Annotated in this window: 26 protein-coding genes, 1 tRNA gene and 3 pseudogenes (1 of these 30 running past the window's edge); 15 read left to right on the forward strand and 15 right to left on the reverse strand. The window is 66.7% G+C overall.

Annotated features, from left to right (window positions below; translation table 11 throughout):
• Positions 1-475 precede the first annotated feature (475 nt).
• From QMK34_RS07810 to QMK34_RS07820, 3 genes are read right to left on the reverse strand one after another with little or no spacing between them, the layout of a single operon-like run.
• Positions 476-1,525, reverse strand: a complete 1,050-nt coding sequence (locus QMK34_RS07810; protein ID WP_326413014.1) for a sensor histidine kinase — start codon at positions 1,523-1,525, stop codon at positions 476-478.
• Positions 1,522-2,223, reverse strand: a complete 702-nt coding sequence (locus QMK34_RS07815) for a response regulator transcription factor (protein ID WP_326413015.1) — start codon at positions 2,221-2,223, stop codon at positions 1,522-1,524. The genes QMK34_RS07810 and QMK34_RS07815 overlap by 4 nt, the downstream gene beginning before the upstream one ends.
• A 10-nt stretch (positions 2,224-2,233) precedes the next feature.
• Positions 2,234-3,646: a hypothetical protein gene (locus QMK34_RS07820; protein WP_326413016.1), complete on the reverse strand. Its 1,413-nt coding sequence runs from the start codon at positions 3,644-3,646 to the stop codon at positions 2,234-2,236.
• 155 nt (positions 3,647-3,801) lie between these two features.
• Here QMK34_RS07820 and QMK34_RS07825 point away from each other — a divergent pair, with 155 nt between their 5' ends.
• The 5 genes from QMK34_RS07825 to QMK34_RS07845 all read left to right on the forward strand — a co-directional run bounded on the left by QMK34_RS07825 (position 3,802) and on the right by QMK34_RS07845 (position 7,511).
• Positions 3,802-4,458 carry a glycosyltransferase family 2 protein gene (locus QMK34_RS07825; protein WP_326413017.1) on the forward strand — a complete coding sequence of 219 codons (657 nt, stop codon included), beginning with the start codon at positions 3,802-3,804 and terminating at the stop codon, positions 4,456-4,458.
• Positions 4,455-5,141: a TIGR04282 family arsenosugar biosynthesis glycosyltransferase gene (locus QMK34_RS07830; protein ID WP_326413018.1), complete on the forward strand. Its 687-nt coding sequence runs from the start codon at positions 4,455-4,457 to the stop codon at positions 5,139-5,141. The genes QMK34_RS07825 and QMK34_RS07830 overlap by 4 nt, the downstream gene beginning before the upstream one ends.
• Entirely contained in the window at positions 5,138-5,773 is a 636-nt protein-coding gene (locus tag QMK34_RS07835) for a methyltransferase domain-containing protein (RefSeq protein WP_326413019.1), read from the forward strand. Before QMK34_RS07830 ends, QMK34_RS07835 begins: the two co-directional genes overlap by 4 nt.
• A gap of 230 nt (positions 5,774-6,003) precedes the next feature.
• On the forward strand, positions 6,004-7,077 hold the full coding sequence (locus tag QMK34_RS07840) for a molybdopterin-dependent oxidoreductase (RefSeq protein ID WP_326413122.1): 1,074 nt from the start codon (positions 6,004-6,006) through the stop codon (positions 7,075-7,077).
• A complete protein-coding gene (locus QMK34_RS07845; RefSeq protein ID WP_326413020.1) occupies positions 7,074-7,511 on the forward strand; it encodes a hypothetical protein in 438 nt (145 codons plus the stop codon). Before QMK34_RS07840 ends, QMK34_RS07845 begins: the two co-directional genes overlap by 4 nt.
• 233 nt (positions 7,512-7,744) lie before the next feature.
• On the opposite strand, the gene QMK34_RS07850 is transcribed toward QMK34_RS07845, so the two are convergent.
• From QMK34_RS07850 to QMK34_RS07880, 7 genes are all read right to left on the reverse strand, one after another.
• Positions 7,745-9,298 carry a S1C family serine protease gene (locus QMK34_RS07850; protein WP_326413021.1) on the reverse strand — a complete coding sequence of 518 codons (1,554 nt, stop codon included), beginning with the start codon at positions 9,296-9,298 and terminating at the stop codon, positions 7,745-7,747.
• 72 nt (positions 9,299-9,370) lie between these two features.
• Positions 9,371-10,453, reverse strand: coding sequence for a galactose-1-phosphate uridylyltransferase (galT, locus tag QMK34_RS07855; protein ID WP_326413022.1), 1,083 nt, complete (start codon positions 10,451-10,453; stop codon positions 9,371-9,373).
• Entirely contained in the window at positions 10,450-11,250 is an 801-nt protein-coding gene (locus QMK34_RS07860; RefSeq protein ID WP_326413023.1) for a DeoR/GlpR family DNA-binding transcription regulator, read from the reverse strand. The genes galT and QMK34_RS07860 overlap by 4 nt, the downstream gene beginning before the upstream one ends.
• Before the next feature lie 160 nt (positions 11,251-11,410).
• Entirely contained in the window at positions 11,411-12,859 is a 1,449-nt protein-coding gene (locus tag QMK34_RS07865; RefSeq protein WP_326413024.1) for a sensor histidine kinase, read from the reverse strand.
• Positions 12,856-13,548 carry a response regulator transcription factor gene (locus QMK34_RS07870; RefSeq protein ID WP_326413025.1) on the reverse strand — a complete coding sequence of 231 codons (693 nt, stop codon included), beginning with the start codon at positions 13,546-13,548 and terminating at the stop codon, positions 12,856-12,858. The genes QMK34_RS07865 and QMK34_RS07870 overlap by 4 nt, the downstream gene beginning before the upstream one ends.
• Positions 13,549-13,639: 91 nt before the next feature.
• On the reverse strand, positions 13,640-14,257 hold the full coding sequence (locus QMK34_RS07875) for a trimeric intracellular cation channel family protein (RefSeq protein WP_326413026.1): 618 nt from the start codon (positions 14,255-14,257) through the stop codon (positions 13,640-13,642).
• Positions 14,258-14,266: 9 nt separating this feature from the next.
• Entirely contained in the window at positions 14,267-14,920 is a 654-nt protein-coding gene (locus tag QMK34_RS07880) for a response regulator transcription factor (RefSeq protein WP_326413027.1), read from the reverse strand.
• 485 nt (positions 14,921-15,405) lie between these two features.
• Here QMK34_RS07880 and QMK34_RS07885 point away from each other — a divergent pair.
• The 6 genes and pseudogenes from QMK34_RS07885 (at position 15,406) to QMK34_RS07910 (ending at position 18,827) form a co-directional block, all read left to right on the forward strand.
• Positions 15,406-15,478 (forward strand) — tRNA-Arg (locus tag QMK34_RS07885).
• Between the two features lie 698 nt (positions 15,479-16,176).
• Positions 16,177-16,308 (forward strand): annotated as a pseudogene (locus tag QMK34_RS07890) (hypothetical protein); the annotation flags it as partial.
• A gap of 247 nt (positions 16,309-16,555) precedes the next feature.
• Positions 16,556-16,819 (forward strand): annotated as a pseudogene (locus tag QMK34_RS47730) (IS1380 family transposase); the annotation flags it as partial.
• Positions 16,820-17,051: 232 nt separating this feature from the next.
• A complete protein-coding gene (locus tag QMK34_RS07900) occupies positions 17,052-17,561 on the forward strand; it encodes an RNA polymerase sigma factor (RefSeq protein WP_326413028.1) in 510 nt (169 codons plus the stop codon).
• On the forward strand, positions 17,558-18,127 hold the full coding sequence (locus tag QMK34_RS07905) for a hypothetical protein (protein ID WP_326413029.1): 570 nt from the start codon (positions 17,558-17,560) through the stop codon (positions 18,125-18,127). Before QMK34_RS07900 ends, QMK34_RS07905 begins: the two co-directional genes overlap by 4 nt.
• Positions 18,128-18,284: 157 nt before the next feature.
• Positions 18,285-18,827 carry a hypothetical protein gene (locus QMK34_RS07910; protein WP_326413030.1) on the forward strand — a complete coding sequence of 181 codons (543 nt, stop codon included), beginning with the start codon at positions 18,285-18,287 and terminating at the stop codon, positions 18,825-18,827.
• 425 nt (positions 18,828-19,252) lie between these two features.
• Here the strand turns inward: QMK34_RS07910 and QMK34_RS07915 are convergent, their stop codons facing one another.
• Complete coding sequence (locus QMK34_RS07915) at positions 19,253-19,402, reverse strand: hypothetical protein (protein WP_326413031.1); 150 nt, start codon at positions 19,400-19,402, stop codon at positions 19,253-19,255.
• Between the two features lie 65 nt (positions 19,403-19,467).
• A pseudogene (locus QMK34_RS47735) lies at positions 19,468-19,683 on the reverse strand (transposase); the annotation flags it as partial.
• On the opposite strand from QMK34_RS47735, the gene QMK34_RS07920 reads away from it, so the two are divergent.
• The 4 genes from QMK34_RS07920 (at position 19,666) to QMK34_RS47740 (ending at position 22,831) form a co-directional block, all read left to right on the forward strand.
• On the forward strand, positions 19,666-19,791 hold the full coding sequence (locus QMK34_RS07920) for a hypothetical protein (RefSeq protein ID WP_326413032.1): 126 nt from the start codon (positions 19,666-19,668) through the stop codon (positions 19,789-19,791). The pseudogene QMK34_RS47735 and the gene QMK34_RS07920 sit on opposite strands and share 18 nt — an antisense overlap.
• A 529-nt stretch (positions 19,792-20,320) precedes the next feature.
• Positions 20,321-21,370: a hypothetical protein gene (locus tag QMK34_RS07925; protein ID WP_326413033.1), complete on the forward strand. Its 1,050-nt coding sequence runs from the start codon at positions 20,321-20,323 to the stop codon at positions 21,368-21,370.
• A gap of 13 nt (positions 21,371-21,383) precedes the next feature.
• Positions 21,384-22,124 (forward strand): hypothetical protein, encoded by a 741-nt coding sequence (locus QMK34_RS07930; RefSeq protein ID WP_326413034.1) that lies wholly within the window; start codon positions 21,384-21,386, stop codon positions 22,122-22,124.
• Between the two features lie 275 nt (positions 22,125-22,399).
• Complete coding sequence (locus tag QMK34_RS47740; protein WP_442785112.1) at positions 22,400-22,831, forward strand: helix-turn-helix domain-containing protein; 432 nt, start codon at positions 22,400-22,402, stop codon at positions 22,829-22,831.
• Here the strand turns inward: QMK34_RS47740 and QMK34_RS07935 are convergent.
• The 3 genes from QMK34_RS07935 to QMK34_RS07945 form a co-directional block, all read right to left on the reverse strand.
• Positions 22,749-24,041, reverse strand: a complete 1,293-nt coding sequence (locus QMK34_RS07935; RefSeq protein WP_326413035.1) for a YrhB domain-containing protein — start codon at positions 24,039-24,041, stop codon at positions 22,749-22,751. The two genes, QMK34_RS47740 and QMK34_RS07935, sit on opposite strands and share 83 nt — an antisense overlap.
• Before the next feature lie 85 nt (positions 24,042-24,126).
• The gene (locus tag QMK34_RS07940) at positions 24,127-57,039 is read right to left on the reverse strand and encodes a DnaJ domain-containing protein (protein ID WP_326413036.1); all 32,913 of its coding nucleotides are present in this window, start codon (positions 57,037-57,039) and stop codon (positions 24,127-24,129) included.
• Between the two features lie 97 nt (positions 57,040-57,136).
• A protein-coding gene (locus QMK34_RS07945; protein ID WP_326413037.1) for a hypothetical protein crosses the window boundary here: on the reverse strand, positions 57,137-57,671 show its 3' portion. It continues 227 nt past the right edge of the window; 535 of the gene's 762 nt are visible here — the last part of the coding sequence; its start codon lies beyond the right edge, outside the window — the gene reads right to left on this strand; it ends in the stop codon at positions 57,137-57,139.

Raw genomic sequence — 57,671 nt, forward strand, 5'->3', positions numbered from 1 at the left:
GTGCACACTGATCAACTGAGGCCCTTGGTCGATCTTCCGTCTGTAGCAAGAAGGAATGATCAACCAAGGGCCTCACCCATGACCAACCGGGGCCCCCACCAGACACCACCTGGTTAAACAACAAGCTCAGAGGGCGTCCGGAAACTGATGTCATGTCGTCCAGTTTGGCGCCGAGGGCCGCGTGACTGACGGGGGACTTTCACGCGGTCTGTTCTGGTGAAGGGGACTTTTGCGAGGTTGAGTCGAGGGAAGTCCTCTTCAGTCGGGACCCCAGGTTTGCCGTGTGCCCTGATGGGAGCCTTCACGGCGTTTAACGCCGTCATGGTGGCCTTCAGGGGCACGCATGAAACGGTCATGGCGGTATGAAACGGGCGAATGGGTAGACTTTTCGTCCTTTGTGGAGGGTAAGCGGCTTCGAAGGACAGGCGCCCGAGGCTTCGAGCGGCGGCGGCTGCGACAGTTCTCAGACGCCTTCTCAGACGCTCGCCAGGGGTAACCGCACCTCGAACCGGCAGCCAGGGCCGTGGTTGTGCACGCCGATGCTGCCGCGGTGGGCCTCGACGAGTCCCTTCGCGATGGCCAGGCCGAGGCCGCCACCGGTCGTCTCGCCGTCACGCTCGGGCGTGCGGGCCTGGGTGCCGCGGAAGGCCACGTCGAAGACACGGCTGATCTCGTCGTCGGGGATCCCGCCGCACGAATCGTCGACGGCGAACAGGGCCTCGCCGTTTTCGATGGCGATCTGCACCGCGACCGTCCCGTCCGGCGGGGTGTGCCGGATCGCGTTGGACACCAGGTTGCGCACGATCCGCGCCAGCTCGGGATCGCTGCCGGAGACCACCGGCCAGGCATCGGCGTTCTCGAGCACCCGCACACGCTTGCGCTCGGCGACCGGGGCCTGCGCGGCGACGGCGTCGCTCACGACGTCGCGCAGCGGGACCGCCGCCATGGTCAGCCGCAGCGCGCCCGCGGTGATCCTGGACAGCTCGAACAGGTCGCCGACCATCCCCGACAGGCGGGTGGTCTCGCCGCTGATCCGCTGGGCGTAGTCCGAAACCTCGGCGCGCTCGCACACCACGCCGTCCGCGATCGCCTCGGCCATCGCCTGGATCCCGGCCAGCGGACTGCGCAGGTCGTGACTGATCCACGCGACGAGCTCGCGCCGCGAAGCCTCGGCGACGCGCTCCCGCTCGCGGGCCTCGCGCTCCCAGATACTGCGGCGGGCGATCGCACGGCCCAGCACGATCGCGGCCGGCACGGTCACCAGCGCGACCAGCAGGCAGACCAGGGTCATCGTGGCGAGCGCCGGGGTGAACATGAACCCGCTGATGCCCACCACCCCGACCAGCGTCGCGAGCACCGGGATGAGCACGAGGACCGTCATCGTGCTGGCCAGCGATCCCCGGCGGAGCACGTAGAGCACCAGCCCGCCGAGCAGCGCGACCGGCAGCGCGAGCATCAGCGCGTACGGCAGGATGTGCCAGACGTGGCTCAGGATTTCGGCGAAGGACTCGCCTGACCCGATCATGAGTGACCGGGATCGTAGCGGTAGCCGACGCCCCACACGGTGGCGACGCGAACCGGTTTCGCTGGCTCACGCTCGATCTTCTCCCGCAACCGTCGCACGTGGACGGTCACTGTGGACTGATCGCCGAAGTCCCAGCCCCACACCTTCTCCAGCAGGTCCGCACGGGAGAAGGCGACCCCGGGGTGCGCGAGGAAGAAAGCGATGAGGTCGAACTCGCGCGCGGTCAGGGGCAGTTCGCGGCCGTCGAGAGTGGCGTGGCGGGCGCTCATCTGCAGCCGCAGGTTGCCGTCGGCCAGCTCGGCGGCGGCGGGCTCGGCCAGCGGCAGCCGCGCACGGCGCAGCACCGAGGCGACGCGCAACGCGAGTTCCTTGGGGCTGAAGGGTTTCGTGACGTAGTCGTCGGCGCCGAGCTGCAGCCCGGCGATCCGGTTCTCCTCCTCGCCGAGCGCGGTGAGCATCACGATCGGCACCTGGCTGATCTGGCGCAGCCGCTTGCAGACGTCGAGCCCGTTGAGCCCTGGCATCATCACGTCGAGCACGACGAGGTCCGGCTGCCGCGCGGCGAAGCTCTGCAGCCCCTCCTGCCCGTTCCCGGCGACGTCGACGGTGAACCCGGCGACCTCGAGATAACGCCGCACGACGTCGCGCACGGTCTCGTCGTCGTCGACGACGAGCACCCGTCCTGCCTGATCAGTCATGCGATCCGCCTCACCAGTTCGTCAGCACCAGGTGGTTCACCAGCAGCGCCGTCGCGGCCTGCGCCGCCAGCCACCAGCGTCGGGAGCCGGTGGGCAGCAGCGCGGTCGCGGGAATGAGCCATACCCCGAACGGTAGCCAGATCCGCTCCACTTCGGCCTTGGAAAGACCTGAGAGATCGGCGAACGCGACGGCCAGCATCGCGGCGAGCACGATCAGCAGCACCGGGTTGGCCAGCAGGGAACGCTTCGGCTTCTCGAGAAACGCCCCGGTAACCGTGCGCCGCATCCCGGCGACCACGGCCGGACCGGTCGCGATGAGGAAGGACGCGATGTCGGCCCACACCCAGTAGGAGTACGGCCGCAGGTGCGCGATGCCCTGGTAGTACCGCTCCACGACCAGGTGATAGCCGTCGAGCCACCAGAACCCGGCCAGCGCGAAGACGCCGACGACGGCCAGCGCCGCGGGCACCGCGAAGGCCGCGGCCCGCCACTGCTTACCGACGATCAGCACGGCGAGCGCGACGACGCCGAGCAGGACCAGGCCGTAGGACAGGAAAATGCCGAACCCGAGCAGCAGACCGCCACCCACGGCGGCGAAAGCGGCGAAGCGGCGTCGCTTCGTGAAGCCTACGGCGGCCAGCGCGAGCAGCGCGATGCCTGTCGCCGTGACACCGGCGAAGAGCCCGTCGGCCGAAGCGCCGATCCAGACCACCCCGGGCGTCAGGACGGCGAAGGGCACGACAGCACGAGCGGCGTCGTGCCGTCCGAGCAGGGACAGCGTCGCGGGCACGGCCACCGCGATCAGGCAGCCGACGACCACGCAAGCCGTCGCCGCCCATGCGCCGCCGCCGAGGCCGATCCGGTCCAGCCAGACGAACACCAGCGTCGCGCCCGGCGGGTGCCCGCCCACGTGCGTGGTCCAGAAGTGCGGGGCGCCTTCGAGGATGCGCGAGGAGAACGACCGCAGCATGTAGCCGATGTCGGGGATGTTGGGCACCTCGTGGAGGTACTCGTTGTCCGTCGTCAGCCTGGTGGTGAACCCCCTGGCCCAGCCGTCGACCATGACGAGCGCCATCGTCCAGGCGAGCGAGGCGAGGTAGCCGAACGCGAGCAGGCGCCGCCACGGTGTCCTCGCGGCGACGGACGGGCCCCACAGCACGACAGCGGCCGCGATCAGCACGGCGAAGGCCGAGCCGGGGCCGACGTGCGGGAGCCAGTCGCCGAAGATCGGCGGGGCCTTGGCGTAGATGACCACGCCGGATTTCGGATCGTTGTAGTAAAGGCCGACGGCGGTGGCCGCGCCGACCAGAACCACCGCCAGTGCGGCGAAGATCAGATCGGCCCGGTGTCCCCGGCTGGCGGGTTCCACTGGCGCTGGGGAGGGCGGCTCGGCGAGCCGGGCACCCGAAGACGACTCGCTCATCGCCGACCACCCTAGCCCGGATCACCCCGTCTCACCGGCTCGGACCCTGGTCCGTCACCAGTTGGTAAGAACTCGTCACCCGAACGGTCAACGTCAGTATTTGGTAAGCCCTATAAGGGTTCTACACCCTCCATGGTGGACTTAAGGTCCGAGTCGTGAACGATCTCGTAGACGTCGTACTGCCCTGCCTTGACGAGGCGGGCGCGCTGCCCGGCGTACTGGGCGCCCTCCCGGAAGGCTACCGGGCCATCGTGGTCGACAACGGTTCGAGCGACGGCTCGCCCGAAATCGCCGCGTCGCTCGGTGCCAAGGTCGTGCACGAAACCCGGCGCGGCTACGGCGCCGCCGTGCACACCGGACTCGAAAGCGCGACAGCCGACATCGTCTGCTTCGCCGACGCCGACGGCTCACTCGACCTCGGGCAGCTGCCGATGCTGGTGGACGCGCTCACCGAAGGCACCGACATGACCGTCGGGCGGCGCGTGCCCACCGGGCCCGGCGTCTGGCCGTGGCACGCGCGGGCGGGCAACCGGCTGCTGTCGGCGATGCTGCGCCGCCGCGGCCTGCCGGTGCGCGACATCGCGCCGCTGCGCGCGGTCCGCCGCCAGGCGCTGCTCGACCTCGGCGTCACCGATCGCGCGTTCGGCTATCCACTGGAGCTGCTCATCAAGGCACAGCGCGCCGGCTGGCAGGTGCGCGAGTACGACGTCCGCTACGGCGAGCGCGCGAAGGGCACCAAGTCCAAGGTGTCCGGCTCGCTGCGGGGCACGCTGCGCGCGGTCCGCGACTTCGGGCGGGTGCTGAGCCGATGAGCGCGCACTTCAGCCTGCTGGTGATCGCGAAGGCGCCGGCCGCGGGCTTCGCCAAGACCCGGCTGTGCCCGCCCGCCACCCCGGAGCAGGCCGCGGAGATCGCCGCGTCCGCCCTGCTCGACACACTCGAAGCCGTGCTGAACACGCCCGGCGCGAAGCCGGTCGTCGCGATGACCGGCGAGCTGGGCGCCGCGGCCAGGAGCGCCGAGATCAGCCGCGCGCTGCGCGGCGCGACGGTGATCGCCCAGCGTGGCTGGGACTTCGGCGCCAAGCTGGCGAACGCGCACGCCGACACCGCGGCCGTGCACGCGGGCCTGCCGGTGCTGCAGATCGGCATGGACACCCCGCAGGTCAGCCCCGAGTCGCTGGCCGCGGCGGTCGAGCCGATGCTGCACGGCGGCCGGGATTCCGTGCTCGGCCCGGCCGAGGACGGCGGCTGGTGGGCACTCGGCCTGACCGACCCGAACCACGCCCAGGTCCTCGCCGGGGTCCCGATGTCGCGCGAGGACACCGGTGAGCTGACCCTGCGCGCGCTCGCCGGTGTCGGGCTGCGGCCAAAAACCCTCACCACACTGTCCGATGTGGACACCATGCTGGACGCCCAGCGGGTCGCGGCGCTCCGCCCTGGCAGCCGGTTCGCCCGCGCAGTCGGCGCCGTGACCTGGCAGGAAGTGACGCGATGACCGCGACCATCAGCAAGGGCGGCGAGTTCGACCTCGGCCTGCTCGGCCAGCGATGCTGGCTGGAACTGGCGAACGGGGAACGGATCGACCTGCCCGTCGAGCGCTGGACCGACGGCTCCTGCGAGGGCGACGAGGTGCTGCTCGACGCCTGCGGCGGCCCGACCCTCGACATCGGCTGCGGGCCCGGCAGGCTCACCGCCGCGCTGACCGAACGCGGGATCGCCTCACTCGGCGTGGACAGCTCGCGCACCGCCGTGCAGCTGACGCAGGGGCGCGGCGCGGTCGCCTTGCACCGCAACGTTTTCGACCGGATCCCCGGCGAGGGCCGGTGGCGGCATGTGCTGCTGGCCGACGGGAACATCGGCATCGGCGGCAATCCGGTGGCACTGCTCCGGCGCGCCGCCGAGCTGCTCGGCGCGGGCGGGACGGCGCTGGTCGAGCTGGAACCGCCGGGCACCGGGGTGCGCAACGAGCACGTCCGGCTCCAGCCCCAGACCGACGAGGGCTCGTGGTTCACCTGGGCCTGGGTCGGGGCCGACGCGGTGGGCGCGCTCGCCGCGCAGGCCGGGCTGGCCGTCGAGTGGACGGCCCGGCGTGGGCACCGCTGGTTCGCCGAGCTGGTGCGCACGTGAAACCACGAACCGTCACCAGGACCAGTCCGCCGCCGATGGTCCGGCAGCTCGTCGTCGGGCACCGGCGTCGCGTCCGCGCGGGCCGGACGCCCCGGGCCCGTGTGCAGACGCTGCTGGACAAGTACCTGGACAAGTACGAGGTCAAGGAGAAGATCGACAAGCTGCCGATCCCGAAGGAGGAGCAGTTCGCCGCGGCCGCCCACGACGAGCGGGTGACCTCGCGGATCGGCATGTGGCTGGCGGTCAGCTTCACTGTCTGTTTCCTCACCGGGCTGATCAGCCACCTCATCCAGCACCCGGCCGGGTGGTTCTGGTGGCCGAGCCGTCCGGTGAGCCTCTACCGCGTCACGCAGGGGCTGCACGTGATCTCGGGGATCGCGTCGATCCCGTTGCTGCTGGCGAAGCTCTGGAGCGTGTTCCCGAAACTGTTCGGCAGGCCGCTGGTCAAGTCGCTGCCGCACGCACTGGAGCGGCTGTCGATCCTGGTGCTGTCGGCGTCGGCGTTCTTCGAGCTGACCACGGGACTGCTGAACGTCGCGCAGAACTACCCGTGGAACTTCTACTTCCCGCAGGTGCATTACGCCGTGGCCTGGGTCGCCATCGGCTCGATCGGCGTGCACATCGCGGTCAAGCTGCCGGTGATCCGGCGGGCGCTGAGCAAGCAGGCCAAGGACACGCCCGAGCCCGAGCCGGTGCCCGCGCGGACGGCTGCCGGACTTTCGCGGCGCGGCTTCCTGCGGACCACCTGGGTGGCGTCCGGGGTCGCCGTGGTCGCCACCGCGGGTGCCACGGTTCCCTTGCTGCGTAACGTTTCCGGTCTTTCCTGGCGCTCGGACAAAGGGCCGCAGGGCCTGCCGGTGAACCGGACGGCCGCGGCCGCGGGCGTCCTGGACAAGGCGAACGACCCGGCCTGGCGGCTGTCGATAGTGACTCCCGCTGGCACCAGGACGTTCTCGCTCGCCGAGCTGCGCGCGATGCCGCAGACGACCGCCGAGCTGCCGATCGCGTGCGTCGAGGGGTGGAGCCAATCGGCGCAGTGGCGCGGGATCTCGCTGCCCGCGTTGCTGCGAGCGACGGGAAGCAAGCCCGGCGTCTCCCTTCGGGTGACCTCGCTGGAACGCGGCGGGCTCTACGCCGTCACCGAGCTGCCCGGCGAACACACCGAGGACGAGCTGACCCTGCTCGCGCTCGAACTCAACGGTGAGGTGCTCGACATGGACCACGGCTTCCCGTGCCGGATCATCGCCCCGAACCGGCCGGGCGTGCTGCAGACCAAATGGGTGACCCGGCTGGAGGCGCTGTGAAGACGTTGCGGGTGCTGTTCTTCCTACCCGGCATCGCGGCGCTCGTCTGGGGCGTGCTGCTGTTCGCGGACTACGCGCTGCCCCTGCGGCCGGACAGCGTGTTCACCCTGGGCTGGCTCGTCGGCTTCCCGGTGCTGCACGACGCGGTGGTCGCGCCGGTGGTCGGCGTCGCCGGGCTGTTGCTGAGCCGGGTCGTCCCGGTGGCCTGGAAGACGCCAGTGGTGGTTGGGACGGTACTGACCGCGATCCTGGCGATCCTGTCGGTCCCGCTGCTGTGGCGGACTTACGGCACCCCGCCGAGCCCCGGGCTGCACGACGGCAGCCCCGGCACCGGCCTGCTCGTGTCGCTCGCCGTCGTCTGGGCCGTGGTCATCCTGACGGGCGCCCTCCGCGCCCTGCTCCCCCACCTCCGCCGCCGCCCGCACGTCAGGTAGCCCCTCTGCCCCTGAAGGCCACCTTCACGGCGTTAAACGCCGTGAAGGTGGCCTTCAGGGGCAGTCGCACCCGGGTGGGAGCGAAGGGGGTCGGGGGCAAGGAAAAAGCCACGCGCGAACGGCTAGAGAGCCGGTCGCGCGTGGCTGGGGGTTCCGGCCCCCTGGGGGTGACGCCGGAAAGCTGGTCTCGGCCGCACACGCGGCGGCCGAGCGTCTGGAGGAAGACCGAGAAGTCAGTTGGGGGTGACGGGCTGGCCGCCGAGGGTGACCTCGACCGTCCGGGAACCGCCGACGGTCATCTGGACCTTCTCGTTCGGGGCCCGCGTGCGGATGGCCGCGATCAGCGTGCTCGCCGTGTCGATCGGGCGGCTGTCGATCTTGGTCACGATGTCGCCGGACTTGAGGCCCGCCTTCTCCGCGGGGCTGCCTGGCGTGATGTCGCCGAGCTGCGCACCGCCCTGGGGCGCGTCCTGGACCTTGGCGCCGATGAACGTCTGTGTGGCCTGGCCGGTCTTGATGATGTCGTCGGCCGTGCGGCGCGCCTGGTCGATCGGGATGGCGAAGCCGATGCCGACGTTGCCCCCCTCGGCCTGCCCCTGACCCTGGCCCTGACCGGACGCCGACTGCGGGCTGTAGATCGCCGAGTTGATGCCGATGACCTGCCCGGCCATGTTCGCCAGCGGACCGCCCGAGTTGCCGGGGTTGATAGCCGCGTCGGTCTGGACCGCGTCCATCACGGTGTTCTGGTCGCCCTGACCGCCGCCCGCGCTCACCGGCCGGTGCAGCGAGCTGACGATGCCGGAGGTGACCGTGCCGGTCAGCTCGAACGGCGAACCGATCGCGACCACGGCCTGGCCGACCTTGAGGTCGTCGGACCGGCCGAGCTCGACCGGGGTCAGCCCGCTCACGTTGTCGACCTTCACCACGGCGATGTCGGTGGTCGGGTCCCGCCCGATGACCTTCGCCGGCGCCTTCTTGCCGTCCTGGAAGACCGCCGTGATCTGACCGCCGTTCGCGGCGACCTCGACCACGTGGTTGTTCGTCAGGATGAAACCGTCGGTGCTGAGCACGAAACCGGAGCCTTCACCGGCCGCGGACTGCCCGGAAACCTGCAGCTCGACAACGCTCGGCGAAAGCTTCTGCGCGACCGACTCGACCGAGCCCGACGGAGTGTTTCCCGTCTGCTGGGCCGGCTTCGGCGCGTCCAGCGCGTTGGTGATCGAACCGCCGGAACCCGAGGAGAGGTACCCGACCGTGCCACCCGCGATGCCGCCGACGAACAGCGCGATGAGCGCGACACCGGCGAGCATCTTGCCGGGACCTCGCGCCGGGCGCGGCACCTGCTGCGGGGGGAGTCCGTAGATCGACGTCCCCGGCCCGGCGGCGTGCTGCCCCGCGTGGACCTGCTGGGCATAGGGAGCCTGCGAAGGCGGAAGCTGCGTGCCCCCGTTGGCCACGGCTTGCGCCTCGGCCGACCACGGGTTGTACGCCTGCTGCTCGCCCGTCTGACCGGCCGCCGGGTACGCGTGCTGGCTCGGCGACGCATACGGGTTCTCGGCCTGCGGGGGGTTCTGCGTGTAGGACTGGCCGGAGGCGGGGTACGACTGCTGCCCGGCGTACGGCTGCTGGTCGGTGCGAGCGTGCTCGCCTGAACCGCTCACCTCGGGCTGACTCGCGAACCAGTTCTCCTGTCCGGCAGTCTCCCCGGTCTGCGGGGCCGGGCCGGACTGGCCCTGGGCAGGTCGCGGGGCGCCGGAGTCGTGAGCGCTCGGGTCGTTCTCGGTCATGTCACCACCATGCGCGTCGGTCCTGAGAAGTTCCTGAGCCGAACCTGTGCATCGCTGATGAGTATGACGGCCTCAGCCCGCGGCACGCAGCTTCTCCGCGATCTGCTCAGGCGTGGCGTCGTTCACCCACACCGCCATCCCCGATTCCGAACCGGCCAGGTACTTCAGTTTGTCCTTGGCGCGCAACACCGAGAACAGTTCCAGGTGCAGCCAGCCGAGCTCGCGATCGCGCTTGGCCGGAGCCTGGTGCCAGGCCGCGATGTAGGGCAGCGGACGCCCGAACAGCGCGTCACAACGGCGCAGTACCCGCAGGTAGACGTCGGCGAAGTCGTCACGCTCCGCTTCGGTGAGCGCCGGGATGTCGGGCACCTGGCGGTGCGGCACCAGCTGGACCTGCACCGGCCAGCGCGCGGCGGGCGGCACGAACGCCGTCCAGTGCTCCCCCGCCACGACGACGCGGGAGCCGGACTTGCGCTCGGCGGCCAGCACGTCGCCCATCACCGGACGGCCGTGCTCGGCCTGGTAGTCGCGGGCGACGTCGATCATGCGAGAGGTCCGCGGCGTGACGAAGGGGTAGCCGTAGATCTGCCCGTGCGGGTGGTGCAGGGTCACGCCGATCTCTTCCCCCCTGTTCTCAAAGGGAAAGACCTGCTCGACACCGTCCAATGCGGACAGTGCCTCGGTCCGGTCGGCCCAGGTGTCGACGACCGCGCGCACCTGCTTCGACGTCAGCCCGGCGAACGAGCCGTCGTGGTCACTGGTGAAGCAGACGACCTCGCAGCGGCCACGGCCGGGCGCGATCGGGACCAGCCCCAGACCGTCCACTGTGGAGGACTCACCGATGACGTTCTCCGAGAACGACGGGAACCGGTTCTCGAACACCACGACGTCGTAGGAGGATTCGGGGATCTCGCTGGGTTTCCCCGGTTTGCTGGGGCACAGCGGGCACAGGTCTGCGGGCGGTTTGTACGTCCGCGTCTGCCGGTGCGCAGCCATCGCGACCCACTCGCGGGTCAGCGGGTCGAGCCGGATCTCGGACGCGGCCGCCACCGGCGGCAGGTCGCGGGTGTCCTCGGCGACGCGCTCGGGCGCGCCGGGCCGGTCGAAATAGATGATCTCCCGGCCATCGGCCAGGTGTCGTACCGTGCGCGTCACGCTTCTTCCGCCTCGACTGTCTCCGCCGTCTCGGCGATCATGAGTTCCCCCGCCTTTTCGGCGAGTGTTTCCCTGGCCTGCTCGGACAGTCCGTCGTCGCTGACGACCACGTCCGCCTCCTCGAGCCCGGCGATGGTCGAGATGCCGACCGTGCCCCATTTGGTGTGGTCGGCGAGCACGACCAGCTTGCGGCCCGCCTCGACCAGCGCGCGATTGGTCTCGCTCTCGGTGAGGTTCGGCGTGGTGAACCCCGGCCCGTCGGCCATCCCGTGCACGCCGAGGAAGACGACGTCGAGGTGCAGCGAACGCAGGCTGTGCACCGCGACCGGCCCGACCAGCGCGTCCGACGGAGTGCGGACACCGCCGGTCAGCACCACCGTGCGCTCCGGCTGGCTCGATCCGCGCAGCACGTCGGCGACCTGGATCGAGTTGGTGACGATGGTGAGCCCGGGGACGCCGTCGAGCGCCCTGGCCAGCGTCCATGTCGTGGTACCGGCGGAGATGCCGATCGCGGTGCCCGGCCGCACGAGCCCGGCCGCGACCTCGGCGATCGCGTCCTTCTGGGCTCGCTGACGGACGGACTTCGCCTCGAAACCGGGCTCGTCGGTGCTCTTGCCGACGACCGAGGTGGCGCCGCCGTAGACCTTCTCGACCAGCCCGCGGCCCGCGAGCACGTCGAGATCCCGCCGGACGGTCATGTCGGACACGCCCAGCCTTGTCACGAGGTCACTGACCCGGACGGCGCCCGTCCGGCGTGCCTCCTCGAGAATCACCGCCTGTCGCTGCCGCGCCAGCACCGCCACTCCAACCTTGGGCTCGTCTCAACTACACAAAATCCTACACGATCAAACATACCGCTTTCTTTGCGAGCGCGCTGCTGTGTTAGTTGGCGGGCGCGCCGCGTGAAGTCTCTGCTCGCAGGGCTCACAGAGACCTTGTGGCGGGGTTGGGAAGGCGTCACTCGGGGGTTCCGGGTAAGCGCATTGAGATCAGGGCGCCGCCTTCGGGGGCGCGGGCGGCGTAGACGGCGCCGCCGTGCCGCTCGGCGGCGTGTTTGACGATCGCGAGACCGAGGCCGGAGCCCGGCAGGGTTCGCGCCTCGGACGAGCGATAGAAGCGGTCGAAGACCTTGGGCAGGTCCTCGTCCGCGATCCCCGGCCCGGAGTCCGCCACCTCGATCACGGCCGTGCCGTCGCCCAGCGGGTACAGCTGCACCCGCACGACCGAACCCTCCGGCGAGAATTTCACCGCGTTGTCGAGCAGGTTCAGCACCGCCCGTTCGAGCGCGGTGGAGTCGCCGGTGAGCGCCCACGGCTGCAGCTCCACGTGGAAGTCGATCTCCCCGGCTCGCCGGCGAGCCCTGTCCAGCGCGCGCTCGATGACGTCCACCAGCTCGACGTGCTCGAACTGCGTGCGCGGCTCGTCCTGGCGCGCGAGCTCCACCAGGTCGCCGATCAGCTGCGTGAGCTCGTCGAGCTGACCGCTGATGTCGGCCTCGATGTCAGTGCGGTCCTCGTCCGAAAGCGTGCGCGCGCCGGGCCTGCTCGCGGAGAGCAGCAGCTCCAGGTTCGTCCGCAATGAGGTCAGCGGGGTGCGCAGCTCGTGCCCGGCGTCGGCCACCAGCTGCCGTTGCCGTTCCTGCGAGTCGGCGACCGTGCCCAGCATCGTGTTGAAACTCTGCGTCAGCCTGGCGAGCTCGTCGTCGCCACTGACCGGGATGGGCCGCAGGTCACCGGTCCTCGCCACCCGTTCGGCGGCCGAGGTCAGCCTGTCGACCGGGCGGAGGCCGGTCCTGGCCACGGCCGTCCCCGCGGCGGCGGCGACCAGGATCCCGGCGCCGCCGATCAGGAACAGCACGACGGACAGCTCGTTCAACGTCCGTTTGGTCGGCGCGAGCGACTGCGCGAGCACCATCGCCTGCCCGTGTCCCGTGGGCAGCGCGATGACCCGGCTGTCGGTACGGAAGTCCGTGCGCAGCGACCGCGGCAGCTCACCGGACGCGACGGCGATCTCGCTGTCGCCGTAGGGCGGCGGCGTACCGGCCTGCGGGTAGATCAGGGTGATCCGGTCGCCGAAGTTGAGCTGCCCGATCTGCAGGTCGGCGCTGGCCAGGAAAGCGCCGGGGACCTGGCGCAGCTGGGTCTGGACCTGCGGGGAGTCGACCGCGGCCTGCGCGCGGGCGGCGAGGTTGTCGTCGACCTGCTGGTAGAGGTTGTCGCGCACGATGAGGTACGCCCCGAGCGAGACGAGCGCGACCGCGCCCGCCACACAGGCCGCGGCCAGCAGCGTCACCCGTCCGCGCAGGGAGAAGCGACGGGTCACCCAACGGGTGGGTCCGGGCTTCTCCTCGGTCTCGTCGGAAGTGACGTTGGAAGTGACGTTGATGACGGGGATCGGGCTGGTCACGGCGGAGTCTCCCGGAGGACGTAACCAACCCCCCGGACCGTGTGGATCAGCCTCGGCTCGCTCTCCGCCTCGGTCTTTCGGCGTAAGTAGCCGACGTAGACCTCCAGCGCGTTGCCCGACGTCGGGAAGTCGTAACCCCATACCTCTTCCAGAATCCTTCCCCGTGTCAGCACGTGCTTCGGGTACGAGAGGAACAGCTCGAGCAACGCGAACTCAGTCCTCGTCAGACTGATCTCGCGTTCGCCGCGGCGCACCTCCCGCGTCCCGGGGTCCAACGTCAGGTCGGCGAACGACAGCGTCTCGGCGGCCGCACCCGTCTGGGTGTCGGGGATGGCCCGGCGCAGCAGCGCGCGCAGGCGGGCCAGCAGCTCTTCCAGTGCGAACGGCTTCGGCAGGTAGTCGTCGGCTCCGGCGTCCAAACCGGACACCCGATCGGACACGGTGTCCCGGGCGGTCAGGACGAGGATGGGCAGGTCGTCGCCGGTGCTGCGCAGCCGCCTGGCCACCTCGAGACCGTCGAGCCTCGGCATCATCACGTCGAGGACCATGGCGTCCGGCCGGTTGGCGATCACCGACTCCAGCGCCTGCGCCCCGTCACTGGCCATCTCCACCTGGTAGCCGTTGAACTCCAGAGAGCGACGAAGGGACTCACGGACGGCCCTGTCGTCGTCCACCACGAGAATGCGCATGACGACAGTCTTACGCAGCGTGCTGAGACCCGCCTAAGAACTCACACAGAATAGACAAAGGAAATCTCACCGAGACCTCACGGTGCCGGGATCAAGGCGCGGGATCGGCGCCCCTGGCCACCGGCGCGTTCCCGCGCCGCCACAGCGCCACCATCCGCACCGCGACGACGGCGGCCGCCGCCACGACCGTCACCGGACCCGAGGGTAGTCGCAGAACGTGACCGATCCCGACGAGCACGGCACCGGCCAGCGCGGCCACCGCGTAGATCTCCTTGCGCAGCACCAGGGGTATTTCCCGCAGCAGCAGATCGCGCACGGCACCGCCGCCGATCCCCGTCGTCATGCCGATCAGGCACGCCGCGTAAACCGGCGCGCCGGTATCGAGCGCGATGGTCGTGCCCGCCGTGGCGAACACGCCGAGCCCGAGCGCGTCGGCCAGCAGCACCGCCCGCCGCAGCCGGGCGATCTGCGGGTGGAAGACGAACACGAGCAGCGCCGTCGCCGCGCAAACCGCCAGGTAGGGCCAGTTGCGCAGCGTCGTCGGCGGGTGGATGCCGAGCAGCACGTCCCGGATCACCCCGCCGCCCAGCGCGGTCGTCAGCCCGACCACGATCACGCCGAACACGTCGAGCCGCGCCCGCACCGCGGCGAGCGCGCCCGACGCGGCGAACGCGAACAGACCCAGGTATTCGAGCGCGGTGAGCAGCACCGGCGGAGATTACTGGTCGAGCAGCCCACCGCGATAGGCGAGCAACGCGGCCTGCACCCGGTTTGCGGCCCCGATCTTGGACAGGACCGCCGAGACGTAACCCTTTACGGTGGCCTCGGACAGGTGAAGCTGACCGCCGATCTCGGCGTTCGACAACCCCTGCCCGATCAGCCCGACGACCTCACGCTCGCGGTCCGAGAGCGAGGCCAGCAGCTTGCGAGCGGGCTGTGCGGCCCGCTGCTCGTCACGGTGCGTCTGCACCATCCGCGCGGCGACCCCGGGATCCAGCACCGCACCCCCGCGGGCCAGGTCACGAACCGCGCGCAGCAAAGCAGCGGGGTCGATGTCCTTGAGCAGGAAGCCGTTGGCACCCAGCCGCAGCGCGAGGCTGACGTACTCGTCGATGTCGAACGTGGTCAGCATGGCCACACTCGGTGGATCAGGCAACGCGAGGATGGCCCGCAGCGCGCGGATGCCGTCGTCGGGCGCCCGCATCTTGATGTCGAGCAGCGCCACGTCAGGGTGATAACGCCTGGCCGCCTCGACCGCCGATCTGCCGTCGCTCGCTTCGCCCACGATCTCGATGTCCGGCGCGCCGGACATCATCGCGCGCAGGCCAGAACGAACCAATTCCTCGTCGTCGGCGAACATGAGCTTGATCAACGAAGCCCTCCGGCAGCCGGTGGAGCGGGTTCCCCGCATCCCGTTAAGAAAGATTACCTACTGTTGTTCAACGTTTCGAAACCAGACACGTCCGAGTGGCAGATTAGGCCATCCGGGCCTTGCCTTCCCCACAGAGACGGTCAGCGGCGGTGTTGATGACGGCTGGCTGGACTATTTGACCCGGTCAGGTGATGTTGATCAGCATCGGGGGCCGAACACGCGGGAACCTCAAGGTGACTCTGACCCTACTCACCTGCACAATCGCCTTTTCGCGACCACGAGCCACCCCCGCGCACCGGCGCTCAGGCACGCGAGCTCCGACTCGCCGGACTCCCACCCGACGACCAACACGACCAGGCATTTCCCGAATAATCTTCACGTTCACCGCCGCCCGCAGGCGGTGCCCGCGCGCTCCCTGCTCGGCGGCGACCGGCCCCCGGCCAAGCCCCGAGGACGGGCCCGGTAAGCTGAAGTCGGCAGTACATGCCCTCGTAGCTCAGGGGATAGAGCACCGCTCTCCTAAAGCGGGTGTCGCAGGTTCGAATCCTGCCGAGGGCACACAGTTCAGAGGCTTTTCGCAGGTCGAGCCGAGGGCCGCGTGACACGCTTCGTGACACAAACCTCCGTAGTCTTGATCTATGACGACCTCTACGGGACGTACGCGCAGGCAACAACGAGGTGCGATCGACGAACTGCCGAGCGGCGCCCTCATGGTCCGCGTCTAGGCAGGCAAGGACCCAGTCACTGGGGGTCGACACGACCTCATCGAGACCATTCCGCCGGGCCCCGACGCCAAGAAGGTCGCCGAAGCTACCCGGGTACGCCTGGTCAACCAGGTCAACCAGATCAACGAGCGACGGCACCCGAAGACCTCTGCGACGGTCACTCAACTATTTGACCGGTTCTTCAAGACCAGGGACGTGGCCGAGTCCACGATCATCCGCGAGAAGGAGCTGGTCGACCTTCATATCCTTCCCTTGATCGGCGCGCAGCCCGCCGTACGCCTTGACGGGGCATCGTCGACTCACTACACGCCGAGTGCCGCCGCTGTCGCATCCACTGCAAAGAACGAGGACTCGCAGACCACCGAACGCCTCGCCCGCACGACTGCGACCCCCGATGCAAGCCACACCAGTGCAAAGGCCTCGCCAACGACACGATCCGAAAGATCCATTTCCTCCTCACCGGTGCCTGCAAGAAGGCAGCCGCGTGGGGCTGGTGGTCAGTAAGCGCTGGACGCAAATACCGACGCGGCATTGCGCGCTTTCCTCGACACCGGCCAATACACCGCCCTGGACACGGACGAGGACCTCAGGGCCAACCAAATTCTGTCCGCCGCTCGCGCTTCCAGCACCCGAGAGGTGCAGTCCGCGGCCTTGGCCGCTATCGACGGCCCGCCCACCCTGCGCCACGAGTTCCTGATCGTCGGGCAGTTCACCGCCGCTCGACGTGACCAGAACACCGCCGCGCACAACGCCGCGATCGACGGATTGCTCGCTCAGGCCGCCAGCTCGGCCGCCATCGCCATTCATGACGCCAACGACGCGCAAGCTGCCGCCGCGAGGGCGCGCAACGCCGCTGAAGAAGCGCAAGGCCACGCAAACCAAGCCGCCGTCGCCGCGCGCCAAGCCGCTGACTACGCCAGCCAGGCTCGAGCCGCGGCGGACCGCGCGGCCGCATCTGCCCGGCGTGCTGGCCGCGCGGGCAGCGGCACGGGAACGGGCGTGGGCCGCCGGTGCCAGCCCGGACCTGACCGGCCTGCTGGACATCGACTTCGACGCCACCGTCACGATTTCCCATTCCGAGGACAAGGAAAACGCGGCGAAAACGTGGAAACGGACGTACGGTTTTCACCCGTTGCTGGCGTTTCTGGACCGCCCCGACGTCTCCGGCGGTGAAGTGCCGAACGCCCATGTCGAGGCGTTGCCCTACTTTGTCTCTCAACCGTCATGCCGCGGAGGTGACCACCGCCGAGTGCAGGGCACAAGTCGCCGTCCTGTGTGCAGCGGTACCGCTTGGTGGCGATTCGTCTGGTTCGCTGCCCCACTGGCAGTGCTGGGAAAGTGGACCGCGGTTGATGCAACCCTGGGCGGGGGCGCGGTCGTATAGACGGCCGGAAGTGAGGTGCGAAGTGGCAGATCGCCAGGAGTTCGCCGGGATCGCCCGGGAACGCGCGTCAGCGTGGCGGCGAACGGCGTTTCTGATGTGCGGGGACTGGGCAGCGGCCGAGGACATCGTCCAGGTGACCCTGGTCCGTCTCTACAAGCAGTGGAACCGGCTCGACGCGGCGGGCATCGACGCCTACACGCGCCGGGTGATGTCACGGCTGGCCATCGATGAGGCCCGGCGCCCGCACCGCCGTGCCGAGGTCCTCATCCCCCCGCCGGAACATCCCGTTCCAGCCGTCTGCAGCGCGGACGGGATCGATGTGCGAGCTGCGCTGGATCGCTTGGCTCCACGGCAGCGGGCCGTGTTGGTCCTGCGGTTCTACTGCGACCTGACCGTGTCCCAGACAGCAGTCGCGTTGCGGATCACCGAGGGCACCGTGAAGTCCCAGACGGCCCGAGCGCTCACCACACTGCGGGCCTCGCTACCAGCCGCGTCGGTCTCGACCCCCACAACGGAAAGGCTGCTGCCATGACCACCGAACGCGACCTGCTCGACCGTGCCCTCGGAACCGAGGAACCGCCGATGAACCTGGACTTCGACGCTATCGAGTCCACCGGAGCACGCGCCGTCCGCCGGCGTAGGGCGATGGCGCTGACCGGCACCGCCGCGGCGGTCGTGCTTGCCGCGGTCGGCGGATTCGCCGCCTTCGGCCCAGGCGCCGCCGGTCCGCAGCAGATCAGCGCCGCCAGTGACGGGAAGACCACCACAGCGGTCCCCTCCAATCGCACGCTCGCCTACTGCTACCGCACAGCAGACATCACCAGTACCGCGATCAACCAGCACATCCCGGTCGGGATCAACGGCTCCGGCGAGGACGGACGGGGGGACGTGGCCGCGTCCATCGTCGAGATCTGCACCGGCGCGTGGGCCGATGACGTCTACCAGTGGCACACCCCAGGTCTGCCGCGTGTGACACCGCCGTTGACCGCGTGCGTACTCACCCGCGCCGCCGTCGACGTCGAAGCCGGAACCGTGGGCGTCTTCCCCGGTGACAAGCAGACCTGCGCGTCCATGGGGCTCCCAGTGGCGAGGTTATAGGCATCAGCTCACCGGAAAGCGGCGAATTGGACAGGTCAAAACGTTAGCAGGAATTCACTAAAATTATGTGATGCCGATCTAACCCTGATGGTCGTCGACAGTTTTTCACGTCAATGACAGCCTTCTCTTCGAAGGATCACCATCCAGGGGAGGAAAAGTGACCATCACTTCGCGTGCGTTCGCGTCTTTGATCGGACCTGCGGCAATTGCCGCAGGTCTCGTCATGGCATCTGGAGCAACCGCACCCGCATCGGCGGGCGTCTCGGAACATTGCGCCACGATCGTGAGTAAAGAATTGGACAAGGCGGGGCACTCCACCGTGATCGGGCAGACAGCCTGCTCGACCACGTCGGCGGCCGATGCGCTGGCCAAATCGGGCGATACCGTCGCAGGCACCACCAGCACGGCGGCAGTGAAGAGCTCTACCTTGCTGCTCAACAAGTATAAGGACGCCAACTACGGCGGCGGCGTCATCTATTCGTTCTATGGCAATGCGGGTGACTGCGACAACGCCGGGTATCATCTCGTCAACTACGTCAGTGTCGAGATCAACGTCTCGTCGATGACAGGCTGCAACGGCTGCAACGCCGTTCTCGTCAACAACGAGTACTCGAATTACCAGACCTTCGGTTTGCCCGTGGTCTACCTCGGCGACCACTACAACGACAACGTCGTGGCATTGAAGGCCTACCGCGCATAAAGCGCAAAATCTGTAACCCTCGCGAGTGAGCAAGAAATCTGAACAACTCTGCCGCTCTTCGGAAACACTATTTATCCGAAACGGGAGCCGCTGAAATCGTGGAAAAGTGAGCTCCGGGATACGAAATCCCCCGGGCCATGCGGTTCGGTGATCAGCGGGGAGGTCTCGGTCGCTCTGGCCGAGCCCTTCCCGCTGGCTCAAGGTCGTTAGTCCGGGATCATAGTCCAGCGCCGTTGATCGCCAGCCGTGGCCACTACACCGCAGCTGGCTGGCTATTGACGTGACCATGTGGCGTCTAACCTGGAGTCGCAAAGCTGGCGGACCCGCGAGGTGGCGCTCGTCAGCAACCGCAGCTTTCGCGCTTCGCCAGCGCTGCTGACGTCGTCACGCCACCCCGTGAGCGGTAGCTCCCGGTAGGGGGACTTTCATTCCCCGATGCCGGACGCCAGCGATCCCGCCCCGACGGTGTCAGAGAACGACCAGAGGATGTTCAAGCCGCTGGCGCCGTGGACGCGGATGCTGCCGTAGAGCATGACGGGCAGCTGGCGGTTGTTCTTGAAGCGCCGGTCCGGCACGCCCTTCTGCCGGCCACGAACTCGGCGACGGCCTTGGCGCGGTGGCTGGGATGTCCGTCGACAATGAGGAACACCGGGCCGGGTGCATCGTTGAGCAGGCGTGTGCAGAACTCGATGAACACCTCGGCGTTCACGGTGCCGTCGTGGAGCATGAACCGGAGCGCACCCTGGGCCGACACTGCGGGCAGAATGTTGATCGAGTAGCGGGCGCCGGTGTTCGCCACGACCGGGGTCTGCCCGACCGGAGCCCACGTGGTCCCGGCGTGGTAGTCCGAGCGGATTCCGGCCTCATCGGCGAATACACCGTCGCGCCGACCTTGCTGGCCTCGGCGCGGATGGCCGGGAACTGCTGGGCCTTCCACGCCTCCACGGCATCCGGGTCCTGCTGATAGGCGCGATGCAGTGGACGCTGAGCAGACATGCCCATCGTGCGCAGCAGCCGGGGTAACGCTGACCACGCTCAGCGTCACCCCGAACTCGCGGGCGACCACCTCCCGTACCATTTCCCTTGTCCACAAAGCGAATTCGAACGACAACTGCCCCGGGTCGACGCCCGCGATGAATCCGTACAACCGGGAAATCTGTGTCGCAGACAGCCTGGGTGGGGTGCAGGGAGTGCCGAACCCTCGTTAACAGGGTGAAGGCCATGGAAGACGCTGGAGACCTGGATGTGCAGGCGTCGAAGAACTCTCCGGCGTATGGGGCTCGGAACGTTCGGATAGTGGCGGCGGGAACTGGGTAGGCCCTCCCCTGTCCGGCAATCGGCGGAATCGGAAGAAGTGGGCACATGCGGTGAGCCATGACGAAACGCAGGTTGCAGCTGACCGAGCGCGAAGCTGAGAACCTACACAGCTGCAGCAGCGGGCCCGTTCGGTGTTCTTGCTTGACCGAACAGCGAACGTCTGCGATGATCGTGGCATGCCCGTCGACCATCGCGGCGCGAGCGACGCTGCTATCGCCGCGTTCGCAGCCGTCGGCATCGTCGCAAAAACTGCAAAGAACCGCTCCGGCGACCACGCCACACCTGACCTCACTGTCGAGGTGAACGGCGTACCCCTGGACCTCGACGTCAAAGTTGCTGCGACCGTGACGCCGGATTCACTCGCGAAGCAACTTCCACGCTGGTCAGTCACCCAACCGCAAGCTACCTCTGCTCACCTGCTCGTGGCAGATCGGATCTTGTCCGACGCCCGCCAGATGCTCCGAGAACAAGGCTGGGGCTGGCTGGATCTCCGGGGCCATCTGCACCTATCTGGCCCGGGTGTACTCGTCGACACAGCAGTCCCAGCGGCCCCTCAGGCCCGCCGTCCGGTCGACCTGTTCGTCGGCAAGGTCGCCCTTGAGGTTGCTTGCGCTTTGTTACTCACCCCCGAGCGACCGGCTGTCGTCCGCCAACTGGCACGGGATCTCAACCGGTCGCCCAGCTCGGTGTCCGCCGTGATGAGTTCCCTGCGAGAAGCTCAGCTCGTCGACTCCCGGGGGCTTCCCGTGGCTCCGGAACTGTTCTGGGAAACGGCGAGCGCATGGCGGCCTGCAAGCACGACGATCGCGCGTGTTGCGCTCCTCCGCGACCCCACGATTGCTGCTGCATTGCGCACTAGCTGGGACGATCTGGAAACTGGCACCGGCTGGGCCCTCACCGACACAATGGCAGCCGCCGCCTACGGAGCGCCCGCCGGCGTCCGCGCCGGATATCCGCCGGACTTCTACGTCCCCGACACGACGACGGCGCACCGAGCCGAAACGCTTCTGGGCAGACCGACATCCGACGACGCCCGTGGGGCAACCATCCGGATCGCACCGGTGCCCCAGGTGTGCACTTTGCGACGTCCGGGCCCGCCGGATGAGCCGTTGTGGCCGCTGGCACATCCGCTGTTCGTCGCTCTAGACCTGGCCGAGGATCGTGGCCGCGGCCGGGAGATCCTCGAAGGCTGGAATCCACCTCAAGGGGTAACTCGTGTCTGGTAGCCGACCCCGCGAAGTGGAACTCTTCGGCCCGATCACGACCTCACTGGTCCAAGCGCTTCCAGAGATAGAACGGCGGCTCGAACGCAAGATCACCGTGGTCGGCGGCCTCGCTGTACTCTCACGCCTCGGTTCCGCCGCGCACCGGGTGACCAGTGACGTCGACACCGTGAACCGGCGACTGGGCGGCGGGCCGGGCCAACTCGATGTCCTGCTCGCCACGGGGGCCACCGCCATCGATGGGGCAGGGGCGATGATCGCCACACCTACCGGCGATGTTCGCGTGGACGTCCTCGAAGTCAGCGAGGAGCAGCTCAACGATCTTCCGGCGGATCCGACCGATCGACTCTACCTACTCAGTCACGACTGGGCCTTGCGTTCGGCGACACCACTGCATGTCCGTGCCGTCGGTGGTGGCGCCACGAGTGAACACACGGTTCTCGTTGCCGAGCCAGGACCGCTCATCGCCACCAAGCTGCAGGCGCTTCCGAACCGAGCCAGCGTCAAAGAAGCAACCGACCTGCTCGACATCGTCAGACTCGCTCTCGACGACGAGACCGGACCAATTGTTCGCGCGCAACTAGCAGCGGCCAACGACCTGCTGAAACAGGACGCTGCGCTGCACGTCAAACGGTGGCTCGGGACAGCTGCCGACCGCAGCTTGCGACTCATCAGAACGACTCCCAGCGGCTCCGACACCACACCGGACACGGTCGCGCTGGTCGGAGAACTCCTCCTGGCCTCGCTCACGGGCTAAACCTGTCCAGCCACCGCCCAAACGCGGGACCTGCCGAGCTGCTTGCTGCCCTAAGCGGCGGCGATGCCGAGCAGCAGTTCCAGCTGGTCAGCCGCCACACCTGCAGCGAGGTCCGCCCCGACCGTCAAAGCCACAACAAGCCGAAAGCCTCGACCTCGGTCACGTGCCAGCCCTGTTTGGCCGCGCTTTGCCCGCCGCAGATCAAGGGAACCCTGCTCCTTCCACACCGCAAACTACGACGATACGGACCGGCGTCGCCAACCTCGTGTAGAGCGTTGCGCCACAGAGGGCACGGCCGCGTCAATCAGAAACACACGCTGCCAACAGATCACCGCATCCTTCTTGGCACAAACGATCAGATCTGGTGCGCCGACACCACCGGCTCGACCATTTCTAAGCGTACAGCAATTCGCAAACCCAAACGCCCCCGATTCTACCGCGTAAGCGAGGTCACGACGATGCTGAACCTGTCAACCGTGACACTCTACCGAGCAATTGAGGCTGGCGAGTTCCCTGCCATTAGAGTACGGGGACGCATCATTATCCCAGCGCGCGCAGTCGACGACATCGAGCAGGCCGCCGTGACCGGCAACAGAGTCGTCGAAATGGCAGACTTCACCCTCCTCAGGATGCGTAGCGGATCACGTGCAGTGCCATGGGCTCCTGGTCGAAAGACGGGTATCCCTTTCCGGCCATGGAGTCGATGAGCCGCACCCCGCTGTCCTCGTTGACCGCGATCACCAGGTTGCCCACCGATTCCCGGCCACGGACGTCCTTGCGGCGAATCCACACCAGCGCCTTCGAGCCCATCGGCGTACCGGAGATCTCGGTCAGCGTCTCGCCCCAGCTCTGGTGGACGGTGGAGCTCAGCGGCGTGCCGAGTTGACGCATCGTCGGCTCGAACCACGCGGCCGCCCCGGGGGCCGGGGGGTTCCCGATCTCGTCCAACCCTTTGTCCCAGCCGGTGAGATAGGTCCACGGGTCGTTGTTGGGCAGCCCGAAGGGAACCTCGCCCGCCTGCTTCGGCACGACCAGCGCGGCGTCCAGCATCTGGTCATGCCAGTCACCGGTTTCCTGAAAGCGCTGGGTGGTGCAGGCGAACAGCCAGCCCCGGTCTGTTTCGTCCGCCTCGTCCGGCCGCACCACGACGACCGGCTCCCGATAGGTGTGCGCCAGCCAGCTGGTCGCCTTGTCCAGCGCTGCTTCGAGGTTCGGCGCAGGATTTTCCCACGGCACCGGGAGGAACTCGTGCCGCACGCCGGCTGGCCGGTGGAACCGGGCGACGACGAACTGCTCGACCTCCTCGTCGTTCAGCCGGGCCAGGGAACCTCGCTGGCCGTCCAGGAAGATGGCCTGGTCATCGTCGTTGAACGCGTACAGCAGATGGCCGGTGATATTCACCCCGGAACGCTGACGGCGCAGCCACACCGCGGTGCGTGTGCCGGGCCCGCCCTCCAGCAGGATCGACGTGACGTCAGCCCACGTCGAGCAGGTCGACACCTCCGCACCCGGGAAGTGCGCGGCCAGCATCCGGTCCCACCAGCCCGGCGCCTCGTCCAGCGGCGTCCACGGCAGGGCCGAGGCCGGGCGGTGGTCGACGGCGGCGTCGGTGGCGATCAGGCAGCCGCGTGCGTTGACCCGCCAACGCCACGGCCGCGGGTCGAAGTCCGCCGACGGCGTGCCGTTGAACTCCTCGTCGAGTGGGTCCGCATTGGACACTGGGAACGGTTCGCCGCCGTCTTTGGGTACCGCGATGGTCGCTGCCAGCATGGGTTCGTCCGCGCCGTCCGCGTAGCCACAACCGAACAGGTGGGTCCGATCGCCCTCTACCAGTGGCCGATCGTCGGTGAGCGTGACCAGGCCACCGTAGGTGCGGTCCAGCCAGTCGGCGGCCCTGCGGGAGAAATCGTCGTTCATTGTCTACCTCCGTCAAATGCCGGTCCGACGAGTCGGAACACGTTGATCATTTCACCACAGTGGAACCAGCGATCACCAAAAGCCGTCAATCGGACTCCACGTCGCTGTCGTCCGGCACGTTGCGCGCATAGTCAAGCTGCTCTTCGGCCTGACTGAAGGTGATGCCGAACCGCTCGGCGAGATCCCCGGCCTCGCACGGTTCGCCGCTGCTGATGGCCGCACGCGCATAGGCGAGGGCATCGGCAGCCCCCAGCCACATAAGAATGCTTTGCGCCGCGCCGAGGCTGACGCCGTACCGCGCGACGAGGTCCCCGGCCACGCACGATTCGCCGCGGTTGAAAACCGCACGCACGTAGTCCTCCGCGGCGTTCGTGATCACCCGGTCCGCCAACGAGGACGGCAGATGGAAGCCGCCGGGCTCCATGCCGTACCGACGGGCCAGAGCAGCCGGCGTGTAAGGCTCGATGCGATCCGCCGCCTCGCGCACATCGGCCGACGCGGCAGCGAGAACCGCGGCCACTGCCTCGTCCTCTTCCTCTTCCAGGTCATCGAATTCGTCGGGAAAGTACCTGTCCTCGATCTCGAAAAGAGCATACGGACGACCGCGATCCGCGGCACTTCGAACGCCGGTGATGGCGACAGCGCGTTTCACGCTCTCAGCCTGCTCGAAGGTCACAGCAAACCTGATGGCCAGCTCTCGTCCGGTCTCCAGACGTGTCGCGTGCGCCGCGTCGGTCACGTACTCGACCATCGCGGCCTCGATCTGGTCAGCCGCACGCGTACGGGGCACACCGTATTTCCTGGCCAGGGCATCGTCCGGGTAGCCCACCCGGCGATCCGCCATCGCGCGCACATCTGCTCGCATGATGGCGTCGATGTGGCGGTCCACTGCCTCGGTGCTGACGCCGAAACGCCCGGCGGCCGACTCGATGTCCAGGGACTCGCCCCCGCGCAGATCGGCGAACGCGGCCGAGACCATCACCTCTTCGGCTGTCTCAAGACTGATGCCGTAGTTGCGGGCGACGTCATCGACAGTTTGCCGCTCGCCGAAATCCGCTGCGGTGCGCACGCCGTCGCGTGCGACGGCGGTGATCTGATCAGCGGCCCACCGATCGGACAGGTGGTACCAACTGCCCAGTTCCGCGGCGGTGTACGGTTCCCCGCGCGCGGCCGCCCGGCGCACATCCGCCCGAGCGGCGGCGTTGATCCAGTCAAGCGCGTCCACCGCGTCCACCCGGCCCCGCCAGACATACCCGCTCAGGTACGCCATGGTGTACCGCCCGGTGACGAGCACCTCGGACAGCATCTCTTGGCGGTGCAGGTAGTCGACGACGGCGGTGGCGATCCGCTCACTACCCCACTCGACCGTCCTGCCGTACTTCTCGGCGAGACTGACGGCGGTGGAGTTTTCGGCGAAGGATCTACCGCCGGTGGCACTCCCCATGACCTCGGCCTCTACGGTCTTCTCGACCAGAATCTCGGCCTCGGCCTCTTCGATCCTGAACCTGGTGGCGACAGCCTCGACGGCGAGGGAACCCGGCCGCCCGAAGCGCCCGCCGTGCGACTCCTCACGCAGGACCATCGCTACCTGATACAAGGCTGATTCGCGACTGACGCCGCGCTCTTGCGTCAAGGTGTCGACCCTGACCCGGAGGCCAGGCGCGGCGCCGTCATTCGGGTGCAGAAACGTCATCGCGCTCAAGCCCGCCGCGAAGAGGGCCAAGTCACTCGCGGAGCGCACGTCGGCCAAGTCCGCGACGAGGTCAAGCGCCTCGCGCGTATTCGCGGACGCGGCGGCCGGATCTGCCCGGTGCTCGACGGCCTCGCGGCTGATGCCGTACCGCTTGGCCAGGTCATCGGTGGTGAACAGGCCACTTTCCACGTCGGACCGCACCAGAACGCCGATCAGGTCGAAGGCCCACCTTCGGTTCTTGCCGAACATCTCGGCCAGGTCGTCCGGGGTGCGTGCACCGTCCACCGAGCGCACCTCGGCGACCGCGGCCAACCTGATCTCGTGCTCGGCCTCCACCAGGCTCAACCCGAAGATCGCGACCAACCTGTTGGCGGTGAAGGGCTTACCCTCGCGGGCATACCGGTGTGCGACGTCGCGCGCGCCAGCGCGGATCGCAGTTCGAGCCGATTCGACGTTGATCTCGTATCCCTCGGCAAAATACTCGGCCGGGTGCAGCACACGCCCCGGGGCGACGGTCAGGCCCACGTCGAATTTCACGGCGTCGGCGATCTGCTCCGCCGCCTTCTCAAGACTGAACCCGTTCTTGTCGGCCAGTCCTTCCGCCGAAAGGGGCTGCCTGGCGATATCGGAAGCGGCCCTGACGATGTCGGACTGGAGGTAGCGCTTGATCTCCTGCCGGAGGGCAAGCGCGTTGACGATCTCGCGATACGCCCACCGGCTGTTCATGCCGTACTTCCCGGCCAGTGTCGCTGCGTCGTACCGCCTGCCCGCTCCGGCCGCCTCGATCACATCGGCGTGCACGGCGGCGTGGATTTGGTTGTAAGCCCATTCGCGACTCTTGCCATACGACTCGGCCAATGCTGCCGCGGTCAGCGGGGACCCGGCCTCCGCTTCCGCGCGTACGGACCTGCGCGCGTTCAGCTCTTCCTCTTTGGCGCGAGCCGGAACCATTTCACGCATGGCCAGGAAAGCATGCGAGATCGCGACGTCCTTCAGTGGTCCCGACCAGTGTGGCTCCGCCTTGATCACCGTATACGCCCACTGATCGCTCATGCCGTAATTCGCGGCCAGGTCGGCAATGGTGACGGAACCGCCACCTTCCACGGCCTCGCGTACGTCCGCGACCGCCGCGACCGCGAAAAGTCTTTCAGCCTCGGCCTTTTCAATCCGGTACTTCCCGGCCAACGCGTCCGGGGTGGATGGCTGCCCGGCCGCCGCGGCAGCACGCGCGTCCAGGACCACCGCGGCCGACAACGCGTCGCCGAACCTCGTGATCAAGGCTGACTGCCGGTGCGGCTGACCCGCGTCCGCGGCCGCACGAATCGCGGCGACCGCGGCGACCTCGACAAGACCAGAGCTTGTCTTGCTGTCGACCGAAGCAGTGAACCAACGCTCCAAAGCCCCGACGTGGTCGGCTGAGTCAGCTCGCGACCCGGTCGCCGACAACCGCTCAGTCGCCGCGCGGATCACCGAATCCCGCGCCCACTCACGGTTCATCCCGTAATTGCGGGCCAGTTCCTTGAGCGGATACCGGCGGTCGGCAGCCATGGCATCCACCACCTCTGCCTGTGCTGCGGCGTCGATCCGGTCGAGGGCCCACGCAAGGTCCTTGCCGTACTTCTCCGCCAGCGCTTCGGCGGTGAACACCTTCTCATCGTCCACAGCCCTGCGGATTTCGGCCTGCACCTCTTCGTTGACCGGCTCGGCCGGCGCCCCGACCAGGAGGCCGCCATCCAGCGGTTCCCCCGACAGCGGCGCGGCGCCAGTCCTCGGAAGGTTCAGATAGCCAACAACATCGCCCGGCTCGAGGTCAGCCATCAACTCACTCTGCAGATCCCCGGCCGAGACAAGCCCATCCACGCCATTGTTGACAAGCGGACCATGAACCATCCCGCCAGAACCCCGCACCAACACCACACCATGAGAATCACGCGGCTGAGCACGCGTGTGCTCGATGACCTGAGCGTACGACGCCGTCACCGCCGTCCCGCCCGTCTCCTCCTCCAGGTAAGCAACAGTCACCGGACCACCAGCCACCACCGGCATCGTCACACCCCCGGCGAGCAGCCGATCAGCCGCGACCACCAACAACCCGCAATTCTCAGTACGACCCGGCAAGCGCCGCGCGAAAGCCTGCCCATTCAACCCCGCAAACAACGGGAACCGGTTCCGGAAGAATTCGGCGTTGGCCTCGGTGTCCACGAAAGACCTGGCATCGATCACCGTTCCGGCAGGCAACGACGAACCCGGACCGTCATCAAAAAAGTCAGAATCATCATCGGAAGAGTCGGACAAGTCCACATCCGCCAGAACAAACGGAGCAGGGGAGCCATACGACGACACGACGGCCGGTGGTACAAACACGTCTTCATCCGGATCAGACTCACTGTCACTGCCCGGCACATTTCTGGCAAGATCGACGATGGCATGGGCCCTCTTGCCGCTGACGCCGTACCGCACCACCAGGTCATCGGCAACAATCGTCTCACCATTACCGCGCGCCTCGCGGGCGAAAGCCAACGCCGCGGTATTGATCTCGGTTTTGGCCTCCCGGTGACTGACGCCATATCGTTCGGCCAGCTGATCCACAGAATAAGCCGCATGACTCGCGTCGAACACCGCACGCAAATCAGCTTGCACAGCTCCACTGATCACTTCATTCGCCGCCGGGATGACCTGGCCGAAAATGTCGTACAAGCTGAACTTCGCGGTCAGAGTGGACCCTGAATAGGGCTCACCGCGATCGGCCGCCGCACGTACCTCCGCCTGCACGGTCGCCTGGACAACAAACCTGGTCTCGGCTTCGTGAACGTCCTCCGGGAAGTACCTGGTCCGGAGTGCGGTTACCGGGTACTGCTCGCCGCGATCCACCGCCGCGCGGAACTCCGCCTGCGCGGCGCTACGCCTGATCGTCCGGGCCTGGCCAACCGAAAACCCGAACCGCGAAGCCAGCGACCTGACGGTTTCCGGAGTGCGACTCGCCGCCGTATCGGCCACATACTCGAAGGCCGCGGCCTCGATCTGCTCATCAGCCCGCAAATTAGGCACACCGTACTTCTCGGCCAACACCCCGACCTCGTACGGCTCACCACGATCCGCCCGCGCCCGCACGTCAGCCCGCACAATGGCGTCCACACGGGACTCCACCAGCTCACGGCCGACACCATACTTCTCGGCCGCGACCCCCAGACCCAGCGACCCGCCAGGCTCGCGCGCCTCCCACGCGTCAGCGAACACCGCCCCCACCAACACTTCTTCGGCCTGCACGCGATCGACGCCATACCTCCGCTCGACCACACCGACGGAGTGCGACTCACCGCGATTACGCGCCGCACGCACCTCGGCACGCGCGAATTCGACGATCTGATCGGCACCCCACCGGGGGACCAGGTTGTACCTCCTGCCCAGCTCTTCAGCGGTGTACGGCTCGCCACGGCTGGCAGCGTCGGCCACATCGGCCCGAGCAGCAGCGTTGAGCCAGCCCAGCGCCCGCTGATACTCCACCCCATGGCTCGCGGCCACCGTGCGCACATACGCGGCCCCGAATGGCCGCACGAGACTTCCCCCGGCCTCGCTTACGGCCGCCACACCGGAAGCCCGGAACTGTTTGACGAGAGCGAGTTCGATTCGCTTCTCGGCCCACTCCGTTGTCCTGCCGTAACGCTCGGCAAGAGCATCGGCGGTAAGCCTGTCTTGGTCCGTGTGGTCGATGATCAGGCCCTCGACGACGGTGTTGATGAGGACCTCGGATTCCGCCTCGCGCGTCCCGGCGTACTCGCTGACAAGCGCGGCGGTCGGCAAGACGTCGTTGTCCCTGCGGGCCAGGTCGCGAACCAGGACGCCAGCCACCACGTAGGTCGCCCGATGCCGGCTGAGGCCGTACTCCCGGATCATGGTGCGGAGGCCCACCTGATCGGAGACCGTTGAGCCGTCGGCGGATCTGACCTGCTCGCCGGTTCCCTTCCTCAGGCCGTCCTCGAGGAGGATCCGGTCGCTCGCGGCGCGCACGTCGGCCACACCAGCAGCGTCAATCTGGGCCTGCGCGTCTTCCACCTCGACGTGGTACCTGGTGGCGAGTTCGGCGGCGACGGGCGTCTTGCCGCTGCGGAACTCTTCGCGTGCCAGCGCGAACACCGCACCCCGGCCCGTCTGGTATAGGACGGCCTCCCGGCTGATGCCGTACCGCTTGGCCAGGTCATCGGTGCTGAACAGACCGGTCTGCGCGTCGGACCGCACCAGGCCACCGATCTGCTCGAAGGCCCACCGGCGGTCCTTGCCGTACCAGGCGGCGATGTCATCGGGAGTGTGCGGGCCATCGGCCGAGTGTGCCTTGCCGAGCGCGGCGGAACTGATCACCTCCTCGGCCTCAACAACGCTTATCCGATAATTCCTGACGATCTCAGAGCCGGTATACGGCCGGTCCGAATCGGCATAGTGGTCCACCTCGGCCCGAGCAGCGGCATGAATCACGGCTCGAGCTGCCCGGACACTGATCCCGTAAACCTCGGCCAATTCCCCGTCTGTGTAAGGGTTCGAGTCATCCGCGGCCTTCATGACCCCGATCTTCGCGGCAGCGGCGATTTGCTCGGCCGCTTTTTCACTGCTCATCGCACGCCTGTCGGCCAGCGCCTCCGGCGAATAGGGCTGCTTGCGGTCAACGGCACTGGCGGCGTCAGCGAAGGCGCTTTGCTTCACGCCAGCCTCGACGACCAGTGCGTTGCCAATCTGACGGTCCGCCCACCGGGTGTTCATGCCGTACTTCTCCGCCAACGTCGCGGCGGCGTACCACCGGCCGTCTCCCGCGGCGTCGATCACATCGGCGTGTGCAACGGCGACGATCTGTTCATCAGCCCAGGTATGGGTCTCGCCGAACTCCTTTGCCAGCGCGGCCGCGGTCCGTGGCCGTCGAGCAGCCACTGCCGTACGCACCGCCGTACGCGCGCGCAGCTCGACCTCACCGGCAGGGGTGGGAATGAGGTCCGCCGAAACCCGGAACGCGTGGGACATCACCGGATCCGCTCGCGGTCCCTCCCACTGCGGCTCGTCGATGATCCGCACATACGCAAACCGGCGGTTCACGTCGTACCTGGTGGCCAGGTCGTCGATGCCGATGGAGCCACCGCCGTCCCGCACCTGGCGCACGTCGGCCATCATGGCGACGCCGACCAGCCGATGTGCCTCCGCCTCTTCGATCCGGTACTTCCCTGCCAAGACGTCCGCCGCGAGCGGCGAACCAGCGGCCGCGGCCGCACGCGCGTCCAGGACCACCGCGGCGGAGACACAAGCCGAAGCGTTCCACGCCTCGTCGCCGAACCTGGTGACCAGATCCGCACGGCTGTACGGCTGCCCGTCGGCCGCGGCCCTGCGGATCTCGGCGATCGCCGCGGATTCGATTACCGCGGTGGCATGCTGGCCGGTGACACCCGCCTCGGTGAACCCATCGAACAAGGATTTGACGACGCCCGGCGAACCAGGTCGCGGATCTGCCGCACGCAATCGCTCAGCCGTAGCGGAGACGGTAATGTCTCGTGCCCACTTGACGGTCATGCCGTACTTCTCCGCCAAGTCCGACAACATGGACGGCTTGGTGGCACCAAGCACGTCGGCCAGCGCGTCGGCGTCGATCCGATCAAGAGCCAGCACGTGGTTCTGGTACTCGCGGGCCAGCGCGCCTGCGCTGAGAGACTGACCGGAATTCTCGGCGGATACTCGTCCTCGGCTGGACCCAGCACCGTCCTGTTCGGACTGATCGGGACGATTCCCGCGGTGGATCAGCCTGCCCAATAGACTGGGATGGCCTTTCCGGCCGCCCGACGGAGACCCGACAAGAAGACTCCAGTCCAAAACCGGACCAAACAGAGACTCCGCGCCAGTCGCAGGTATCGCCAAATAGCCGACGACATCGGCAGGATCGACGTCGGCAATCATCTCACTCTGCAGATCCGCGAAAACGATGACACCGTCCGCACTGTGCTCAACGATCACACCGTGCACCATCCCGACAGAACTGGTCAGGAACACCACGCCCCACGAACCTGCCGGCTGCTTATACGTATGCGCCACAACCTGGTCATATGACGCCTCGAACGCAGTCCTGCCCACTATTTGCGCCAACAGACCGACCGTGACCGGAGCATCACCGTCCATATGCACGATCACACCCTCGGCGCGACTCCGCGCAGCCGCGATCAACAACGGACCGCAGTTCTCCTCAGACCCCGACAAACGCTGCACGTGAACATGCTCGTTAAATCCCACGAAAGCCGGGAACCGATGCTGATAAAACGCGGCAGAATCCCGTTCGCCCGAGAAATACTTCCCAGTGACCACAGTCCCGGCAGTCAAAGAATTCCACGAACCAGCATGCGCCTCAATATACGAAGGCGGCGCCACCGACCCATCAACCGGCGCACTCGACCGAGCATCGGCCAGAGCGGGACTGTACTCCGGCAAGCCAAAAGCCCGATAATCCGGCAACGGCTCATCAGACTCATCAGAACGACGCTCAGTCTCCAACTGCCTCACAGACACCGGAGCCTGCCCCTGCCGAAGCGACGTCCCCACACCACCAACCCGCCCAGCACGATTACGCCGCGGATTAACAGAACCCCCAGCCGGCGAACCGACAAGAAGCTTCGGATCCAGCGCGGCGCCCGGCAACCTCGTCGAACCGGTCCTCGGGAGATCCAGGTAACCGATGACGTCGTCCGGATGCGGATCAAGCGTCATGCCGCGCTGCGGGTCGTGGAAGCTGGGCCGCCCGTCCCCATCACGCTCGACGAGCACGGGGTGCGCCAGTCCGTCGTGGGGGCCACGCAGGAATGCCGCTCCCCATGAGCCGTCAGGCTGCTGGACCGTGTGCGCGACGATCTGGTCGTAAGTCGCCTTGACCGGCCTTCCACCGGTCGCCTCCGCCAACGAACGGACGGTCACCGGACCACTCGCGGCGGCCTCCACGGTGACGCCCCCGGTCAGGGTCTTCTCGGCCGCGATCAACGACGGCCCGCAGTTCTGGGTGTGACCCGGTACGCGCTGCGCGTAGTTCTCCCCGTTCACGCCCCACAACCGCGGCAGGCGGTTGCGGAATTCGGTGCGGGCGGGGTTTTCGATCCAGATCTCCACCTCCGTCGGGCCGTCGGAGTGCACGAAATGCGGCACCGCGTCGAAGCCGAGGTCGCTTCTGGTCCGCCGGTCGGCGACCGGGGTCGTCGGCTGCGCCAACCCGAGCAGTTTGTCCATTTCCCGCACGGTGGCTGAGAAATCCTCCGCGACCCTGGCGGAGCCGAGGTCGCCGTGCACGCGGTACCGCACGATCGGTCGCGCACCGGCGTCGTGGGTGTCCAGGGCCTCCCGCACCAGCGAGTACAGCTTGACACGTTCACCCACGGGCAGCCGGTGCACGTCCGTGGGGTACGCGACACGCGTGGCGGGCTCGGTTCCGTTCAGGCCCGGGTCCTGCCGGGCCTGTGCCAGCTCACTGAAGTACGCGCTCATCGCCTGATCGAAGGACGCCTTCGCGGACTGCTCGGCCGCCGCCAGCTCGCCATCGCGGTCGCCTGTCTCGGCGGACTCGGCGGCGCGAAGCCGGCCGCGGGCGGCCGACCATTCCTTGTCCCGTGCCGCGAAATCGGTGGTCGCGTTGACCAGGGACTCGGGCAGCCGATCGGTCCGATCCGTGCGCCGGATGACGTAGCCCCGGTCGAAGTCGACGTCCACCACGGCGGTGCGCTTCAGACTGACGGTGGACGCGGGCTCGGCGACGAACCGGAAACGCGCACCGTGTGCCCAGGCGCTGGTGAACCCATCCGTGTCCGGCTTCTTGCCGGACGCCGGTAGTTTCTCTCCACCGGACTCAGTGTCGTTGGTGCGCTCGTGTCCGGTCGCCACCTCGCCGAACGAAAGCACCGGCATCGCCCAGCCACCCACCGAGCCGAACAGATCGCGGTCGGGGTAGGCGGTCGAGCCAGTGGGCTGCGGTACACCTGCCGCGAGAATCGGCACCCCGATCGCCTCGTAGGTGTTGTCCGAGCTGAATTTCTTGCCCCAGGTCTCAGGCGTCTTCCTGTCCCCGCCGAGCTTGATCCGGGCACTGGCGCCGATGAGCTCGCCGTGCCCGCCCGGCACGGAATACACACCCAGCTTGATCCCGAGGTCCGGCGGCAGCTCCAGTGGCACCGCCTCGGTGCCGTGCGTGCCCAGACTCCCGGCGACGCGGCCGCCGGCGAGCTCGGCACGCAGCATCGCGCGCGTCACCACGTCCACCGACCCACCCGCGGCAGTGATGGCCTGCTCCGCCGCGCGGACCAGGTCGTCGACGTCGCCCTGGAAGTCGAGTACCCGGTAGTCGGACTGGTCGTCCGGCAACGTCTCGGAGATGTCGGCGGCACGCCACTGCGCGATCGCCCGCCCGTCTGCCGCCACCTCGGACCGCGCGACCACCTCGCCGCGGCGGGAAGTCTCCCCGATGTCAGCGATCAAGGTGTCTTCGATCGGGGTGTGCGTGGTGACCGTGCGGGTGGCCGGCGCTGCCGCGACGCGCTCACCGTGCCGCTCGATACGTACATCGAACAGCATCTCGGTGCGGTGCTCGGCGATCGCGCCCGAGACCGTCTCGGTGTGCTTCTCCTCGATCGTCACTTCGTGCTTGGTCTGCCAGGTCTGCTTGAGCGACTGGACCAGGTACCCGACACCGAAACCGACATTGCTGTACGGCGCGCCGTGCGCGCCGGGATCCGTTTCCGCGTTCGCGATGGCCGAGTCGTTCTGGAACATGCCCACCGGGGCGAATACGGCCATCACCTGAGCCAGCACCCTGCTGAACTTGCGTTCGGAGCCGGCGAGGAACGTCACGTTGCTGGTCTTGACCAGCCCGCCGTGTTTGATACCGGTCGCGACCGGCGCACTCAGCTGCTCGGCGCTCACTCGCAGTTCGTACGTCTCGCCCTTGATCCGGTGCAGCCGGCGCAGGAGGGTGACAGTGCCCCCGTCACGCAGGTCGCCAAAGGACGCCTGCACCTTCCCCAGGCCGCGCTCGATCTCGCGGGGATTGTCCTGCTCGGTTTCCAGCGACGACGAGGGCAGCAGCTTGTCGGCCGTCTCCTGGCCGACATTCCGCACCAGTTGTTCGTACAACGGCTGGATGCGGTCGGTGAGATCGATCGGCTCGGTGACGCTGTCGGTCGACATCGGGACACCGATGTGGTTGCCGGCCGGCACCGGGCTGAGGTCGGTCGAACCGGCCGGGAGGTCCTGCTCCGGCACCGTCTGCTCAGCGTGTGCGCGCCGCGCGTCCACACGTGCCTGCTTGATCCGGATCTCGTGGAGTTCCTTGTCATCGACCAAGATCTTCACGGCCCGCGGCAGGTCGAAGCGCTCCGCGGCCCGGGTGACCGGCTTCGACTTGAACAGCTTCCACGGGTCGAAATTGCCCCGGCTCTTCACCTCGACCGCCGTGGTGACCTCCACCGTGGCACTGACGAGGTGCATCCGACGAGACTCCCCTGGCGTCTTCAGTTCATGGGAGAAGGTCGTCCGGTGTTCCCTCTTGTGGCCGAAGCTGCTCACCCAGAGACCGAGTTCGTGGATGATCGCCCCGAGGCCGTGAGTGGTCGTGCCGGGAGTGCCGTTGGCGGTCTCGCTGGCAACCACGAGGATCGGCTCGACCGAGGGCCGGACGGTCCAGTTGCCGCCGCGCTCGCTGCTCGTCGTGTCGGTACCGCTCACCGACTGTTCCGGCTGCACCCACATGCTGTCCTCGACCACTGGGTCGCGCAGCAGGTACGACGTCGCGACCATGGCGTCCGCGTCCGCTCGCCTGCGGTGCCAGCGCAACCTGCTCCGCCCGTGCGAGTGCGCCTCGTCGATCACAGCGGCGATTTCGCCGCTCTCGGATTCCCAGATCGGGTCGCCTGTTTCCAGCGCCGGGTCACCCGATGCCTTTGCCAGCATCGAACGCACCGAAGTCGCCACGTGCTTGAGCCCGTGGACGCGCCCGACGATCCGCAGGCCGTCGAGCCCGCCGGACGTGCCGCGGCCGAGCTCGTCACTCCGGTTGATCGAGACGTCGTTCAGACTTGTGCGGTTCTCCGGTTGAACGTCGGCGCGCAGTTCACCGTATGAGGCTGGCAGTTCCAGAATGACGTCGACGGTGACCGAACCCGGTTCACGCCCCTCCGCGGCGGCCGCCTCGTCCACGATCGTCAGTTCGTGCGGTTCAGGCGCGTGCTGGCCGGAGCGGCCGACGGTGACCCCGCGGGCAAGATCGTTGTGCCGGCTCCAGTAGGTCCCGGAAGCGGTGAGCTTGACCGTCGCCTTGTATTTGAGCATCGGCTCCGGTCGTACGTTGCCGGCCTCGTCCAGTTCCCTGCCACGGACACCACCGCTGGAGACTTGGGTCTCCTGCTGCACTCCCGGCTTGTTCAACCGTTCGTGCGTGACAACGAGATTGTTGTTGAGCTGCGGGGAGCCGACCACCGCCGCGTACACGCGCCCGACGATGCCACCGCCGAACGTCCAGATCCGGCTACGGCTGAAAGTGCCGGTCGCCTTCTCCGTGACTTTGCCCGCCGTGACGGGAAGGTCCGCGGGACCGAGGGGGATCAGGTCGCCGACCAGGCTGGGGGTCAGCTTGGTCGTGACGTGGTAGTCGTGGCCCCTGCCGGGTTCCGGCTCGAGTTCCAGCACCAGCGGCTGGTCGGCGACGAGCTCAGTGGCCAGCGCGGCCAGTTCCCCCGCGGAGATCCCGTCGCGGATCTGTTCTGTCCTGGCGAGTTTGCGCTCCTGCTTCGCCGAGATGCCGCCGGAAAGGGCCTCGTCTCCGAACTCGGTGACGAACGTGGTGTCCCGCCACTTCCACCGATGGTGCCCTGGCAGTTCCGCCGTGGAATCCCGCACGACCTTGCTCAGCAGCTCGGCCGCCTCGTCCAGCTGCAAGGCCGCCGAAGTCGCGGCATCCACCACCTCCTGGCGCGTGGGAGCCTTGTCCGTCACCGCGTTGGCGTCGATTCCGGCGCGGGCCGCGTCTTCGGACCTCGACCATTGGTAAGCGTTCACGGCGCTGGCGAAGGTGACCGGCGAGTGCCCCGCTTTGCGGACCTGCAGGTCATAGAGGACGCGGCTGCGCACCAGCGAGACAGTGCCGGAACGGGTGGTCTCGGCTCCCGTTTCGCGGTTGTAGCCCTGTTCGTGACTGCGGCCGTGGCCAGCGGACACGATGCCGCCGACGCCGACCGCGACTATGCCGACGTCGGCTCCCGGACCGGCGGAGAGCGAGAAGTTCGCGTTGTGCGAGGCCGTATTGAGGCTGTTGCCCGTGCCGAGCTTCGTCGTCACCTCCTCGTACTCCGCACCCTCGATGGTCTCGACGTAGATGACCCGCCGCGCGACAGCGCGCATTTGGACGCGCCTGCCCTTGTCGCTCAGCAGTTGTTTGAAGGGATTCCTCTTCACCAGCAGCTGCTTGATGGGATTGCCCCGCAGCGCCAGCTCGTTCGAAGACACCCAGCCCGCGCCCGTCGCGGCCTGGGCCGGCGTCACGGCCATCTCCGGCAAGCGTTCCTCGACGTTGGCGTCGCTCACGAACTTCCGCAGGACACCGAGTGAGTCCTTGTCCAGCGGGCCGACGTGCGCGGAGACCTGCTCGAACCGGCCATCCGCCCGAGAATCGCGCTGGCGCAACGGCTTGCCGTGGTACCGGCCGCGGACGTTGTCGCGGGGGTCGGCGTGTTCCACCACGAACGTGGGCAGCGTCGACGGCATCGGCACTTCGCGCCCGGTGTTACTCAACCCGATGGGCACGCTCAACTCGACCGAGACCGGGGTGTCCCCGGGGCGGAAGGCCTGGCCGACCTTGACTTCGTGGCCGGTCGGGTTCCCGGAGCTGTCAAGACGCACGACGGTGAAGGTGACCGGAGCGCGCACCACCCGCATCCCCTGGAAGCCGGTGTCGCTCTTCGGCTTCGCCGGGAGCGAAACGCCGATCCGCACTTTCCGCGAGTTCTTGCGCGAGTCGCTGCTGGATACGGTGGGAGCCGTCGAAACGCGACCTGAGCCGCTGAGGAAAACGCCGGGGATCATCGGGACGAAGAAGAAGAACCTCGCCAGCGGGCTGCGGTCGGCCGAAGCGCCGCCGTGGGACTCCCGCGTCTGCTCGGTCTCGGCCGAACCCGTCGGCGCATTCGCGTCGACCGGCTCGGCGGCCGACAAGTGCACCTCGGCGCGGACCAGTACGCGTTTCCCGTCGATGCTCATTTCCCGGCCGTCGCCGCGGAACGACTCGAGTTCGTTCTCCACGGCGTGCCGTAGTGCGCGGACGTCCGAGGCGTCCGCCTTGCCGGTCACCAGGCTCTTGGCCGCGTCGACCACCCGGTCGGCGCCCTTGGTTCCGGCGAGCTGCGTCCCCGCACCGAAACCGCCCCGGTTGCGGAGCAGGTAGCGCGGGAGGCGCCGCCACCAACGTTGTGGGGCGGGTTCGGTGCTCGCGGTCTCAGTAGCGATGGTGTCGTTTTCGGTGACCTCAGTCTGAACCTGGTGCTCCACCGGCGCGTCGTCGTGGCTCTCGACGCTCGCGCTGTCGTCGTGGTTCTGAGTCGCGGGGTCACTTCGCATCTCAGGCTCAGACGTGCCATCCACGCGGCCGGGCAACTCCAGCGAGCCGACACCGTGCTGCTTGGCGTCGTCGAAGAGCTTCCGCGGCGTGGGGGTCGCCGCCTCGGGATCCGGGTTCGAACCGTTGCCGGTCAGCAGCGGGATCAGGTCCTCGCGGGTGGCGTGACCCGCGAACGGGCCACCGCCCACCAGCCGATCCAGTTCGCGGGCCACCTCCAGGTCCCGCTCGTCCAGGTCCCTGTCCGCCTCCAGGCCGTACAGCTCCCGCACGCGATTCCGCTCGGCCTGGTCGGCGTGACCGGGCTCGCCGATTTCCCTGCCCAGCTCGACGTTCAGCTCTGGGCGCGCGGCACGCAGGTCCGCGACCAACTGTTCGGCCTCCGCGCGAGTGAGGCCGGGCCGCTGCTCGCTACCTGCCTCAGCCTGCCCCCAGCTGACTACCACCTTTTCCACGTAGGAAAGGTCAAGGGGGCCGTGGATCTGCCCTTCCAGGAAATCGTGTGTGCTCGGGCCAGGGGCATCCTTCAGCACGGGATCGAATTCGTAGTCGGTGGCTTCGGCGACGAGGTGCCGGAACAACTCCTCGTGGCCATAGGCGAGCAACGGGTACAAATGCTTGTTGTCGGTGTAAGTAACAGCGTTCGTATCCGCTTTCACGCCCACCGAGTCCCCAGGCGTGAACGTAGTGCGAGTACGGACGTCAGGGTTCCAGTGCAGCACGACGGTGCCGTACTGGATAGCAGAACCTTCCATCCGGCTTGGTGGGATCAGCGCGCTGTAGCGTGGCATCGCGGCCGGGTCCGACACGGTCGTGCCGTCGCCGCTCTGGAAGGCGGAGGAGTAACCAAACAACCCCTCCGCCTTGGCACGTTCGCTGACGTCCGTGGAGCCCTGCGAAACACCCGTTTCCCACAGATTCCGGATCGGCTGCCCGTCAGAGAGCAGTCGCATCAGCGGGATGTGGCCACCGTTGCCGTCAGGCACCAGCCGGTTCGGGAACAGGTTGGTGACGGTGGGCCAAGATTTGAGCTTCTCGTGCGCCTTTTCGGCGATCTCGGCTCGCGTGGCCTTGTCAGTCGGGTAGTTCACACCCACGTAGTTGTTGAGTGTGCGTATTCGGGCAACGGCATTGTTGCGGTCGCGCTGATTGAACTGCTCGCCACGAAGTCGCGCAGCCTCCAGCGCCCACGACTGCGCAGCAGTCAGTTTATCCCAGTCCGGCTCGTCATTCGGCGAGCCGGGATCGCGCGGTTTGGCCATACGTTCAGCTAAGCGTTCCAACTCGGCACCGTCGGGCACCATCCAGCGGCTCTCGTTCGCCGGATCCTCGGCGTCCTCCAAGTCACGACTGTGCATACTCAGCGGAAGCGTACGTCCCGTGTCGAACAGAACCTCGATACCGCGGCCGCCCAGTGGCGGTTCATCCCGGTCGTCTTCGACGGCGTCCGGGTGTTCCGTCGCGCTCAGGGTACGGCTGCCGACCGGTGTGTACACCGGCGCCAGAACCATGTCCGACGTCACCGGCGAGAACCACACCTCCGCCGGAGTCCCCAACCACTCTATCCGGTGCGCCTCCGGATCGTAGTAGACCACCTTGTCACCGAGCTTGTGCACAGTGAAGAAATGGCCACCCAGCTTGCCGAACTCCGCGAACACCAGTCCATGCGCACCGTCGGTGTCCCTGCTCCTTACATAATCCTCCACATCGACATATCCCTGCTCTTGCAACTCCATCGGCGGCAAGCCGGTCTCCGGCACCTGAGTTCGATGCACCACCCCACTCGGACCTGCCACGAATACGGTCGCCCGATCACTATCCGCCTTCAACATCTGAATCGACGACGCCAGACAATTCGTGTCGTGCCCTGGAGTCCCCGCGACGTAGTTGTCCCGGTTGATCCCCTGTCCGTGTGCGAATTTCTCGTCCAGAAAGGCCTGCTCGGCGGCCGGATCGTCCACAAAGGTCTCAGCCGAGACCACACCAGGCCGCGGCCCGGACGCCGACGTCTGCGAACCTACCGACGCACCACCAAAACCGAACGAGTCATACCACCGATTCGAGCTCCGGCCACTGCGCCCGCCCTTGCCGCCACGGTCCGCACCGGGGCGCCCGCCTCGGCGACTACCCGACGCCTGCGGCCGCATCTGCGCTCGCATCTCTGCCAGTTTACGGTTGCCGTCGTACCGCGTCTTTGTGAAAGGATCCGACAAAACTTCGTGGGCGGTGCTGGCAAATTGGAAGTACTCGGCGGCAACCCCCTTTTCGATACCCAGTTCCAACGAAAACTTGTCCGGATGCAACTTCAAAGCTAGCTTTCGGAACGCCTTCTTGATCTCAATCGGGTCCGCAGTCGATTCGAGGCCCAGTACCGCGTAGTAGTCCTCCGGATTCCTGAACTGCTCCTTCAACGAGCCCGGTTTACCCTGCTGTGCCGAAGTGGTCTCGTTCCCCTGCTGAGCTGACGACTCCCCACTCGGCTGCCGCGGCCGAGACTTCGCCTGCCCACCCCCACCAGAACGACCCGGCGCGGGCGTCGGACCAGACGCCTCCGGCGTGGGATCCGGCCGAGTACCGGACGGCTCCGCATCCTGGCGGCTCCTGTCACCGAAAATCTTGGACAGCTGATCGAACGCCTTTTGGAACCGCTGACGCTCCGAATCGTCCAAGGTTCCATTCCAAAGCCGCCAATGCGCCCGTTCGATATGGTGCAACTGCGCATCAAGGGGAACGCCCAACACCTCGTACGGGTCCTCCGCCGGAGACCTTTCCGGTGCCGGACGCGCGCCGGGGGCAGGCGCGGGTCGCGGCACAGACTGCGGCGCAGGCCGGGCCGCGGGCGGAGGCGTCGGCGCACGCGGAGGCACCGGCCGAGATTGAGGCGCAGGCCCAGGCCCACGGGAATTCCTACGCGACCCGGACACCGGCACCGGCCGCGACGTACCGCCACCGGACGGCCCCGCCTCGCGCCGCGGCGGATTAGGCGCTTCCCGCCGACGGGCCTCCACTTCGCGCCGACCGATTTCCTTGAGCTGGGCTTGGGTGAAACGAGTATTGTACCAAGGCGTCGTTTCCACTAACCGCTGGTGACGGCTTCCGCCCTCGCCGCGCGGCATCCGTACGGTCAGCAATCCGGCGTTGTCCAGCACAGTGACGTGCCCGCCAGGCATCATCACCATCGGCCCATTACCGGTGTACACCGTCAATTGGGGATCGATTTCGACCAGCTTGGACGCGAGCTGCTTGGCGACACCACGAAGATCGTCGCCCGTTACCAGCAGCAACAGCGCCGTGCTATCCCCGACCTGCGGAATCCTGCTCAGGATCAGCGCGGCGGTCTCCTTGTCCACCCAAACCTGGCGAGATCCTCTTTCCTCGCCGATTTGCACCGCGTACTTGTTCCCTCTGGCGTCGATCGTCACGGCCGGCGTACCGACCAATTCCAAGGCATCCACGGAGTCCGGCCGCGTAAATCTGTTATTCATAGCGCTGATCGCCGACTCGCGAGGAACCGTGCGCGCAAATCGGATAATGCCGTCGACAGTACTTTCCACCCAGTCACGCGTCCTGGTCACGTCCGACTGAAAGGAAATCAAATTCAGGCCGGCCATACCGGGCACCCTGTGATTAAACACCTCGTGGCGCGTTTCCTCCGGCCGGAACGAGATCTCGTACCCTGCGTCATCCGTTCCCCGGTAACGCATGGCGGGGCGAGACGCTTCTGGCACGGGGCCGGCCGGCCGGCCTGACGACCGCGTGCCCGGCCGAGTTCGAGGCGCAGACTGAGCCGCAGGCGGAGGCGTGGGCGCACGCGGCGGCACCGGCTGCGACGCACTGCCACCGGACTGCCCCGCCTCAGCCCGCCGCGGATTGGGCACTTCCCGCCGACGGGCAGCCATTTCGCGCCGATCGATTTCCTCGAGTTCAGTCAACGAAAAGCGGGCGTCATCCCAGGACTTCATTTCCACGAACCGCTGATCACGGTTCCTGTGCACGTCGCGCACCATCTGCACGGTCAGGAATCCGGAATTGTCCAGCACTACCAGGTGCCCGCTGGGCATCATCACCATCGGCCCGTTGCCGGTGTACACCGTCAATTCGGGTTTGACTTCGACCAACTTGGCAGCAAGTTCTCTGGCGGCATCGGGGAGATTATCGCCTGTCACCAGCAGCAATACCTGTTCGTTTTCCCTGACTTCTCGCCTTTTGCTGAGGATAACCGCGGCCGTCTCCCTGTCCAGCCAGACCTGGCGAGATCTTCCATCACGAATGACTTGTACCGCGTACTTCTGATCCCGCCTGGCGTCGATCGCCACGATCTGCGCGCCGTCCAATTTCAGGCCAACAATAGAGCCCGGCCGCGCGATGGCACTGGTCGCTGTCTCGCCAGGAACCGTGCGCACAAGGGAAATCACGTCACCGCGTACACCGTCCAGCCAGTCGCGCATCCCGTCCGCATCCGACTGGAAGGAGATCAAATTCATGGGGGCCGCGCCACGCCTGTTACGCTCAAATACCTCGACGTCTAATGCGTCCCGCTTGAACGAGATCGCGCGCCCCGCGCTGTCAGTCCCCTGGTAACGCGAGGGCGGCCTTCCCACCAGGTCCGGTCGCGGGTCATCGGCGGCGTTGTCGGGTGGCCGGAGAAGCTGCTCGCGGCTTCCGCCCGGCGAGAGGAATTCGTCCCGGTGCGGCGTGAACCACAATTTGACGTCGGACCCTTGCAGATCGAGCCACTCGCCGGTCGTACCGTCGAAGAATTCGACCAGGCCTGTCCGCGGATCGTGCACCACGTTGATCGGATGGCCAACACCATCCTCGCCGGGCACCGGCATCAATGAGCCTTGGCTGACTGGTGATTCCGCTTGCATGAATCGCCGAACAGCGTCGTACCCGCCTGGCATCGGCAAATACATTCCCCCGACAACAGCCTCCACCGCGGCCGTCCGCACCGGACCGGTCGTCGAGACCGCCTCGGACTGACGCGGTGCATCCTCCCGCGACGCCTTCCACGCATTGTGCGTAGCCACCAACGCGGGACCACAGTTCTCGGTATAACCAGGCCTACCAAAGTTCGGGTTGACGTGAACCAGCGCGGGAAACACGAGATCCCGATACCCGGTCTTCGCGAACTCCGTGGCGAACGGCGTCCCCGCTTCGACACGGTCCGCCTCCTCCCGCACGGAGTCCCGAATGGGCTGGAGCGTCAACGCCGCATCGTGGTCGTCCGTGATCTGGTCAAGATCCACGAACGTCCGGCCTCCAGTGGACTGCAGATGATCGAACACCACAGCCAGCGATCCGTGCTCCGGCAAACCGAGCCGGTCGCGCTGCCGGGCCGCCCACCCCGGATACAGCCGCACCACACTCGCCAGATCGACCTTCCCCTGCCCATCCCGCGCCACGTCCACCGACTGCACGAAGGCCGCGATATCCTGGGGATCCACCACCAACCGCACCGCACCCGCGAACAACTTGTACGCGTCCATGCCGATCTTGTCCGCCAGCCCGCCCACATCACCAGGCACGCGACGGATCACCTGTGCCAGCCCCAAGATCGGCCGCACGTGCGCACGCCCGAGCGTATCCACGGCATGTCGCAAGTCGCTGCGCTTGAACCACGATTCGTCGGGCAGGCGCGATAACGCCGTACCTGCCTCAGACACATAGTCCGGTGGCAGTCCGTTCTTCTCAGCCCACTCCCGCACCCGATCGCTCGTCACCTGCAGGCTAGCCAGTTCAGTCGCTGAAGGCTGCTCAGCGGCCAGGAAGCGGAACACCTCGGCACGCGTCCACCCGTACCGGTCCGCTATTTCGTCGGCCAGCGAATTGATATTTTCCACCAAGTGCCAGAACGGTGCTTCCAGCGTCCCGTACTTTGTCATCAAATCGTCTTGGACTTGGGACCTGATAAGTGCACCGAATGACACCAGCGCGCGCGGATCGATCTTCAGGTGGGTGATCAGGTGGTACACGATCTCTGTCTTGACGCCCAGATCCGTCGCCCGGTTCGCCAGATCCATCGGCACCCGGCCAACTTCCGCGCTGATCGAACGCAACGCCCGGAACTCCTGCCGCAACGAGGGAAGCCCGGAACGAGACAGACCCACCATCACCTGGCTGTAGTCCAGCCACGGCGATTCGGCGGAATCCCGGGCGATCGTCTCGGCGTCCAGGGCCATCCTGGCGCCCCAGCGCTGCAGCACCAACTCCGTCAACCGCGACCGCACCGGCTGGACGAAGGCCCGCGCGTCCCCGGTCGACATCGCCTCCACCTCCGCGACCGTCCGGCCTTGGTCACGCAAGAACTCCTCCACAGCCGCGATCGACTCATTCGCCGACAACTGAAGATGGCTCCGCAGCCCTTCGGCCCACGCCGGGTACTCTGCCTCGATCTGGTCGACATTCGCACTGTCATCAGGGTTCCGCACCGAATCACCCGCGGAACGCACAAACGCGGCTATATCGCTCGGATCCGCCGTCCACTGACGGGCAACGCTGAGCAGATCTACCGGCCGCATCCGAATCTCATCGGCCACAATGCGGATATCACCCGGCACTCGCCCCGTCAACTGGGCCAGGTCCAACAAGCTGTCCAAGGACTTGATGCCGATCGCGTCAACCGCCCGCGTCACCTCAGTGCGATCAATCCACCATTGGCCCAGCATGTCCTTGAAATCACCCTTGGCTGCCGCGACAGCCACATAATCCGGCCGGACATCATTGCGGGTCGCCCATTGCTGAGCCGCCACCATGAGCGAGTTCCCATTCCCGCGCGCTCGCCGCCCTTGCGGCTGCGCCCACGGCTGCACCCTATTGGCGAATTCTCCCGCCTCCTTCATCGCCTCCGGCGAGGGCCGCTCTTCGTCAAGGAACCTGTACACGTCCCTTTCCCGCCAACCCAGCCACCCAGCCAGATCGGCGACCAATACCTCGGCACGGTCCTGCGCGTCCTGATCCAGGTCACGCTGTTTGAGGCTGTCGACCAAATCTGTGAACGGCCGCAGATGCCCCGGCTCGACGTTCATCATCGAAGCGAGCCGGAAAAGCCGGAGGGTGCTGACCCCCAGTTCCGCCGCCACCTGTGGGAGGTCCGTGGGAACCCGCCCGATGCTGGCGCTGTACGCGCGCAGCTGGCGGACATGGCGCGGCGTATCCGCCAAGTCCAGTGCGTCCAACTGGCTGCGCACCTCGGCGTCGGCAGGCACCGATTGCCCGACGGCGCCTAGCTTGGTTCTGCTCCGGGCCAGGCTGATGAAGCGTCGTGCTCGGGCCTGGGGCTGCCGGTTCAGTGAGGCGAGCGTCACGGACTGCGACTGTTCACGCAGGAAGTCGGCGACGGCGTCGATCGACTCCTCCCCTACCAATCCCAAATGCTCGCGCAACCGCTGCACCCGCCCCGAGTACTCGGCCTCGACCTTCGCCGGGTCGGCCTTTCCGCGGACATTTTCCACCAAAGAAGCATTCGAGCGCACGAACTTCGCCACGTCTGCCGGATCGGCGCCCAACCGCGAAGCCACCCTGAACAGCTCATCGACCGGCATCCCGCTGTCCCGCGCCAACTGCCCGCCGCTGCCCAACCACTCCACCACCCGCTCCGGCGACGGCCGCACCGCGGTCAGGAACCGGTGCACGTCCAGTACGTACTCCCAGCCCAACCAGTCACGCAACACCCTGACTCGGTTCTGGATGGCGTTTTCGAGCTCCGTGTACCGATCCGTGGTAAGGCCGCTGCTGTCGAAGAGACCGTGAGCCGTACTCACCAGATCCTTGAACGCCACCAGCGCCCGCGGATCGATGATCAGACCGCCCACCAAGGTTTGGACGAGCCGCACCGAGACACCCACCCGCACGGCCGTTTCTTCGATGCCGTCCGGAACCCGCCGCATCGCACGACTGATCCTGAGCAGGTCCTCAACGTCCTCAGTGGCGGGTGCCACCTCTGAAACGGAGGCAGCAACGACGATCCGGCGGTAGTCCACCCATGGCGAGTCGGACCGGTCCTGATCGATCATCTCGGCGGTCAGACCGAAACGACCCGACCACCGCTGACGCACCCCCGTCGCCAGTCTCGCCCGCACACCATCGACTTCTTCCCGCGCGGCACTGTCCGACTCCGCGTCCAACGACGCGAACGTCCGGTCGCCGTCCTCACGCCGCAGATGCCGGAAAACCTCCGCGACCGAATCATTGGCCGTCAATCCCAACCGCTCGCGCTGACGCGCGTCCCACGTCGGGTAGCCGTCCGTGACCTTCCTCAGATTCACGACACCGTCCGAACCCAGCACCGAATCACCGGCGGAGTGTACGAACGCCGCCACATCGGCGGGATCCACCCTCAGCCGCGACACCACATCGAACAGCTCAGCGTCGTCCACACCGATCTCACCGGCCACGGCACCGATATCACCCGGCACCCGGCCTGTTATGCGGGTCAACACCATAATTTCTGGCAACCGGTCGATCCCCAGCGAATCAACTGCCTGTCGCAAGCCGTCCTGGCTGGCCGCTGGGTCGTGGCGCATGACGCCGAACTCGTTCCAGTCCACGGCCCACGCCATCCGCAGATAGTCCGGCCGGACGTCGTGGGTCGTCGCCCAAGCTTGCGCGTCCCGGTAAAACGCGTTGCCCTGTTGTCGCCACGGGTGCCAGCCCCTGGCGAAATCACGCGCCTCCGCCAGGTCTTGCTCACTGGGCTGACGGTCACCGATGAACCGGAACATCTCACGTTCGGTCCACCCTAGCCGCCCGGCAAGGAAGCGGGCCTTCGCGAGGACCTGGGACTGCTCCTGGTCGATGGTATCGTCACCGGAACTGTTCCTGAGCTCCCCGATCAGCCCCGTGAACGGCAGCAACCCGCTGGGCTCCGCTCCCAGTGACTGCGCCACCCGGTAGAAAGCGGCGACATCGGTGATTCCAGCGGCGGCGGCCAGCTGCGGAAGACTATCGGGCATACGGCCGATTCGAAGACTGAACTCCCGCAAGTCACGGAAGTTCTCCGCCGTGTCCTCGAGCCCCAGATCGATCTGCAGTTCGGACAACTCCGGGTATGCCAGCCACGGCGCATCACGCTCATCCGCCTCGACCTGCGCAACGGTCAAGCCGAACTCATCGGCCACCCGAACCCGCGCCAGCCACTGCGCTGCCTCGCTGTCGTCGCCAGGCAGGTCGGCAAACGTCTGCCCATCCTCTGCCAAGGTGCGGAACACGCCCGCGATCGACTCCGAGTTGTTCATCTGCAACCGCGCACGCTGGCGCGACACCCACGCCGGATACCGCGCCACGACCGCATCCACCAAAGCCCGCGAACCGGACTCGGACTTGACCGTCACGTACTCCGACAGCAAGAACGCCCGGATGTCACGTGGTTCCGCCTTCAGCCGCACTGCCGCGTCGAGCATCTGCTGCGGGCTCAACGCCTGCATCCGCATCCGGCCCGCGTTGGCCACCGCGGGAAGGTCGTAGGGGATCCGGCCGAGTTGGAGGCTGAGGTCGATGATCGCCCGCTCGTGCTCGGCTCCCAGTATCCCGACCAGCCGGTCAAACTGCTCCTGATTGAACCAGTCCCTCCCGCGCAGCACGTCCAGGTCGGCCAGCTCCTGCCAAGACCGTGCCGGGGAAGGGGGCGCGGATTCCTCGACTTCGCCGTCCCATTCCCTCGCCGAGCGAAGCAGGAAGTCCTGATCGGCCAGTTCGCTGGTGGACGGCTTCCGGTCCCCGATGAACTCGAACACCCTGGTCCCGCTCCACCGCGGCCCCAAAGCCTTGGCCAGATCATCGACCAGCTTCTCGGCCGCCTTACGGCTCTTGCGATCGGCCCCTGACCACGTTCCGTCGCCTTTCAGGCTTCTGACCAGGCTCTTGAACGGCAGCAGCCCGTGCGGTGCGGCGCCAAGCCGGGCAGCCAGGTGGAAGAGCCGGTCGGCGGGTACTCCGGCCTGCGCCGCGACATCCCGAATATCGCTGGGCAGGCGGCCAAGCGAGAAACTGAGACCCCGCAATTCCCGAAAGTTCCCGACCGTGGGCGCGACGCGCAGTTCGGACAGTAGCTTCAAAGCGCTGCCATAGTGGAACCACGGAGCCCTGGCGGCATCCCTCAGTACGGTGGACGGATCCATCCTGGGGACCTTCTCCGCCCACCAGCCGCTCATCCACCGGTCCGCCTCGCGGGAGTCCAGCTCGTGCGCCGCCTGACTGAACAGCCAGACAATCCACCTCGGGCGCACCGTCTCGTTCACGTGCACACTGAAATGGGCGCTGGCATGGCCGCGCAAGTACTCGGCGAGCGCGCCCGCGCTCACCTTCTCCTGGCCATAGTCCGCCGAGCCGAGGACACCCCCCAGCCAATCCAGGTACCGCGGATCGATCGCCAGCTCGTTGGCGAGGTCCATGAGGTACCGCACGCCGACTCCGAGCTGGACAGCCAATCCCGGCACCTCCACCGGAACCCGCCCGAGCCGCTCGCTTACCCGCAGCGCCTCATTGACCGGCACGCCTGCGCGAACCAGCTTTTCCACCCGCCTCGGCATGAACCACGGGGACTTCGCCAGCCCGGCGAATCGCTCGCGGCTGATTTCCAGCCGCTTCGACCAGTACTCCACCGACTCCTGGGACCGGTAAGGCAAGTCATTCCAGTCGATGGCGGCCACCCGGCCTACGCCGACCGGGGCATCACTCGTCTCCTGGTAGACAGGCGGCTGAGCGGAGTTCGGCTCCATGAGCAGTTCCTTGACTACTCCTTCGGTATCAGCGTCACCGAGAATAAGGAACCGCCCCGGCCGATTCTCATCCCAATCCCGCAGTTCGTTGACGACCTCATGAGCGTCCGGGTCGATGTCCACCTGAGTTCGGATATCGTACGGCCTGACAGTTGTGTCCCGGGCTCGCAGAATCCGGTAGTCACGCAACAGGCCCACATATTTGATCGCGCTGTCACTGACCTTGAGCTCGGACGAAGCCGCGAGGAACTCCGCGGCCAGCGAACGGAAATGCGCACTCCGCTGCGCCAGCCCTGCCAGAATCTGCGCCGGGAAACCCAGCCGGGTACTTATTTGCACGTAACGATTCAGATCCGCACCCAGCCCGGCCAGGTCCTTCCTGATCTCCTCCACGATCCGGTTCGCGTCACCACTGGCGTCTCCAGTGACAACGCCCGGCCGCGCCACAGCCCGTTGGAAATCATCGTGTAACGCCACCAACTGCCCGGTCCGCTCCACCCCCAGCCGCTTGGCCACCTCTCGCACCACAGCACCGTTCGGCAGGCCCAAATCCTGTGCGAAATGCTGCAAGAAGAATTCACTCTGCCGAAGCTCAACGGCGAAAGACCGAGCTAGGGTATCCGAGTTCGAGGGGTCGCGCATGGCGTCCACCTGAGTACTCAGGTTGTCACCACGGCTCGCCATATCCGCGGTCAGCCACGCGATAACTCGCGATGCGTAGTCCGCGGAACCCGCGTCCCCGCCGAGCCTGTCGATACCCGCCACCCGGCCGAGATCTGCACGCAACAGCACCAAGGTCTCCGGCCGCGACAGTCCCAACTGGAGGGCCAACTCTCGCACCACGACACCATCGGGCAAGCCCAAATTCGTTGCCAGCGCGTCGAAGTAGGGATCAGCGGCACTGGTCAGTACGGCCACCGCCTGCATTCGACCGAGATACTCACGCGCGAGAGCGGGCGGCAGATCGTGCAACAATTCCAACGGCACCGCGTTGCTGCTGAACGATTCAAGCAGCGACAGGTCCTTCTGACCCCAATCCATCCGATCGGCCAACCCGGCCAGGTAGCCGAGGTCGCGATTCGTCCGCACGCCATAGCGACGCAGATCCTCTCGCAACCTGGTAGCCAAATCCGCTCCGCTCAACTCAGCGGCGTCATCCCCAGCTTCATTAAGCACCCGCGCCAGGTGCGGGCCCAGTATCAACAACTGTCGCGGGTGGGCCAGCGTCCCTGACAGCGTCCGCACCAGTTTGAAAAATGGCTTCGGGTCCGCCAGCCGCATGTCCCTCGCCACCTGAGTGAACTCCGCGGGCCCTACCCCGAACGCCACCGACAGGGCGATCAGATGCCGAGGCCTGGTTCCTAGACGTTCCGCTATGTTGCGCACGACCGCCGGGTGACGCTCCGCCGCCGGGGCCAGTTTCTTGAATTCCGCGAATTGTTCCGGACTTACTCCCAGCGATCGCGCCTCACTTTCCAGCGCCCGGTCCTGCTTGTCTTTGGGCGGCGCCGAAACGGGATTTCGCCGTGGGTCCGCACCCTGCTTTCGCGATGGCCCCGTACCCCAGCCGGTCGGCTCGGTGCCGCCGACGTTCGTGAGGTCTGGCCTGCTGCCCGCGGGGGAATACACCGGCGTCAGGACGTCGTTGGACGTGTACGGCGAGAACCACACCTCCACCGGGGAACCCGACCACAACTGATCCCCCTTCTCTCCCTGAGAACCCACCACCTCCCCGCCACGCTCGAAAACGCTGAAGAAGTGCCCCTTTCCACCACCGAAGTCGGCGTACACCAGCCCACGACGACCGGCCCCACCCGCCACCCGCACCCGCACGCTCTCATAACCGCGTTCCTGCTTCGCCATCGGCGGCAGGCCCGACTCCGGCACCCGATCGCGGTGCACCGGCCCACTCGGGCCGGCCACGAACTCATCAGCCTGCTCAGGACTCGAATCGGCGTTCAATTCCTGAATGGCTCGCGCCAAACAGTTCTCGGCGTACCCCTTGGTGAACTGGTTCTGGTTGATTCCCGGTCCGTACGCGAAATGCTTGTCCGCAGCCGCCGCACGCCCGGCTGGTTCATCCACAAAGGACTCCGCGGACACCACGTTCGACTGTTCACCGTGGCCGCTGGGCCGATCGACCTCCGGCCGATGCGGCCGGAACGTGTGCTTGCCGTTCTCAACGACTTCGTCGACGTGCAGTTCTCCGGTGACGGGAGCACCGAACGGTTCCAGCCGCACCGGCCCGGCATCGGGCGTGTGTATCACCAGGTTGGTGCCGATGTGGGTAGCGACGAACCGGCCGACGGTTCGCAACGCGTTGGTGGCTTCCCCGTTCTCCGTCACGTTCTCCGGCACAGCCACGTCCCGGTCGATCACCGGGTCTTTTTGCAGGAAGGCGTTGTACAGATGACCATCGTGTGAGGGGTGCGTCGCGATGTGCACACCGATCCCGTACGGGTCCTTGTGGTCTTTGACCGCGCCTGGCTTGGTCAGACTGCCTGGTTCGGGCCGGCCGACCTGCATCGCGGTGTCGATCACGTCCTGCCGCAGCTGGTTCGCGTCCACCCCGTCGCCGAGTGCGTCGGCGACGCCGTGGTAGAGGCTGCCGCCGGCCACGTTGTTCCCGCCGGTGCGCAGAACTTCGTTGTTGACGTAGGCGAGTATCCGGTTCACGACGACGTCTTCGCGAGCGGTCACGATGTTGTGCATGCCGACGAGCTTGTGCTGAGCAGGGATGCCCGCGACCAGGCCATGGTCACCGACCGGCGTGGATACCGCCGGGTGCAGCTTGTTGAGCTTCCTGCCGCCCAACCACTCCCCGTGTTTGGTGGCAGGCGGCTTCCAGCTCACGGGCCCGGAGGCGGACGACTCCGGGCGGGGCCGGAACGGCTCCCGGTCCTCGTGGCTCAGGAGGGGGTACGCCGCACGGTAGTCCTTGGGCAAAGTGCCCTTCTTTGCCCCCCTGCCGTCGAAGAAGCGGTTGGGCACCGTGTCGAGAGCCACGTGTGACTGCGTCAGCACTCCTGAAGCGTCGTAGTCCTCGGCCAGCCGTCCGAGGTCGGTCTCGACCGCGGCGTTGACATAGTCGGCATCGAACGCCTTGCCCCGAATCGGGTGCTTGAGGTTCTCCGCGTTCGCCCGCAGCGATTCCGTACCCGAGTCGGCGAAGGAGAGCAGGTATTCGCCGTCGACACGAGCCGCGATGTCCGCGCGCGCCCGATCGTGCAGTTCGTCGTGCACGTCAGCATGGCCCGAGTCGTCGAGGCTGGACACACGCTCACGGTCAGCCATTCTCATCAGGTCAGCACTGGCCAGATCGACCAGGTCACCGCGGCGCGGGTTCGGCTCCCCCATGGCCACGTCCAGCGCGTGGGTCCGGACGTGAGCCGCCAGCAGAGCACCGCCCGTGTCCAGCAGCTCGCTGAATTCCCTGTGCGAGCTGACATCCTCGCCACCACGGAAGGCCGCCAACGACTCGTTCAGGTCCGCGATGAGTTCGGCACGTTGCTCCACTGACAGGCTGCTGCTGGCCTCGACGGCCGCCGGCTGGTAGGTGTCGGCCAACTCCTGGCCGTTCCACCGGGCGATCGTCTTGACCAGGTTCACCGCTTCGCCACCGCCGGGGCTGAACCGGATCTGCTCCGCCTTGGGCACGGTGTTGTCGTTGGCGAGCACCGGAAGCGCGTCGAAGAACAGGTTCGGCTCGGGTGGGTACGGCAGCAACGGGTGCGTCTCCGCCAGCCTGTCCCTGATACGCATGTCCTCCGCCACTTTCGCCGCGAACTCCGGACTGCCGCCGGCAGCCCGGTAGCCACCGACGAACAGCAGCGGTCGCGTCGGCCGTCCATCGCCGTCGGGGAACAAATCCGCGTCGACACTGAACTTGTTCTCGAAGTGGTTGAAAACGTGCGCCCCCGATGGAACGCCACGTCCTCCGGTGTCGAAGTCCTGGACGGAGATGTACGGGTGCATGTTCTTTCCGACAAAAGCCTCGGAAAGTTCTTTTGTCGGTTCGCTGGCGAGCGTTTCGTTGCGCACAGTCCCGTAGGGGAAACCATCTTTGGAATCAAAGGTGAGGCCCACCACCGCTACTGGTTTACTGATTCCGTTAATCATGCCCGGGACGTTGTTCAAAGCGTCCAGAAGGGCCTGTTCGCCGTTCTCCCCACGCGGCGCGTTGACCCCGAACACGAACCCGACTCGGCCGTCGAACCCCTCAGCCCCAGCCAAGATCGAATCGACCACCTCGCCGATCCTGCCCACATCGTTGACCGGAAGGATCGCGTTCACCACGAACGCCAGCTGCCGATTGTTGTCCACGAGGGTGGTCAACGTCTCGAGGTAGTTGTCCCGGGTCACCGTCGCCGATTCGGGCCTATCCGAGGTCAGCTCGTCGAACGCGCTGTTGGTGTGCCTGAGATCGAGCTTGAGCTTCTTCAGCTGGGTGCTCGGCGGGGCGAAGTCAGCAGGATCGTCCTCCTGCTTTCGTTTCCTTGATTCGTCGGCGGTTTCGCCGCCGGGCTGGGTATCAGCGGGCACGTGCGGCGACGGCCTACTACTCGTCGTGATCGGAGGGGAACCGAACAGCACCTCGTGCTGCTGGTTGCCCTCCGACCGGTGTGCCTCGTCCGACTGCTGTTCGGCGAAGTCGGTGGAGAGTTCGATGCCCCGCGGCACCGGCCAGAATCGGTATCCGCCATCGTTTTCGCGCAGAGTTGCGATGGGTGTTCGAGGATCGATCGGAGTCACGTCCGCGAAGGTGCCCCCCGGCACGTCGTAGAAGTTGACTACGCCATCGTCGTCCACATACGCGAGGATCCCGTGGCCGTTTGCTCCGTCCACCGACTTGGTGACAAGCGCCAGGCGATTCTCGTTCTGGGGCGACAGCAGGTGGCGCGCGACCTCGTCGGTGTCGTGCGACGGCTCTGAGAACTTTGCGTCAAGGGACTGCTCGACGGCTTTCAACGGCTTCGCTTCGCTGGGCCCGGAGGTGAACTGCCGCCCGTACTCGATGGCATTGGCGCCCTGCACTGTGGCCAGCATGCAGTTTGTCGAGGATGTCTTGTTCACCCGGGTGTGCCGGTTGACCCCGATGACGAGCCGTCCCGGCTCCGTGCTCTCCAGGAAGGCGTTCCCCGCGGCATCATTGTGGAAGCTCGCCTTGGAGCGCACCGGAAGGACCGATTCCGAATCCATCGACTCGATCGACTCCGTGTCGGAGAAGATCGAATCGGCATAGTCGGTATCACTGTCACTATCGGATTCGGTCGACGGGGCGGCCACCGGCTGTTCCAGGTCCGCGAGTCCCTTGACCGGCGCCTCTACCGACATGCCGAGGGGATGTTGGCGGGACGAGTCACCAGCCTTCTGCGACTGGTCGGTGTCGGGCGAGGACGGCCCGGACTCCGAGTGCCGGTCACTCGAAGGATCGGACACCGGCGAGGTCGCCGTCTGCTTTTCGCGACCCGGCAGTTCGTTGCGCGGCGCGTCCACCGGCACGTCGATCGACTGCCCGGCGGTCGAACCGCTGGCCGGCTGGCCCGACGTCCCGCCCGACTGACCGCCATTCGGCTGACCCTGCTGCCCACCAACGGATCGGCCTGGCGCCGGTCCACCACTCTGTGCTCCCGTTGCGGGGTTTCCAGACGACTGGCCACTGGCCGGCTGCCCGGCGGACGGCTGACCACCGAACGAACCGGTGGATTCGTGCTGCGCCGAAGTGTTGCCGCCTGCTGGCGCCAGATGGGAATCCGCGTTCGGGTTCGATCCGCCAAGGTCGCTGGAGATACCCTCCGTACTCGTCGGCGACTCCGGCGAAGGCCCGGAATTCGACTCACCGGGCTGAGTCTGGCCAATGCCAGGCGAAGACTGCGCGGAGTCCGCATCCTGACCATTCGCGAGATCGGACACCGGCGAGGTCACCGTCTGCTGCCCGGCATCCTGACCACCGGCTTCAGGAGTGCTGACCTCCTGAACGACCGGCCCCTCCGCCGAAGTGCCTGGCACCGACTGCCCGACCTCCGGCAGGCCAGTGGCAGGCGCCTCCACTGGCGCAGCTGTCGACTGTTCACCGGACGAGCCACCAGCTGTCTGACCCGGCTTCACGCCGTCCGGCTGACCACCAGTCTGCTGGCCCGACTGCGCGCCACTCTGCGAGCCCGCTGTCGAGCCTTGAGACGACTGCGCCCCGACCGGCGCGTTCGGCTGCGCACCACCCGACTGGGCTGACGTCCGTCCGCCATTCTGCGATCCCGTCGCGGAATTACCGGGCGACTGGCCGTTACCCGACTGACCCGGTGACGACTGGCCACTAACCGGCTGGCTGTTACCTGCCTGGCTATTGCCCGGCTGACCCGTCGCCGAATTCCCGGACGGCTGAGCACTACCCACCTGGCCGTTGCCCTGATCGGACACAGTCGCGGGGGGCTGCACCACGCTGGACGCGTTGGTGCCGGTCGGCTGCGGCGACAAGTTACCGCCGCCGTGCTGCCCCTGACTCTGACTCTGCACGGACTGCGGGGCCTGCTGATCCCCACTGAGTCCTCCGGCGGAAACCTGCCCACCAACCGGCTGCGGCACCGACTGCTCGACCCCACCGCTCAGCGGGCCACCGGACGGCTGCCCAGCCGGACCCGGAACACCCATCGGCGGCGGGACACTCACATGGGCACCACCGCCCGGGATATGCGGCGTGTGCACGTCCCCGGAGAACCGATGCTCCAACTGATGAGTGTACTGATGAATACGATGCAGAGCGAAGCCATCGAAGCCACCATTGATCATGCCCTGCCAAACCCCAGAAAAACCACCCCCATAAACCATCGCGCCGGCAACACCGATCGCAATCTCAACAATCGCTTCCGACAAACCGGCAGCACCCGCGGTATGCGCGAACTTCGGATCGATCTTCTTCAACACCCCATGAAGAATCGAACCCACAACACCGGCCATGCCACCCAACCACGCGGAAGCAATCAGATTCTGCTCATCCAGATTCTTACGATCCCCCTTGATGAACTGGGGAATCTCCGCACCGAACTCCTCCGCGATCTCCTCGAAACTCTCCCCCGCGGCTTCCTTGACACCCTTGGCGACAAACCGCACAGTATTGACAAGATTATGCCCGTACTTGTCACCCAAACCGTGATAGAAATCTTCCTTCGTCTGACGCGCCGCGCTCTTCCCGTCACGATACGCCTGCCGGGACGTCACCGGTGGAGACTTGGATTCCCCACCGACCGGCGGCTTCTCCGGAACCGGAGACTTGGGCCCCTCAGAAACCGGCGGCTTCTCCGGATGCGGGGACTTCGGCCCCTCGGACACTGGCGGCTTCTCCGGGAGCGGGGGCGGCGGCTTCTCCACCGGCGGCTTGACCGGCGGCTTCTCCGGAAGCGGCTTCGGACCATGACCGAGATCGTCAATCTTCAGCTTCGCCGCCTGAACGAAATCATCCAGACCCTTGAACATCTTCGAACTGAACCGCGGGCCCGCCGTCAACCTCGTACCCAAAGTCTCAGCGAGCCTGCGATAGAAATTCGACCGGATCTGCATAACAGCGACCCGGCCAGCCAAATAAAAACCAGGAACCAGCGGCGCCGTAAAAGGAGTCGCCAACGCCCAAGCAACATCAGCAGCGGTAATATTCGTCTGAATAATGATCTCGTACTTACCGTGCTCGGTATTCAACGCGAAATCGCGGAGCTGAAAACCCATCTGCAACGCGAGCTTCGCCACCTCCGGAGCACCCTGCCCCAGCGAAAGCACATAATCACGAAACGCGTCACCAGTCGAGCCGCCAACAGCCCCCAGCACAATATTGGTACCCACACCCACATTCTGAACCGCGAGAGTGACCTGCATGGCCTTGTCATCCCACTGATCGGCCGCAGCGCGAAGCTTGTCCTCATCCCCCTGAGGGAAGAACCCACCCGCGATAATCACGAACACCCAGTTCGCGCTGGGATCGACCGTCAGACTCATGACACACCAATCAACCGAAGCCACACCCACAGGCGCATCAAGTCACACCCACTCGACAACCTGCGGCATACTCAAACCAGCCGCTGCCTGCTCCGCCCTACGTCAAATCCGTGACCTCGCCGGTCGTGTCTTCAGCGTCGCTCAGCTCATACTTCCGAAACGGGACATCGCCGGGCGCGGAGGAAATCGGCGGCACACCTCTGTCGACTATCGGCAAACTCGGCGATGGCTTTTTTGCTTTCGGCGGGAACGACGCATCCTCGGACTCAATAATAGGGTCGAGTAGTTTTCCCCGGACAGCCATCATGTGCTTCAGTTCCGTTTGCGGCTTCTCCGAGCGAACAAAAACGGTGCTTTGCGTTGGCTTGAGTGGAACTACATCCGGATCAAGCTTCTCGGACTTCGAATAGATAGTCGAAGGCTTAAGGCGAGCCGTATTTGGAACAGGCTGCTCAGAGCGAACGGAAATATTAACCTTCGTCGGGTTGAGAGACTGCCCATCCGATGTCGACTTGTCCTGAATACCGCTACCATCGGTTGCCTGCTGGTCCCGAAGCTGTTCAGTGAGCTGAACATGGTTTTGCTCGGCGTCCCCGGCGAAACGCGACAGGTCCACCAAACCACGAGAGGTG

Source organism: Amycolatopsis sp. H20-H5 (assembly GCF_035828755.1).
Lineage (GTDB): Bacteria > Actinomycetota > Actinomycetes > Mycobacteriales > Pseudonocardiaceae > Amycolatopsis.

Coding starts and splice junctions, on each gene's coding strand:
- QMK34_RS07810 (WP_326413014.1), bottom strand. CDS start 1,525: ATGATCGGGTCAGGCGAGTCCTTCGCCGAAATCCTGAGCCACGTCTGG.
- QMK34_RS07815 (WP_326413015.1), bottom strand. CDS start 2,223: ATGACTGATCAGGCAGGACGGGTGCTCGTCGTCGACGACGACGAGACC.
- QMK34_RS07820 (WP_326413016.1), bottom strand. CDS start 3,646: ATGAGCGAGTCGTCTTCGGGTGCCCGGCTCGCCGAGCCGCCCTCCCCA.
- QMK34_RS07830 (WP_326413018.1), top strand. CDS start 4,455: ATGAGCGCGCACTTCAGCCTGCTGGTGATCGCGAAGGCGCCGGCCGCG.
- QMK34_RS07835 (WP_326413019.1), top strand. CDS start 5,138: ATGACCGCGACCATCAGCAAGGGCGGCGAGTTCGACCTCGGCCTGCTC.
- QMK34_RS07840 (WP_326413122.1), top strand. CDS start 6,004: ATGTGGCTGGCGGTCAGCTTCACTGTCTGTTTCCTCACCGGGCTGATC.
- QMK34_RS07850 (WP_326413021.1), bottom strand. CDS start 9,298: ATGACCGAGAACGACCCGAGCGCTCACGACTCCGGCGCCCCGCGACCT.
- QMK34_RS07870 (WP_326413025.1), bottom strand. CDS start 13,548: ATGCGCATTCTCGTGGTGGACGACGACAGGGCCGTCCGTGAGTCCCTT.
- QMK34_RS07905 (WP_326413029.1), top strand. CDS start 17,558: ATGACCACCGAACGCGACCTGCTCGACCGTGCCCTCGGAACCGAGGAA.
- QMK34_RS07925 (WP_326413033.1), top strand. CDS start 20,321: ATGCCCGTCGACCATCGCGGCGCGAGCGACGCTGCTATCGCCGCGTTC.
- QMK34_RS07935 (WP_326413035.1), bottom strand. CDS start 24,041: ATGAACGACGATTTCTCCCGCAGGGCCGCCGACTGGCTGGACCGCACC.
- QMK34_RS07940 (WP_326413036.1), bottom strand. CDS start 57,039: ATGAGTCTGACGGTCGATCCCAGCGCGAACTGGGTGTTCGTGATTATC.